General features: G+C 72.7%; 46 protein-coding genes (1 of these 46 running past the window's edge). 30 read left to right on the forward strand and 16 right to left on the reverse strand.

Annotated elements, in window-relative coordinates:
* Nucleotides 1–163: 163 nt before the first annotated feature.
* Nucleotides 164–1009: a chromosome condensation regulator gene (locus tag RT054_RS02820; RefSeq protein WP_313022088.1), complete on the forward strand. Its 846-nt coding sequence runs from the start codon at nucleotides 164–166 to the stop codon at nucleotides 1007–1009.
* Between the two features lie 273 nt (nucleotides 1010–1282).
* Here RT054_RS02820 and RT054_RS02825 read toward each other — a convergent pair whose 3' ends face one another.
* Together RT054_RS02825 and RT054_RS02830 are read right to left on the reverse strand one after the other, a co-directional pair.
* Nucleotides 1283–1798 carry an O-acetyl-ADP-ribose deacetylase gene (locus RT054_RS02825; RefSeq protein WP_313022089.1) on the reverse strand — a complete coding sequence of 172 codons (516 nt, stop codon included), beginning with the start codon at nucleotides 1796–1798 and terminating at the stop codon, nucleotides 1283–1285.
* Nucleotides 1799–2009: 211 nt separating this feature from the next.
* Nucleotides 2010–3335 carry a M28 family metallopeptidase gene (locus RT054_RS02830; protein WP_313022122.1) on the reverse strand — a complete coding sequence of 442 codons (1326 nt, stop codon included), beginning with the start codon at nucleotides 3333–3335 and terminating at the stop codon, nucleotides 2010–2012.
* 630 nt (nucleotides 3336–3965) lie between these two features.
* On the opposite strand from RT054_RS02830, the gene RT054_RS02835 reads away from it, so the two are divergent.
* From RT054_RS02835 to RT054_RS02845, 3 genes are all read left to right on the forward strand, one after another.
* Nucleotides 3966–5048, forward strand: coding sequence for a C40 family peptidase (locus RT054_RS02835; RefSeq protein WP_313022090.1), 1083 nt, complete (start codon nucleotides 3966–3968; stop codon nucleotides 5046–5048).
* Nucleotides 5049–5218: 170 nt separating this feature from the next.
* Complete coding sequence (locus RT054_RS02840) at nucleotides 5219–5587, forward strand: nuclear transport factor 2 family protein (RefSeq protein ID WP_313022091.1); 369 nt, start codon at nucleotides 5219–5221, stop codon at nucleotides 5585–5587.
* A 20-nt stretch (nucleotides 5588–5607) separates the two neighbouring features.
* Complete coding sequence (locus RT054_RS02845) at nucleotides 5608–6318, forward strand: hypothetical protein (protein ID WP_312718991.1); 711 nt, start codon at nucleotides 5608–5610, stop codon at nucleotides 6316–6318.
* Between the two features lie 6 nt (nucleotides 6319–6324).
* Here RT054_RS02845 and RT054_RS02850 read toward each other — a convergent pair whose 3' ends face one another.
* Nucleotides 6325–7548, reverse strand: a complete 1224-nt coding sequence (locus tag RT054_RS02850) for a TIGR04053 family radical SAM/SPASM domain-containing protein (protein ID WP_313022092.1) — start codon at nucleotides 7546–7548, stop codon at nucleotides 6325–6327.
* On the reverse strand, nucleotides 7545–9038 hold the full coding sequence (gene hemG / locus RT054_RS02855) for a protoporphyrinogen oxidase (protein WP_313022093.1): 1494 nt from the start codon (nucleotides 9036–9038) through the stop codon (nucleotides 7545–7547). The genes RT054_RS02850 and hemG overlap by 4 nt, the downstream gene beginning before the upstream one ends.
* Nucleotides 9039–9262: 224 nt before the next feature.
* Here hemG and RT054_RS02860 point away from each other — a divergent pair, with 224 nt between their 5' ends.
* Genes RT054_RS02860 through RT054_RS02870 form a run of 3 tightly spaced genes read left to right on the forward strand, consistent with a single transcriptional unit; the run spans nucleotide 9263 to nucleotide 12325 of the window.
* Nucleotides 9263–10147: a phosphatase PAP2 family protein gene (locus tag RT054_RS02860; protein WP_312718987.1), complete on the forward strand. Its 885-nt coding sequence runs from the start codon at nucleotides 9263–9265 to the stop codon at nucleotides 10145–10147.
* Between the two features lie 4 nt (nucleotides 10148–10151).
* Nucleotides 10152–11474 carry a MurT ligase domain-containing protein gene (locus RT054_RS02865; RefSeq protein WP_313022094.1) on the forward strand — a complete coding sequence of 441 codons (1323 nt, stop codon included), beginning with the start codon at nucleotides 10152–10154 and terminating at the stop codon, nucleotides 11472–11474.
* Complete coding sequence (locus tag RT054_RS02870; protein WP_313022095.1) at nucleotides 11471–12325, forward strand: cobalamin biosynthesis protein CobB; 855 nt, start codon at nucleotides 11471–11473, stop codon at nucleotides 12323–12325. Before RT054_RS02865 ends, RT054_RS02870 begins: the two co-directional genes overlap by 4 nt.
* 96 nt (nucleotides 12326–12421) lie before the next feature.
* On the opposite strand, the gene RT054_RS02875 is transcribed toward RT054_RS02870, so the two are convergent.
* Nucleotides 12422–12694: a hypothetical protein gene (locus RT054_RS02875; RefSeq protein ID WP_313022096.1), complete on the reverse strand. Its 273-nt coding sequence runs from the start codon at nucleotides 12692–12694 to the stop codon at nucleotides 12422–12424.
* Nucleotides 12695–12903: 209 nt separating this feature from the next.
* Nucleotides 12904–14724 carry a PspC domain-containing protein gene (locus RT054_RS02880; protein ID WP_313022097.1) on the reverse strand — a complete coding sequence of 607 codons (1821 nt, stop codon included), beginning with the start codon at nucleotides 14722–14724 and terminating at the stop codon, nucleotides 12904–12906.
* Here RT054_RS02880 and RT054_RS02885 point away from each other — a divergent pair.
* From RT054_RS02885 to RT054_RS02895, 3 genes are all read left to right on the forward strand, one after another.
* The gene (locus RT054_RS02885; protein WP_313022098.1) at nucleotides 14723–16291 is read left to right on the forward strand and encodes a PspC domain-containing protein; all 1569 of its coding nucleotides are present in this window, start codon (nucleotides 14723–14725) and stop codon (nucleotides 16289–16291) included. The genes RT054_RS02880 and RT054_RS02885 overlap by 2 nt on opposite strands.
* Nucleotides 16288–16998: a response regulator transcription factor gene (locus tag RT054_RS02890; RefSeq protein WP_313022099.1), complete on the forward strand. Its 711-nt coding sequence runs from the start codon at nucleotides 16288–16290 to the stop codon at nucleotides 16996–16998. The genes RT054_RS02885 and RT054_RS02890 overlap by 4 nt, the downstream gene beginning before the upstream one ends.
* A 115-nt stretch (nucleotides 16999–17113) precedes the next feature.
* On the forward strand, nucleotides 17114–17461 hold the full coding sequence (locus RT054_RS02895) for a hypothetical protein (RefSeq protein ID WP_312718979.1): 348 nt from the start codon (nucleotides 17114–17116) through the stop codon (nucleotides 17459–17461).
* A gap of 438 nt (nucleotides 17462–17899) precedes the next feature.
* Here RT054_RS02895 and RT054_RS02900 read toward each other — a convergent pair whose 3' ends face one another.
* Nucleotides 17900–19540, reverse strand: a complete 1641-nt coding sequence (locus tag RT054_RS02900) for a helix-turn-helix domain-containing protein (protein WP_313022100.1) — start codon at nucleotides 19538–19540, stop codon at nucleotides 17900–17902.
* Nucleotides 19541–19681: 141 nt separating this feature from the next.
* On the opposite strand from RT054_RS02900, the gene RT054_RS02905 reads away from it, so the two are divergent.
* The 4 genes from RT054_RS02905 to pcrA all read left to right on the forward strand — a co-directional run bounded on the left by RT054_RS02905 (nucleotide 19682) and on the right by pcrA (nucleotide 26660).
* The gene (locus RT054_RS02905; protein WP_313022101.1) at nucleotides 19682–20947 is read left to right on the forward strand and encodes a CoA transferase; all 1266 of its coding nucleotides are present in this window, start codon (nucleotides 19682–19684) and stop codon (nucleotides 20945–20947) included.
* 86 nt (nucleotides 20948–21033) lie between these two features.
* On the forward strand, nucleotides 21034–22239 hold the full coding sequence (locus RT054_RS02910; RefSeq protein WP_313022102.1) for an acyl-CoA dehydrogenase family protein: 1206 nt from the start codon (nucleotides 21034–21036) through the stop codon (nucleotides 22237–22239).
* A gap of 209 nt (nucleotides 22240–22448) precedes the next feature.
* Entirely contained in the window at nucleotides 22449–23999 is a 1551-nt protein-coding gene (locus tag RT054_RS02915) for an APC family permease (protein ID WP_313022103.1), read from the forward strand.
* 138 nt (nucleotides 24000–24137) lie between these two features.
* Nucleotides 24138–26660, forward strand: coding sequence for a DNA helicase PcrA (gene pcrA, locus RT054_RS02920; protein ID WP_312718971.1), 2523 nt, complete (start codon nucleotides 24138–24140; stop codon nucleotides 26658–26660).
* Nucleotides 26661–26849: 189 nt separating this feature from the next.
* Here the strand turns inward: pcrA and RT054_RS02925 are convergent, their stop codons facing one another.
* Nucleotides 26850–27872, reverse strand: coding sequence for a M23 family metallopeptidase (locus RT054_RS02925; protein ID WP_313022104.1), 1023 nt, complete (start codon nucleotides 27870–27872; stop codon nucleotides 26850–26852).
* Nucleotides 27873–28327: 455 nt separating this feature from the next.
* Between RT054_RS02925 and RT054_RS02930 the strand changes: the two genes are divergently transcribed.
* From RT054_RS02930 to sucD, 3 genes are all read left to right on the forward strand, one after another.
* Nucleotides 28328–28729: a cobalamin B12-binding domain-containing protein gene (locus tag RT054_RS02930; protein ID WP_312718969.1), complete on the forward strand. Its 402-nt coding sequence runs from the start codon at nucleotides 28328–28330 to the stop codon at nucleotides 28727–28729.
* Nucleotides 28730–28893: 164 nt separating this feature from the next.
* Nucleotides 28894–30075 (forward strand): ADP-forming succinate--CoA ligase subunit beta, encoded by a 1182-nt coding sequence (gene sucC, locus RT054_RS02935; protein ID WP_313022105.1) that lies wholly within the window; start codon nucleotides 28894–28896, stop codon nucleotides 30073–30075.
* A 32-nt stretch (nucleotides 30076–30107) separates the two neighbouring features.
* A complete protein-coding gene (gene sucD / locus RT054_RS02940) occupies nucleotides 30108–30995 on the forward strand; it encodes a succinate--CoA ligase subunit alpha (protein ID WP_312718967.1) in 888 nt (295 codons plus the stop codon).
* 190 nt (nucleotides 30996–31185) lie between these two features.
* Here sucD and RT054_RS02945 read toward each other — a convergent pair whose 3' ends face one another.
* Nucleotides 31186–31851, reverse strand: a complete 666-nt coding sequence (locus RT054_RS02945) for an A24 family peptidase (RefSeq protein WP_313022106.1) — start codon at nucleotides 31849–31851, stop codon at nucleotides 31186–31188.
* Between the two features lie 370 nt (nucleotides 31852–32221).
* On the opposite strand from RT054_RS02945, the gene RT054_RS02950 reads away from it, so the two are divergent.
* From RT054_RS02950 to RT054_RS02965, 4 genes are all read left to right on the forward strand, one after another.
* Nucleotides 32222–34252 (forward strand): DUF6350 family protein, encoded by a 2031-nt coding sequence (locus RT054_RS02950; protein ID WP_313022107.1) that lies wholly within the window; start codon nucleotides 32222–32224, stop codon nucleotides 34250–34252.
* Nucleotides 34253–34342: 90 nt separating this feature from the next.
* Complete coding sequence (purN, locus tag RT054_RS02955; protein WP_312718962.1) at nucleotides 34343–34951, forward strand: phosphoribosylglycinamide formyltransferase; 609 nt, start codon at nucleotides 34343–34345, stop codon at nucleotides 34949–34951.
* A gap of 542 nt (nucleotides 34952–35493) precedes the next feature.
* The gene (gene purH, locus RT054_RS02960) at nucleotides 35494–37161 is read left to right on the forward strand and encodes a bifunctional phosphoribosylaminoimidazolecarboxamide formyltransferase/IMP cyclohydrolase (RefSeq protein WP_313022108.1); all 1668 of its coding nucleotides are present in this window, start codon (nucleotides 35494–35496) and stop codon (nucleotides 37159–37161) included.
* Nucleotides 37151–38218, forward strand: coding sequence for a DMT family transporter (locus tag RT054_RS02965; protein WP_313022109.1), 1068 nt, complete (start codon nucleotides 37151–37153; stop codon nucleotides 38216–38218). Before purH ends, RT054_RS02965 begins: the two co-directional genes overlap by 11 nt.
* A gap of 273 nt (nucleotides 38219–38491) precedes the next feature.
* On the opposite strand, the gene RT054_RS02970 is transcribed toward RT054_RS02965, so the two are convergent.
* Nucleotides 38492–39049 (reverse strand): hypothetical protein, encoded by a 558-nt coding sequence (locus RT054_RS02970; RefSeq protein ID WP_312718958.1) that lies wholly within the window; start codon nucleotides 39047–39049, stop codon nucleotides 38492–38494.
* Nucleotides 39050–39458: 409 nt separating this feature from the next.
* On the opposite strand from RT054_RS02970, the gene RT054_RS02975 reads away from it, so the two are divergent.
* Nucleotides 39459–40307, forward strand: a complete 849-nt coding sequence (locus tag RT054_RS02975; RefSeq protein ID WP_312718956.1) for a bifunctional methylenetetrahydrofolate dehydrogenase/methenyltetrahydrofolate cyclohydrolase — start codon at nucleotides 39459–39461, stop codon at nucleotides 40305–40307.
* 111 nt (nucleotides 40308–40418) lie between these two features.
* Nucleotides 40419–40721, forward strand: a complete 303-nt coding sequence (locus tag RT054_RS02980; protein WP_312718955.1) for a DUF3017 domain-containing protein — start codon at nucleotides 40419–40421, stop codon at nucleotides 40719–40721.
* 113 nt (nucleotides 40722–40834) lie between these two features.
* On the opposite strand, the gene RT054_RS02985 is transcribed toward RT054_RS02980, so the two are convergent.
* A complete protein-coding gene (locus RT054_RS02985; RefSeq protein WP_313022110.1) occupies nucleotides 40835–41824 on the reverse strand; it encodes a malate dehydrogenase in 990 nt (329 codons plus the stop codon).
* 214 nt (nucleotides 41825–42038) lie between these two features.
* On the reverse strand, nucleotides 42039–43124 hold the full coding sequence (locus RT054_RS02990; protein ID WP_313022111.1) for a hypothetical protein: 1086 nt from the start codon (nucleotides 43122–43124) through the stop codon (nucleotides 42039–42041).
* Nucleotides 43125–43221: 97 nt separating this feature from the next.
* Here RT054_RS02990 and RT054_RS02995 point away from each other — a divergent pair, with 97 nt between their 5' ends.
* From RT054_RS02995 to RT054_RS03005, 3 genes are all read left to right on the forward strand, one after another.
* A complete protein-coding gene (locus tag RT054_RS02995; RefSeq protein WP_313022112.1) occupies nucleotides 43222–45447 on the forward strand; it encodes an NADP-dependent isocitrate dehydrogenase in 2226 nt (741 codons plus the stop codon).
* A 200-nt stretch (nucleotides 45448–45647) separates the two neighbouring features.
* Nucleotides 45648–46673, forward strand: a complete 1026-nt coding sequence (gene trpS / locus RT054_RS03000; RefSeq protein WP_312718951.1) for a tryptophan--tRNA ligase — start codon at nucleotides 45648–45650, stop codon at nucleotides 46671–46673.
* An 8-nt stretch (nucleotides 46674–46681) separates the two neighbouring features.
* Nucleotides 46682–47248, forward strand: a complete 567-nt coding sequence (locus RT054_RS03005) for a 2'-5' RNA ligase family protein (RefSeq protein WP_312718950.1) — start codon at nucleotides 46682–46684, stop codon at nucleotides 47246–47248.
* 57 nt (nucleotides 47249–47305) lie between these two features.
* Here the strand turns inward: RT054_RS03005 and RT054_RS03010 are convergent, their stop codons facing one another.
* Both RT054_RS03010 and RT054_RS03015 read right to left on the reverse strand, forming a co-directional pair.
* Entirely contained in the window at nucleotides 47306–48544 is a 1239-nt protein-coding gene (locus RT054_RS03010; RefSeq protein ID WP_312718948.1) for a hypothetical protein, read from the reverse strand.
* Between the two features lie 195 nt (nucleotides 48545–48739).
* Nucleotides 48740–49867, reverse strand: coding sequence for a glycosyltransferase family 1 protein (locus tag RT054_RS03015; RefSeq protein WP_312718946.1), 1128 nt, complete (start codon nucleotides 49865–49867; stop codon nucleotides 48740–48742).
* A 283-nt stretch (nucleotides 49868–50150) separates the two neighbouring features.
* On the opposite strand from RT054_RS03015, the gene RT054_RS03020 reads away from it, so the two are divergent.
* From RT054_RS03020 to RT054_RS03030, 3 genes are all read left to right on the forward strand, one after another.
* Nucleotides 50151–51341, forward strand: a complete 1191-nt coding sequence (locus RT054_RS03020; protein ID WP_312718944.1) for a mannose-1-phosphate guanylyltransferase — start codon at nucleotides 50151–50153, stop codon at nucleotides 51339–51341.
* A 106-nt stretch (nucleotides 51342–51447) separates the two neighbouring features.
* Nucleotides 51448–53037 (forward strand): methylmalonyl-CoA mutase family protein, encoded by a 1590-nt coding sequence (locus tag RT054_RS03025; protein ID WP_312718943.1) that lies wholly within the window; start codon nucleotides 51448–51450, stop codon nucleotides 53035–53037.
* A gap of 174 nt (nucleotides 53038–53211) precedes the next feature.
* Nucleotides 53212–54435: an amidohydrolase gene (locus tag RT054_RS03030; RefSeq protein WP_312718942.1), complete on the forward strand. Its 1224-nt coding sequence runs from the start codon at nucleotides 53212–53214 to the stop codon at nucleotides 54433–54435.
* Nucleotides 54436–54582: 147 nt separating this feature from the next.
* On the opposite strand, the gene RT054_RS03035 is transcribed toward RT054_RS03030, so the two are convergent.
* The gene (locus RT054_RS03035) at nucleotides 54583–55470 is read right to left on the reverse strand and encodes an RDD family protein (RefSeq protein ID WP_313022113.1); all 888 of its coding nucleotides are present in this window, start codon (nucleotides 55468–55470) and stop codon (nucleotides 54583–54585) included.
* Between the two features lie 249 nt (nucleotides 55471–55719).
* Between RT054_RS03035 and RT054_RS03040 the strand changes: the two genes are divergently transcribed.
* Nucleotides 55720–56733 carry a stage II sporulation protein M gene (locus RT054_RS03040; protein ID WP_313022114.1) on the forward strand — a complete coding sequence of 338 codons (1014 nt, stop codon included), beginning with the start codon at nucleotides 55720–55722 and terminating at the stop codon, nucleotides 56731–56733.
* Nucleotides 56734–56779: 46 nt separating this feature from the next.
* Here RT054_RS03040 and RT054_RS03045 read toward each other — a convergent pair whose 3' ends face one another.
* Nucleotides 56780–57671: the 3' portion of a DUF58 domain-containing protein gene (locus RT054_RS03045; RefSeq protein ID WP_313022115.1), read on the reverse strand. The gene runs 482 nt beyond the window's last position; the window shows 892 of its 1374 coding nt (coding positions 483–1374); its start codon lies off the right edge, out of view; its stop codon occupies nucleotides 56780–56782.

Below are 57671 nucleotides of genomic sequence, written 5' to 3' on the forward strand. Positions count from 1 at the left end.
GAGTGGTTCACTCCCGTGACCATGAACGTGAGTGGGAGTGAGCCGCGGGTGCGGCCGGGACCATTCGCGCGTCGGTGGGCAGGGAGTGGTTCACTCCCGCGACCGTGAACGCGAGTGGGAGTGAGCCACGCGTGCGGCCGAAGCTCTCCACGGCTGCGGGGAGGTGAGGACGCTGTTCGGGCGTATCGCGGCAGGGCGCCGGCACACGGTGGCGGTGACGTCGGCGGGAACAGTGGTCACGGCCGGGATACCCGGCGAGCCCGAGTGCCGTGTTCAGGAGTGGCGTGACATCGTCGCGGTGGCCGCGGGCAGCGTGCACGCGGCGAGGAACACCGGCCGTTCGCACACGCTGGGGCTGCGCGCAGACGGCAGCGTCGTCGCGGCCGGGTGGAACGGTGCCGGGCAGTGCGAGGTGGACGAGTGGGCCGCGGTCGTCGCTGTCGCCGCGGGGTGGCGGCGGAGCCTGGGCGCTCGAGCGGACGGGACCGTGCTTGCCGCGGGTCGGAGCTCGGAGGGCGCCTGCGACGTGAGCGCGTGGCGGGAGATCGTCGCGGTGTCGGCGGGGGACTGGCACTCCGTCGGGCTGCGCGCGGACGGCGCAGTCGTGACCGCCGGGCTGGGGAGTCGTGGGCAGTGCGATGTCGGGGGCTGGCGTGACGTCCGGGGGATCTCGGCCGGATACCTGCACACGGTCGCGGTCACGGCGAACGGGCGGGTGTGCGCGGCCGGCGACGGTCGCTCCGGCGCGACGCAGGTGGGCCGTTGGCGCGACATCATCGGGGTGGCCGCGGGCAGCCACCACACGCTCGGGCTCGATGGTCATGGCCGCGTCATGGCCGCGGGAAGCGACGAGCACGGACAGTGCGACGTCTCGTCGTGGCGTGACGTCGTCGCGGTCGCGGCCGGTTCGCGTCACAGCGTCGGGGTCCGCGCCGACGGCACCGTCCTCGCCACGGGTGGCGACGAAGGGCAGTGCGACGTCACCTCGTGGTGCCTGAGCCGCATCTGAGGGCGTAAGTCACGTGGCGCCCGGGGAAGGAAGCCACGGGCGATGAGGCGACGAGGAGGCGCGACGATGGCCGGGGCTCGCCGCGGGGTGGGCACGGCCGGAGGAGGAACGGTGTTCGGAGGACGACAGCCGGAGCGCCTCGCCCGGGTGGAGGCACGGATCCCCAGCCGGGACACCGTGCTGCGCCGATGTCCCGGTGGACGCACGCCACGAGGCGCAGCCGGGAGGACACGCGGTCGTCGGTCTCGGGGTGGGCCCTGCACGAACCCTCGGTCAGGTCAGGCCCGCCACCACCTGCCGGGCGAGTTCGTAGGTGGCGTGGTCGAAGAGGACCAGGGTCGACGTGGTGACCTGGGTGGGGGTGTCGCGCAGGGTCGTCACGGCGAGGCGCACGGCGTCGTCCTTCGGCCAGCGGTACACGCCGGCGGACACGAGTGGGAACGCGACCGTCCTCGCACCGATCTCATCGGCGACGCGCAGGCTGGTGCGGTAGCAGGACCGCAGGAGGTCGGACCTGTCCTCGGTCTTCGCCCAGGTGGGTCCGACGGTGTGGATGACGTGCCGCGCGGGCAGGTCGCCCCCGGTCGTCACGACGGCCTCCCCGGTGGGCAGACCCTCGGGCCACTCCTCCTGCCGGATGAGCCGACACTCGGCGAGGATCGCCGGCCCGCCGGCCCGGTGGATGGCACCGTCGACGCCCCCGCCTCCGAGCAGGGAGTGATTGGCGGCGTTGACGATCGCGTCCACGTCGTAGGTCGTGATGTCACCCTGCGCGAGCACGATGTCCATGGGGTCCTGCCGATCCTGGGGTCGAGGGCGAGGGGGTTGTGCGCCGTCGTCGTCCGTCGCGCGGACCGAACGTCCGAACTCGCACCCTAGACGCCCGACGAGGACACCGGGAGGGGCCTGCCTGTCGGAGTCGGCTCCGCGCACCCTGCCGGGGTGGAGACGACAGTCGTCCCCACCCCGGCGCGGAGTGATCCGGGCGGACCCGGCTCGATCAGCTGCGGCCGTTGACGGCCTTGGTGCTGGTGGCGAGGGTGAGCACCGCGTGCGCGATCGCGTCGCTGTTGATCTCCAACGCCGTCTTGTCGATGTTCGTCAGGTCGTCCTGGGGCGTGTGGTAATTCGGGTCGTAGGTCTCCCCGACCGTGCCGCCGAACAGGGCCTTCTCCTCGGCGCTCTTCTTGCCGTCGGCACCGGTGAACAGGCCGGAGGCGGGAACGCCGTTGACGATGAACGCCTGGTAGTCGGAGCGCCCCGAGAACTCGGTGTCGACCCACGGCTGCTTGACGGCGTGGAAGTAGTCGGTGAAGACCTTCTCGGTCGCGACGGAGCCCGGCGGGACCGGCACGGGCGCCTTGTAGGTCGACTGGTCGGCGTCGTAGACGCCGATGATGTAGTTCGGGGAACCGACCATGTCGAAGTTGAGGTAGGTCGCGATCTTCTTCAGCTGGTCGGGCTTGGTGGCGACGAGGTCGTTCACATAGTGGGTCGAGCCGAGCAGACCGATCTCCTCCGCACCCCACCAGGCGAAACGCACCTTGTTCGGCATGCGCTTGAGGTTGCCCTGGATGTTGCTCTGCTTGTTGAGTTCCCGGGCGACCTCGAGGATCGCCGCCGAGCCGGAGCCGTTGTCGTTGATGCCGGGGCCGCCGGTCACCGAGTCGAGGTGCGCGCCCACCATGACGACGTTGTCGGAGCTGCCCCACGGGGTCTCCGCGATGATGTTGAAGGTCTTGCGCTGCTCCATGATCTTGTCGAGCACGAACGTCATCCTGACGGGACCGGCCTTGGTGGCGGCGAGCAGGGATTCTCCTTCGGCCTTCGTGATGCCGGTGGTGGGCACGTAGTCGGGGGCGGGGCCGCCGAGGGTGCCGCTCAGCGCGTCGTCGGTGCTGTTGTAGATGATCGCGGCGGAGGCGCCGGCGGCCTTGGCCATCTGCGACTTGACGGCGAAGGAGCACGTGCCGCGCTGGACGAGCGCGATCTTGCCGGTGGCCTGGACCCCCTGCCAGGCGGCGGCGTCGCAGCCGGTGGCGACGGCGGGGACGACGAGGTCGGCCGTGATGCCACCGACCGGCGCGCCGGGACTGTAGGACATCGGGTTGTGCTCGACGCTGCGCTGCTGCGGGCTGACCTGCGTGAGGCTCGTCCTGGTGACCTGTTCGAAGCGGAACTCGAAGTACTGCCGGGTGGGCTTGTACCCGGCGTTCTTCAGCTCCTTCTCGACGTAGGCGGCGGTGGCCTCGTACCCGGGGGTGCCGGCGGCGCGGTTGCCGCCGTTCGCCTTCGCGAGGTCCTCGAACCGCCGGAGGTGCGCCATCACGGAGTCGGCGCTGACCTGGCGGCGCAGCTTGGCCGAGCGTTGCAGGTCGTCCTTGCCGGGGGGCTCGCGGGTCGTCGCGGTGGTGACCGCGGAGCTGGTGGACGTCGAGACGGCCGGGGCGGCCGTCGCCGCTGCGACGCCGGTGAAGGACAGGCCGGTGACGACCAGGGCACGGTGGTGGTACGGCGGGGGTTCCTCACGCGCTTCTCCTGACTCTGGGCCGCGGTTGCGGCTCGGTGTCAGGCACCGTAGGGGGATTCGTCACCGTGGCGATAGACAGGTGGGGAGATGCGGTCCTGGTCGATACCGAGTCGTGACCTTGTGATCCACGTCTCAGTTGTGGTCTCGAAGCACGTTGCCTCCGCGACGAGACGGCGCTGCACCTGGGTGTCGCCCGTCTCAGCGGACAGAAGTGGGGAACGTGTCGCCGACGACGGTGAGGGTCGGCGTCCTCTCCCCGGGCCGAGGTCCGGCGCGCTGATGGGGAGCTCGTGGGCGCGGGCGTGAACCCCTCTGGGGTCATGATGGATTCGCGGACCTGCGCGCGCCGGGGTGGGTGGTGTCGCCGGTCCGATGTCGGCCCGCATGTCCATGCCGCCTCCGGCGGTGACCCGAGAGGACAGACCGATGACCCATGACTCCGACATCTCACGCCGTGCGCTCCTGGCCGGTGCGGCCGGTGCCGCCCTCACCGTGGGCGCCGCGAACCCGGCCTCGGCGGCCCCGGGCCCGGCCCGCCGTCATCTCCCGCGGCCCGGTGGCACCGGCATCGTTCCCGGTGTCACCGCGTTCGTGCAGGTGTCCGTGGCGACGGCGTGGAGCGAACCACGTCTCGCGAGGCCGCTCGACCGCCCGTCCCTCACGAACCCCGTCGACCTCGACGCCTGGAACGCGGCGATGCCCGACACCGCCACCCGCGCGTGGTTGAGCGAGGGCAGCAAGCTCGAGACCCAGGCGATGTTCGGGCGTCGGGTGATCGTCGACCGCATCGACGGCGACTGGGCCAGGATCCTCGTCGTGGACCAGCCCACCCCGCGCGACCCTCGCGGGTACCCGGGGTGGGTCCCGGTGTGCCAGCTCGTCGCCGACGAGCGATTCGCGCAGCTCACGTCCTCGACGTTTACGGCGATCGTCAGGGCTTCACGCGCCCGGCTGTACGGCACGCCGCTGGGCGGCCGGCGCGGACTCCCGGTCTCGCTCGACACCGCACTCCCGGTGCTCGGCGCCGGGCACGGTGTCGTCCGGGTGGCGATCCCCGGAGGCGGGTGGGCCCTCGTGCGTCGGCGGGACGTCGCCCTCCGCGCCCCGGGCCGGAAGCCCCCGACGCCGACCGTCGAGGACGTCATCGCCACGGGGCTGCGATTCCTCGGGCTCCGCTACCTCTGGGCGGGCGTGAGCGCGTGGGGCTTCGACTGCTCCGGCTTCACCTCGACGATCTTCCACCACCACGGCATCACGCTGCCGCGCGACTCCGGTCCGCAGCTCAACGCCTCGGGATTCCCCAAGGTCGAGCGCTCCGACCTGCGCCGCGGCGATCTCGTCTTCTTCGCGTCCACGCCCGGTGGCAGCCGCATCCGGCACGTCGCCGTGTATCTCGGCGACGACATGATCCTCCAGTCGCCGAACTCCGCCCGCAGTGTCGAGGTGATGTCGCTGAGCGAGTACGACACCAAGGGTGAGTACGCCGGCGCCGTCCGCGTCATCCCCTGACGCCGAGGATGCAGCCGACGATGTGGTGAGGAGGTCGTCATGACAGCCCCCTCACCACATCGTCGGCTGCGATCTCGTGGTCGGGTCGAGTCGGGAGGGTCGAGGCGGCACCTGTGGTGCGGACGGCCGTAGTCTGGGCGCACCAACCGGGTCGATCGAAGGAGCGGATGATGGCGGAGCAGTCCTCGGTGCGGGCGACGGTGCAGGGCTACTACGACGCGCTCGATCGCGACGACATCGACGCGGCACTCGACTACTTCGGCGGCGAGATCCTCTACCGCCGCCCCGGTTACCCGCCGATCACCGGTCTCGAGGGCCTCCGCGACTACTACACCCGCGGCCGCAAGCTCGCCTCCGGGCGGCACGTCATCCGCGAGGTGGTCATCGACGGCACCTCCGCCGCGGCGCACGGCACCTTCGAGGGCGAACTCAAGGAGGGCGGCCGCACGACCATGGGGTTCGCCGCGTTCTTCCGGTTCGACAACGCCCGGGACCGCATCGTCGAGCACACGACGTACTTCTTCACCCCCGCCGTCTGAGCCCGTCCGAGGCCACGACGATGAGCGCGCCGCCGCTTCCTCGACCGATCTCGGAGCCGGAGGTCGCCGCCTGGCGCGGCACCGTGCGCACGGGCGCGGCAGCGGCGCTCGGGTCGGTCGCGCTCATCGTCGTCCAGCTCGTCGTCTTCGCGGTGTGGCCCCCGCCCCACACCGCCCCCGAGGTGCTCGACCTCATGGCCCGGGAGCCGCTGCTCGGACTCGTCTCGCTCGATGCCCTGTACGTCGTCAACAACGTGTTCGTGCTGCTGCTCTACGTCGCCCTCGCGATCTGCCTGTGGCGCGAGCACCGAGGTGTCGTGACCATCGCGCTCGTGCTGGGCGTACTCCAGATGGCGTCGTACATGGCGTCCAACCCCGCGGTCGAACTCCTCCACCTCGCGGGACGGTACGCGGACGCCACCGGCCAGGATCGCCTCGTCCTCCTCGCTGCGGGCGAGGCGCAGCTCGCGGCGTGGAAGGGGACGGCCTTCCTCGTCTACTACGAACTCGGCGCGATCGTGCTGCTGCTGTTCGCGTCCGCGCTGCTGCGCTCGTCGCTGTTCTCTCGCGCGACCGGGGTGTGGGCGCTCGCCTCCGGGGTGCTCATGCTCGTGCCGTCGACGGTGGCCGGCCCCGTCGGACTCGCCTTCGGGGTCGGCTCGCTCGTGCCCTGGTCGGTGATGTGCCTGCTCCTCGCCCGGCGGTTGGGCGTGCTGTCCCGATCGACCTGAGTGACCTCAGGCCGGTGCGATGACGGCGTGGCCGGGTCGCTCGTGGGGGCCGCGCATCGCTTCGGGGATGTAGCCGCAGGTGGGGTCCGAGCCGAGGATGTCGCCGGTGACGGCGTAGGCGTGCGAGCGCGATCCGCCGCAGACCTGGTTGAACTCGCAGACGCCGCACTTGCCGTGGTACCCGTCGGGGCGGCGCAGCGAGCGCAGGAGGTCGGACTCCCGGTAGATGCGGGTGAAGCCCAGATCCTTGACGTTGCCGCAGTGCTGGGGGAAGAAGCCGCTGGGGTAGACGTTGCCGCGGTGGTCGACGAACGCGAACCCGCGGCCGGAGTTGATGTCGATCGGCGGACGCGGTGGCCGCTTGGGTCGGGCGTGACCCTCCTGGGCGCGCTCGGCGAGCATCCGCTCCGTCCCGGCCGTGAGCTGTGCATACGTGTCGCCGCGGTGCTCGAGCTCGCGGGGGTCGCGGCCCTCGGCGCTCGCCCGGGCCCGTTGGGTGAGCACCCGGCGGTACTGCGGGGCCTCGGTGGTCTTGACGGCGATCATGTCGGAGATGTCGGCCATCCAGTGCAGGACGTCCTCGATCTGCGGCGGATCGAGGGTCTGCAGGCGCTGCCCTCGGCCGGTCGGGACGAGGAAGAACAGGCTCCACAGGGAGGCGTCGACCTCGAGCATGAGCCGCAGGACGTCGGGCAGCTGCGTGACCGTGTCACGGGTCACCGTGGTGTTGACCTGCAGCCGCACCTTGTCCTCGCGCATCCAGTGCGCGGCCTGGATCGTCGCGTCGAACACCCCCGAGATCCCACGGAAGGCGTCGTGGGTCTCGGGGCGCGCGGCGTCGAGGGACAGCGACATCGAGTTGGCGCCCGCGGCGTGCATCTCGCGCACCGCCTCACGGGTGAGCTTGGGGGTCACCGACGGTGAGAGTGCCATGTGCAGCCCGAGCGAGGACCCGTAGGAGATGATCTCGTGCAGGTCGGGTCGCTCGAACGCGTCACCGCCGGTGAGGATGACGATCGGCAGCGGCCTGCCGAACGAGGCGATGTCGCGCAGGAGGGCCTTGCCCTGCGCGGTCGTGAGCTGCTCGGGGTGAGCGACGGGTTGGGAGTCGGCGCGACAGTGCTTGCACACGAGCTGGCAGGCGCGGGTGACCTCCCAGATGACGATCATCGGTCGGTCGTCGATGTCGTGCTTGAGGCGGCGGACGGCCCTCTCGGGTGCGGCGGTCATGCGGGCGTGTCTCCTTGCGCGGCGGTGCGGTCGGGCCGAGTGGACGGGATGGAGCGGTCGAGCTCGGCGAGCTGGTCGAGCAGGGTGTCCGCGGCGCGGGCCGCGGCGGTGAGGCACGAGGCGATGCCGACGCCGTCGTAGGACGACCCGGTGATCGTGAGGCCGGCGGGCAGCGCGGCGCGAGCGGTGGTCATGCGGTCGGGGTGACCGACGGTGAGCTGCGGCATCGCGTCGGGCCACCGCTGCACGTGCACGTGACGGGGCGCGACGTCGAGGCCGATGAACGTGCGCAGGTCGCGCCGCACGCGGGCGAGGAGTTCGTCGTCGTCGAGTCCGGCGAGGCGGGCGTCGCCGGCGCGACCCGCCGACAGACGGGCGAAGTACCACTCCGGGTGGTCGAGCTGCGGCCACTTGGTCGTGAGGAACGTCGCCGCCTTGAGCAGCGACCCCACGCTCGAGGGCACGAGCACCCCGGTGCCGCGGAACGCGGGCAGGGCGTCGACGACCCGGCGCGGATAGGCGAGGACGATCGTCGCGACCGATGCCCGGTCGGTCTGCGTGAGGGGGGACGCGGCCGCCGGGGCGAGGTGACGGAGAAGCCGGGCGGCCACGTCGCCGGGGGTCGCGAGGACGATGCCGTCGACGTCGAGGGTGCGCGGGGTCGGGCCGCCGACGACGAGGTGGTAGCGATGGACCGCACCCGGTTCCGCGGCGGTGACGGACTCGACCGGCGCGTTCGTCGCGACGTCCAGCCCGTCGGCGAGGGCGTCGACGACACGCTGCAGCCCCGCGCTCCAGGAGACGAACGACATCGGCGGGGCCGCGGCCACCCCCGGCTTCGGGCGCGGCGAGGGTCGCCGACCGCGGACGAGCGACCGGCCCGTCGTGGCGGCGGGGACGAGCGAGGGCGCCGTCGCGCGCAGGCTCAACGCGCGCACGTCACCGGCGTGGAGGCTTCCGAGGAGGGGGTCGACGAACCGGTCGACGACCTGGGCGCCGAACCGCGACCCGACGAACTCCCCGACCGAGCGGTCGTGACCGGGGGAGAGGTCGGTCGTGCCGGCGGTGCGGGCGAGGACCGGTTCGAGCCCGGCGCGCACGAGCCCCGGTACCGTCATGACCCCGCTGCGCAGGACGGGTCGCAGGCGCGTGGGCCCGGCGGGCCCCACGCCGGCCGGCAGCCGGCGCAGCCCCTTGGGCGTGACGATCCACGACGCCCCGGGGCGGGCCGTCACCATGTCCTCGCGAAGGTCGAGCGCATCGAGGAGCTCGGCGACACCGGGCGCGCCGAGGTGCATCGCCTCCGCACCCGCGTCGACGGGGACACCGGCGACCTCGACGGTGCGGATCTGTCCACCGAGCCGCGGGGAGGACTCGAGGACGGTGACCTCCGCCCCGGCCTCGGCGAGGCGTCGCGCGGCGCGCAGGCCGCTCACCCCGCCGCCCACCACGGCGACGCGGCACCGCCCGCCCGACTCGACTTCCGACACCGCAGTCCTCCTCGTTCAGGGAGTTCAGCGTATCCCCGGCCACCGACGACCCATCGGGGGTCCCGGAGCCGACCCCACCCAGACCTCAGGGGTGTGCCGACGCGCAGGCGTCCGTGCCGGGGCCGGAGGTTGCCGCTGCGTACGGCACTCTTGTGGAGAGGGGTCGAACACTCGGGGCCACGTCGGCTCCGCGGGTCCCGGACGAGGGGTGGAGGCACGCAGGGATGAGCGGGTGGGGAACCGGTCGGGTCGGCCGGGTGTTGGTCGCGCTGGGCGGGCTGGCGGTGGCGGCGTGCGTCGTCCTCGTCGTGTGGACCCACCTCGGGCAGCGCGCCGACGAGCGAAGTCGGTGGTCGGTGGCCGTGCCCTGGCGCACGTCCCGGATCCTCGAGGAGTGGCTGGGCCTCGTGAGCGTCGAGTTCATCGCGGTCGTCCTCGTCATCGCCGTGCTCCTCGCCCTCGCCCGCCGACGCACGTCCCGCGGGCTCGCCGCGATCGTCCTCGTCGCGGGCGCGAACGTCGCCACCCAGATCCTCAAGGCGGGCCTGCCCCGCCCCGACCACGGCATCGGCTCGGAGAACACCCTGCCGAGCGGTCACGTCACCGTCGTCACCTCGCTCGTCCTCGCGGCACTGTTCGTCGTCCCGGCCCGATGGCGGCGCGTGGTCGCCCTCCTGGCCGCCGGGGCGGGGACCCTCACCGGCGCGGCCGTCCTCCTCCAGCGCTGGCACCGACCCAGCGACGTCATCGCCGCCTACGGCGTGTGCGCGGTGTTCGCGGGCCTCGGACTGCTGCTCGCCGACCGCACGTCCCGCCGGGTCGACGCCGCCTGGACCGGACCGATCCGCGTGGAGTCCCCGACCGGGTCGGTCCTGCGCCGCCACGCCCTGCCGGCGTTCGCCGGCGCGCTGCTCGCCGGGGTGTTCCTGCTCCTCGCGGGGATGGTGACTCACGGCGAGACCTCGAACGTCGTCGTCGGCGCAGTCGTGCTCGGGGCGATGGGCGTCGTGTGTGCGACCCTCGTCGCCCTCGTCTCCGCGGGGCTCGACGCCCTGCCGGCCCCGCCCGCCGTGTCCGAAAAGAACCGTGCCCGGCCGCCGTTAGGCTGACGCCGTGCCCCGGAGAACAGCCGCCCCCCGTACGCCCCTCGCCGTGCTCGCCGGCAAGGCGGCCCGCGTGGCCGCACGCCTACGGGGTGGTGGCGGTTCGGCGATGCCCGGGCTCCTCGCCGAACGCATCGACCCGCGGTTCCTCGCGACGGCGCTGCGTGACGTGCCGCACGTCGTCGTCGTCACCGGCACGAACGGCAAGACGACGACGACCCGCATGCTCGCCGCCATCCTTCGCGCGCACGGACTGGCGGTGTTCAGCAACCCGACCGGGAGCAACTTCACTCGCGGGGTCATCTCCTCGATGCTCGGCGAGGTGGGGTTGAACGGCCGGTTGAGTGCCGACGCGGCCGTCCTGGAACTCGACGAGGCGCACGCGCTGCACTTCGCGAAGGTCGTCGCTCCGACCCACGCGCTGTTGCTCAACGTGGCCCGCGACCAGCTCGACCGCTTCGCCGAGATCGACTTCACCGCCGACCTCCTCCGCAGGCTCGGCGTCCAGGCCACCCGGGGGGTCGTCGTCAACCGTGACGACCCGTTCGTCGCCAAGCACGCCCGCCAGATGACCGCTCCCGTCACGTACTTCGGGTTGCACGACGCGATCGCCGATCGCCTGCCCGAACTCCGGGAGGCCGACGTCGACGCGACGGTCTTCGAGCCGCCGCCGCCCACGGGGGCCGACGGACTGCTGCGTCCGGTGCCCGGTGAGGGGGAGGAGTTCGTCGTCGAGTTCGGTGCCGGTCCGCACGTGGGCCCGGTGCACCTGCGCCAGCGGGGACTCGCCGCCATGATCAACGCGACCGCCGCGAGCACCACCGCGCGGGTGGTCCTCGGGGACGCGTTCGACCCGGCCACGACGGCCACCTCGCTCGCGCAGCTCGCGCCTCCGTTCGGTCGAGGTGAGGTCGTCGACCTCGGCGACGGACGCACGCTCGAACTCGTCCTCGTGAAGAACCCGGCCGGGTTCACGGTCGCGCTCGGCACCTACGGCGGCCGCCCCGCCGCCACGATGATCGCGATCAACGACAACACCGCCGACGGACGCGACGTGAGCTGGCTCTACGACGTATCGTTCGCCTCGCTGCGCGAGCGCGGCGTCGCGCTCACCAGCGGGATCCGCGCCTACGACATGGCGTTGCGCCTCGAGTACGACGGGGTCGCCACCGAGGCGGTGATCCCCGACCTCGACGAGGCGCTCGACGCGTTCCTCGCCTGCCGGCCGGGCGAACCGCTGCGGCTGTTCTGCACCTACACCGCGATGATGCACCTGCGTCGGGTGCTCGCCGCCCGCTACGACCTGTCCGCGTTCGGCGAGGAGGGCCAGTGAGCACGCACGCCCCGCACCCCACCCCGGGAGCCGACGGACCCGGTTCCCGCGACCTCGTCGACGTGCCGATCGACGACCCGACCGGCGCTGGCCCTGCGGTCGGCGCGCGCAAGGGCACGGTGACGATCGTCCACCTGTATCCGCGGGAGATGAGCATCTACGGCGACCGCGGCAACACCCGTGCGCTCGCGATGCGGGCCCGTCGTCACGGGTACGACGCGGTCGTCGTCGAGCACCATCCGGGCAGCACGCTGCCGTCGGACGTCGACGTCGTCCTCGGCGGCGGCGGGCAGGACTCCGGGCAGGACCGGGTGCGTGAGGACCTCGCCGCCATCGGCCCCACCCTCGCCGCGCTCGCCCGCGACGGGGTGCCGATGTTGATGATCTGCGGGATGTACCAGCTCTTCGGCCACGATTTCCGCACGCACACGGGGCGGGTCATCCCGGGCTTGTCGATCCTCGACGTCACGACGCGCGGCAACGACGTCCGGATGATCGGGCCGGTCCTGCTCCGGACGGAGTTCGGCGACATCGTCGGGTACGAGAACCACTCGGGCTCCACCGAACGCGGCGAGGGGCAGGAGCCCCTCGGCACCCTCGGCTACGGCCGGGGCAACAACGGGCGCGACGGCACCGAGGGCGCCGTGCGCGACCACGTCTACGGCACCTACCTCCACGGACCGGTGCTCCCCGCCAACCCGGCGTTCATCGACCGGCTGCTGCGGCAGTCGTTCGGGCGCACGGGAGCGGACTTCGAACCCGCGGTCATCGACGACACCCTCGCCGACCAGGCCCGACTGCGCCAGGTCGAGCGCCTCCGCACCGCGGCGGCGGAGGGCCGGGAGGTCTGAACCGCCACCGCCCACCCCGGTCGCCGGGGTGGGCGGTCGCGGGGCGGGCGGTCGACGCGAGTGCGGGACCCGAGCGGCCTCGGGGAGCGGTGGGCGTCAGGCGCGGTCGCGGTGCCGGCGGGAGAGGGGGCCGGCGAGGAGTCCCACGAGCCCGAGCAGGACGCACGCGGCCCCGATGACGAGCAACCACGTGCTCCAGCCGAGATGGGGAAGCCACGGGGTGCCCGTGACCGCCGGCCCGGCGGTGAAGATCGCGACCAGGAGCGCGAGGACCCCGAGCAGCAGACGCCCGGTCTGCACCTGGCGGACTCCGCTGCGGCCCTCGTCCCGGGGGGCGGGGCCCGGTGCGGTCGTGGAGCCGTGCGACACCTCCGGGGTCGTCGGGACATGAGGTGGCCGAGGCGGCACGGGGGAGGGCGACGCGGGGGAGGCCGAGCCGGGCGGCGTCGATCCCGGACGTCCCGGGTCGCCGGTGGGAGAGTCGGCTCCCACGGCCGGCCCGGTCGGGGGGGACCACGTCACGTCGTCCCAGGAGGGCTCGCGCCGGGGGTCGGACGGGGGCGGGAACGGCGAGCTCATCACAGGACTCCCGTCACGTCGGTGGCCGGAACACCGGCCGCGGTGGGGGCAGGGGTGTCGGCGACCTCGATGACGACGTCCCCGAGGCCGCCGCGCAGGTCGAGGTCGTAGGCCTGCGGTCCGCTGCCGACGGTGAAGGTCGTCTCCCGGTTGCGCGAGTCGTCCGCGTCACGCCGCGTGTCGCCTTCGACGACCACGTCGCCCAGGCCTCCACCGACCGTCACGCGGGCGCTCGCCTGCGCAGGCAGGACGACCGTGAGATCACCGATGCTCTGCGAGACCCGCACGTGGCGCACGCCGTCGACGGGCACCGCGCTGAGGTCGAGCTCGGCGTCACCGATGCCATGCCGGTACTCGTCAGGGATCTCGCTCGCCGAGGTCGGCGCCCACCGCACGTCACCGGTCCCCTCCCGCGGGGCTGTCGAGGCGGCGACGGAGGACAGGAGGCTGACGGCCATGACGAGGGTCGCGACGACGAGCAACGTCGGGCGGTACCGCGTGAAGGCTGTGGCGATGAGGGTGAGCCCCATGACGGCGAGCGGAGCGGCGAGCGCGATGACCCAGGGCCGCTCGATGGCGCCGGTGACGGCGAGGGAGCCGGCGGCGAGGTAGGCGAGCAGGGACAGCCCCGCGACGAGGAGTCCGAGCAGGAGATTCGTCCGTCGGTCGCGTCGCTGGTCGAGGGTGGTCGACGTGCGTCCCGGTGGCGTCATCACGCTGCTCGAGACGCTCCCACGCGTGTCCGCCTGCGGGGTCCGCGTCGTCGCGGGGTGTGGCCACGTCGAGGACTGCGCGACCCCCGACCGATCCGGGACGACGTCCTGGATCGGGATCGGGCGAAGGCCCTGACCCGCGGGCGGGGCCGTCTCGTGGGCGGAGGGGAACATCGGGGCGTCGGTCACGGGTGCGGTTCCGTCCCCGGATCGGTACTCGTCGGGCCGGGCCGTGGGGCCGGAGCCTGAGGGCCCGCCGGAGCCCTGGGCGTCGGGCCGGAGGGGGAGGGCGCCGCGGCGGACGAGCCACCAGACGAAGCCGCCGAGTGCGAGCGCATACACGACGGGGGGGACACCACCGTCGCCGTAGGGCGAGAGTGAGCCGATCGTGATGAGACCGGTGAAGACCAGCAGGGTGATCGCCGCGCCGTCCCCGCCGCGGAGCGCCCGGTCGAGGGCCACCGAGCCGTCCTCGGCGGGGAGGAGGAGCCAGCACCACAGGTAGAGCGCGATCCCCACCCCGCCGAACACCGTGAGCACGATGAACCCGGCCCGCACGAGTACCGGGTCGATGTTCCACCGGTCGGCGAGGCCGACGCTCACGCCGGCGACCCACCGGCGTTCCCGCCGCCGCCGCACACCCGTCTCCCGGCAGCGGGCGATCAGGCGGTCCAGCGCAGTGCCGGCGTCGGATCGCGGCGCTCCGCCGTGCGCGGAGGCCTGCGAGCCCGCGGGCTCCGGGTCCCGGTCCCTGCGGCCCGACTCACCGGGCGGTCGGGGAGGCTCCGTCGTGTCGTACCCCATCGTCGTACTCCCGTCTCGTGTGTATCGACTCGCCGCGTCGTCCTCCACCGGTGGGCCGGTCCGGCCTCCGCGGTTCGCTGATCGGGTCGTCTGTGTCGGCCGCCCGGCCACGGCCGAGACCCGCACCATGACCACGTCCGTCGTCCCGGCACCGTCGTGGGGCCGTGCTCCCATCCTCGGCTCGTGGGGTCGGGCGCGGTATGGGGATCGCCCCTGAGTCGCCCCTGGAAGGCTCGGGTTCCTCCCGGATTTCGGCGACGAGCCGTGACGGTGCAGCTCGGGGTGGGTGAGGATGGAGGGCATGACGACGCCCACCGCCCCCACCGGGCCGCACGTGCCCCCTGGGCCCGGTGCGCCCTCGGGGTCGCGACCGCCCGTGGCGTCCTCCCGACCGCCGGGGCCCACCCCCCCGGCAGGATCCTCCGACCTCGAGGCGCCGAGGGGCCACGAGGCGCCGCCGCCCCGCCTCGTGCGGGGTCGGGGAGTCCTGGCAGGGGTCGCCGACGGAGTCGCTGACCACCTCGACCTGCCGGTGAGCACCGTGCGGTGGGTCTTCGCCGGCGCCTCCCTCTTCGGCGGTCTCGGCGTCGTCGTCTACATCCTCCTCTGGCTCATGACGCCGCGCGGCGGTCGGAACACGGCCGCCCGCCGTCACCGCCTCTCACCGGCGGTGGCGCTGCTCGTCGTGGGGTCGGTGCTCCTGGCCGTCGGGGCGCTCCTCGCGGCAGGTCTGCTCGCCGGCGCCGCCGGTGCGCCGGTCCGGGGCGTGCCGGCAGGGATGGACGGTCTCCTCTCCGTGGGGAACCTGCTCCCGCTCCTCGCGGTCGGCGGTGGGGCGGTCATCGCCTGGTCCCAGCTCGACGAACGCAACGGCCGACGTCAGGGGGCGATCCGGGTCCTGCTCGGCGCGGTGCTGGCGGTCACCGGCGTCGCGGTGATCGTCGCCCGCGAGCAGGGCGGCCGCGTCCTCACCGACGTCGCGTTCGCGACCCTCGCGGTGCTCGCCGGGCTCGCGCTCGTGCTCGGACCCATCGTCATGCGGTTCTGGCAGCGGTTCCAGGACGAGCAGCGCACCCGCATCCGGGAGACCGAACGCGCCGACCTCGCGGCCCACCTGCACGACTCCGTCCTGCAGACCCTCGCCCTCATCCAACGCACCGAGGACCCGACCCGCGTCGTCGCGCTGGCCCGTGCCCAGGAGCGTGAGCTGCGGGAGTGGCTCTACGGTGCGGCGCCGGCCGCAGAGGCCACCCTGGGTGCGGCACTGAGCGAGACGGTCCACGAGATCGAGGACCTCCACGGCGTCCCGGTCGACCTCGTCGTCACGGGAACTCGTCCCCTCGACGACGACGGCACCGCACTCGTCGCCGCCACGCGTGAGGCGCTCGCCAACGCGGTGCGCCACGGCGCGCCTCCCGTCTCGGTGTTCGCCGAGATCGGCCGCGCCGGCGTCGAGGTGTTCGTCCGGGATCACGGCCGGGGTTTCGATCTCGACGCCGTCCCGCGCGATCGCCTGGGGGTGCGCGAGTCCCTGTTCGGACGCATGGAGCGGCACGGCGGCACGGCCCGCATCCGGCGACTCGACGAGGGCACCGAGGTGACGCTCACCCTGCCCACGGAGGCGCCGGAGGCCGCACCGCCGCCGACGCCCGCAGCGCCCGACACCCGCGGGACCCTCGACACCTGCGAGGTCCCCGACGACCCCGAGACCCCCGAGACGTCCGACACCTCCGAGACGCATGCCCGGCCCGACGCGGCCACCCCGACCGACGCGGGTGCCTCCGCAGGCGGGGTGACGTCGACCTCGACGCAGGGCGGGCCGACGACGACCCCGTCGCGCGATGGCGCGACGACGAAGGAGCAGCGATGACCGACGCCATGCAGACGAGGACCGGCCCGATCCGGGTGGTGCTCGTCGACGACCACCGCATGTTCCGCACGGGGGTGCGCAGCGAACTCGCCGAACTCACGGCTGCCGGCGGCGTCGCGATCGACGTCGTCGGTGAGGCGGCGAGCGTCGAGGAGGCCGTCGCGATCGTGCGCGACACCCGGCCCGACGTCGTCCTGCTCGACGTCCATCTGCCCGGTGGTCGGGGCCGCGGCGGCACCGACGTCCTGCTCGACTGCGCCGGGCTGACGACCGAGCCCGGCCCCCCGGTGCGGTTTCTCGCCCTGTCGGTCTCGGACGCCGCGGACGACGTCATCTCGGTCATCCGGGCCGGTGCCCGGGGGTACGTGACCAAGACGATCTCCCCCCGCGACCTGCTCGCCGCGATCCGCCGCGTCGCCGACGGCGATGCCGTGTTCTCCCCGCGCCTCGCCGGATTCGTCCTCGATGCCTTCGGTGCCGCGGCCGGTGAGGTGGCCGAGGTCGACGAGGAGCTCGACCGCCTCAGCGCGCGGGAGCGGGAGGTCATGCGGCTCATCGCCCGCGGGTACGCCTACAAGGAGGTGGCGAAGGAGCTGTTCATCTCGGTGAAGACCGTCGAGACCCACGTGAGCAGCGTGCTGCGCAAGCTCCAGCTCTCCAACCGCCACGAACTCACCGCCTGGGCCATGCACCGGCACCTGCTCTGACCGACCGGCCGAGCGATCACGCCCTGTGGCGCCGGGCCCGCGCCAGGTCACCGTCGGCGACCCGGACTCGTCGCGGTGACAGGGACATCGCGCCCGGGCCCCCTAGGATGGCGACATGGCCACCGCGATCCAAATTCTCGGCTGGGCCCACTGGGGTGGGCTCGCGCTGATCGTCATCGGGTACATCATGAGCCTCGCCCAGGGGGTGATCCACCCCGTGATGGTGTGGGGTGCGCGCCTCCAGCTCCTCCTCGGCCTCGCGATCGTCGCCGTCATGGAGATGAACGGTGGCGGTCTCGATCACATGTGGGTGGGGATCAAGCTCGTCGTCGCGCTCGCGATCGTCGCCCTGTGCGAGATCTCGGCGGCCCGCGCGCGCAAGGGCCGCAACCTGCCCGTCCTCATGCACGTCGCCGCCGGCCTCACCGCCGTCAACGCCCTGTACGCGATCTTCGCCCTCTGACGACGCTCGCTCCGGCGACGACGGCCCTCCCGTGATGGCCGTGTTCCCTTGATCCCCTGGCCCTTCGACCACTCGGGCCGACACGACGAAACCGGCGCCCTCCGCTTCTTGCGGTGGGCGCCGGTTCCTCGTTCCGGACGTGCGACGGGTGGCCGTGCGGCCGGTGCGGTGGACGAGTCCGCTCCATGCCCGTCGAACGCGGTGATCGCGGTGGATTCGAGATCACACGTCCGTGCTGAACGTGGACGCGCTTATCGCGCGATCACCTCACAAGTCCGAGAAATCATCACTACCGGACCACCTCCTTTCCTGTGTACTCACGACGGTAGAACCGGTCCCGGGGGGTGCGCAACGGATTAATCCGGGGGAGTCCTCGGCGGACACACCGTCGCGTCGTCACGGCCCGGCGACCGAGGTCTCGGCCGACCCACCCCGGAGTCAGGCACCTCCGCGTGCGCGCAGGCTGAGCCACCACGCGGCGGCGACGTCGGGGTCGTCGAGGTCGACGTCGAGGATCTCGCGCACGATCCCCATCCGGTGACGCATCGAGTTGCGGTGCAGCCCGAGTTCCGCGGCGGCCTGGTCGATGCGACCGCGATGGCGAAGGTAGGCGGCGAGCGTGGCGACGAGGTCGGCGCGCGGGTAGGACGCGAGCGCCTCGACGCGGGCCTCGTCGACGAGCCCGACGAGACCGGTCGCACCGTCGACGAGGCCGGCGAGCCCCTCGAGGCCGCCGGCACGGTCCGCACGGCGCGCCGGTGCGGCGAGGTCCCGCCACGTCCCCGGAGGCGTGTGGACGAGCGCCTCCTCCGCGCGGGTGAGCAGGCGAGGGAGGTCGGCCCAGGACCCCGTCGCGGTGAGCACGCCCCCGGTCGGGCCCTCGCCCCGGTCCATGGGTTCGGCAGCACCGGTGGTCGTGTCACCGGTGGTCGTGTCGGCTGTCGCCCTCTCGGGGTCGGCGGCGGCCCCGGTCCGATCCGCCGCGGGGCCGGCCCGGCCGTCGCGTCCGTGCCGTCCGTGGCGACGCAGCGCGTCCCAGGCGCGCGCGGCACCGCGGTCGTCGAGGACGAGCAGTGCGGGTTCGTCCGCCGAGGCCCCTGGGGCACAGACGTGCTCCGCGGCCACCCGATCGAGGTGGCTGCGGGGGAGGTCGCGGACGAGCGCGACCCGCACCCGGTCGGGGGTGGGTCGCCCCAGACACGCGCCGAGGTCCCCCGCGGCGCCGACATGGCCGAGACGCGCCAGGGTGCCGAGGACGAGGGGCAGGGCCGAGGGCAGGGCGCCGGACGGCCTCGCCCACCGCTCCTGGAGCTGCAGCAGCGCGCTCGCGGTGACGAGCAGGTGGCGGGCGTGCGTGGGGAGGGGGCGGGGACGGGCGACGAGGAGGTATCCGTCGAGGTGTCCCTCCCGGCCGAGGCCGTGGACGAGGACGTCCTCCTGACCGAGGGGGAAGGTCGCCGCCGAGTGGGGGGCACTCAGCCGCATCCGGGTGATCTCGGAGATCGCCTGGCGCGCTCGCGGCGCGGCGGCGCGGGGGTGGACGTGGGCCACGGCGGCCTCGGGGTCGAGGACCGCCGACCACCCGCCGACCGACGTGGCGATCGCCCGCACGACGGCCGCGCCGGGGTCGTCGGTGAGGGCGGCGCGCACGAGGGCGTGGGCCGAGCCGACGGCCGCCTGCAGGTCGCTCTCTCGCACCGTCCCGACCTGACGCCAGAACTCCCGCACGACGGCCTGGAAGGGGGTGTGTTCCGGCACGACGAGAAGGGGGAGGCCCGCCCGCTCACAGGCCGGCGGCAGCCCCGGGGGTACGTGGTCGAACACCGGCCCGAGCCCGATCCCGAGGCCCACCACGCCACCGGCGGCGAGGCGGGCCGCATAGGCATGGAGGGGCAGGTCCTGGTCGAACAGCGTGAGCCCGGTGGTGAGCAGGAGCTCCCCGCCGTCGAGGAACGCGGTCGGGTCGGGCAGCTCGCTCACGTGGACTCCCGAGACCGCCGCGGCCGGCACGGGCACCGGTGCCACCGGCTGCAATCGGGTCGGGATGGCCTGGCACAGGCCGGCGAGCGTGACGACCATGGCACCTCCTTCGGGGTCCGCGCATGCGCTGTGCGTGGCGCACCACCGCGGTCCATTCTTCGTGCAATATGCACGATGACACGGATGCGGCGACGCTCCTAGCGTGGCGGCCATCACCGATCGTCAGGAGTCATCGTCACCGTGGACGACACCGCCGCACCGCACCGCACCTCGGGTGCCCCGCCGCGTCCGCTCGAGGGAATCCTCGTCGCGGACTTCTCGCGGGTGCTCGCCGGCCCCCTCGCGACGATGACCCTCGCGGACCTCGGCGCGACGGTGGTCAAGGTCGAGCGGCCGGGCTCCGGGGACGACACCCGCGCCTGGGGCCCCCCGTGGCGCACCTCGTCCGAGGCGGGAACGGTGGCCGAGGGCGCCGCGGCCGAGCAGGGAGCGGCGGCAGGCGCGAGGGCGTCCCGGGTCGCGACCTACTACGAATGCGTCAACCGCAGCAAGCGCAGCGTCACCCTCGACCTCACCGACGCCGAGGACCGCGCGCTCGCCAAGGAGCTCGCGCTGCGGGCCGACGTCGTCGTCGAGAACTTCCGCACCGGTGCCCTCGACCGCTACGGCCTCGGCTACGACGACGTCGCCGCGGAGAACCCCGGGGTCGTGTACGCCTCGGTGACCGGCTTCGGCTCGGGGGCGGGCGCCGACCTCATGGGGTACGACTTCGTCGTCCAGGCGGTCGGTGGCCTCATGAGCATGACGGGGGAGGCCGGCGGGACGCCGACCAAGGTCGGTGTCGCGCTCGTCGACGTGCTCACCGGCAAGGACGCGACGATCGGGGTCCTCGCCGCACTCACCGCGCGTGCCCGCACCGGGCGCGGATGCCGGGTCGAGGTCAACCTCCTCTCGAGTCTGCTCGGGGCGCTCGTCAACCAGGCGTCGGGCTACCTCGGCGCCGGTGCCGTCCCGCGGCCCATGGGCAACCGGCATCCCTCGATCGCGCCGTACGAGACCCTGCGGTGCCGCGACGGCCTCCTCGCCGTCGCGTGTGGCAACGACGGCCAGTTCGTGCGGATGGCCGGTGAGCTCGGCGCCCCCGAGCTCGCGGTGGACGCGCGCTTCACCCGCAACGCCGACCGCGTGACGAACCGGGAGGCGCTCGTCACGGCCCTCGAGGCGATCCTCGCGACCGACGACGCCGCCTCCTGGCAGCGTCGCTTCACCGCCGCCGGGGTCCCTGCGGGCGGCGTCAACGACCTCTCGGCGGCCTTCGCGCTCGCCGCCGATCTCGGGCTCGACCCCGTCCACGACCTCGGCGAGGCAGCCTCGCCGCAGGTGCGGCACCCCGTCACCTACAGCGAGCCCCTCCTCGCGGCGCCGGCGCCGCCACCGCGTCTCGGGGAACACGACGGCCCCGTCCGCGCCTGGCTGTCCGGGGCGCGCGACGTCCCCCTCACCTGAGGCCCGGCCCCTCCCACTCCGCGGCCGACATCCGTCCCCCACCCGAATCCCCCGAACCCTCCGACGAGAGACGAGAGAGCGAACCCATGGCCCACCCCACGCCCCCGAAGACGATCCACCCCCTCGACCTCGCCGACATCGACGACCTCCTCTCGGACGAGGAGAAGGCGATCCGTGACACCGTCCGTCGGGTCTGCGACGAGCACGTCGACCCCTACGTCGCCGAGTGGTTCGAGAAGGGTGAACTGCCCGTCGTCCGTGAACTCGCCCAGACGCTCGGTGGGGTCGGCCTCCTCGGCATGCACCTCGAGGGGTACGGCTGCGCCGGCATGAGCGCCGTCGACTACGGCCTCGCGTGCCTCGAACTCGAGGCGTCGGACTCCGGCATCCGTTCCCTCGTGAGCGTCCAGGGCTCCCTCGCGATGTTCGCGATCTGGCGGTGGGGCAGCGAGGAGCAGAAGCAGGAGTGGCTGCCTCGCATGGCCGCCGGCGAGGCCATCGGCTGCTTCGGCCTCACCGAGCCCGACCACGGCTCGGACCCCTCCTCGATGCGCACCCGCGCCCGCCGTGACGGCGACGACTGGGTCCTCGACGGCCGCAAGATGTGGATCACGAACGGCTCGATCGCCGACGTCGCCGTCGTCTGGGCCCAGACCGACGAGGGCGAGGGCGGCTCGGGCATCCGCGGCTTCGTCGTCCCGACGGACACCCCCGGATTCTCCGCGCCGATCATCCACCACAAGGCGTCGCTGCGGGCGTCGGTGACCTCCGAGCTCGTCCTCGACGGGGTGCGCCTGCCGGCCGATGCGGTGTTCCCCGAGGTCCGCGGCCTCAAGGGCCCTCTGTCCTGCCTCAACGAGGCGCGGTACGGCATCCTCTGGGGCGCGATGGGGGCGGCGCGGTCGGCGTTCTCCACGGCGCTGCGCTACTCGACGGAGCGGGTGCAGTTCGGCGACCCGATCGCCCGGTTCCAGCTCACCCAGAACAAGCTCGCGACGATGTCGATCGACCTCACCCTCGGCACGATGCTCGCCCTCCACCTCGGACGCCGCAAGGACTCCGTCGGCCTGCGCCCCGAGCAGGTGAGCATCGGCAAGCTCAACAACGTCAACAAGGCCCTCGAGATCTGCCGCACCGCCCGCACGATCCTCGGCGGCAACGGCATCTCCCACGAGTTCCCGATCATGCGCCACGCGGCCAACCTCGAATCCGTCCTCACCTACGAGGGCACCCCCGAGATGCACACGCTCATGATCGGCAACGCCCTCACCGGCATCCCCGCCTACCGCTGACCGCGGGAGACCGGGAACCGGCGACCCCGGGGCTCGTGGCGACCTCGGCGACCAGGCCCCGCCCTTCTCACCGGCACCTCGGTGCCGACCCGACCGCACCCGTTCGTCGACGCCGCACGTGAACGTGACCACGTGCGGCGTCGGCGCAGCAGGACGTGACCGACCGGATCGGCCCGGCCAGGGCCCCAGCAGAAAGCGCATCGATGACGATGAGCAGACAGCACGAGAAGATGGACAAGGTCCTCGGACGGTGGGACGTCCTCGCCGTCGCCTTCGGGGCGATGATCGGATTCGGATGGATCGTCCTCACGGGCACCTTCCTCAACGGTGCGGGCACGCTGGGCGCGGCGCTCGCCTTCGTGGTGGGCGGCATCGTCGTCGCGTTCGTCGCGTTGACGTACGCCGAGCTGGTCGCCGCCCTGCCGCACGTCGGCGGCGAACACTCCTACGTCTTACGCTCGATGGGGTCGCGGGTGTCGTTCTTCTGCTCGTGGACCCTCGTGCTGGGGTACGTGTCGGTGGTGGCGTTCGAGGCCGTGGCCCTCCCTCAGACCCTGCTCTACGTCTTCCCCGACATGCTCGTCGGGCAGATGTACACGGTGGCCGGATACGACGTCTACGCGAGTTGGGTGGCCGTCGGCGTCGTCGCCGCGATCGTGATGACGGCGATCAACATCATCGGCGTCCGACCGGCGGCGGTGTTCCAGACCGTCGCCGTGCTCTTCCTCGCGAGCGTGGGCGTCTTCCTCGTCGCGGGGGCGTTCATCGGCGGCTCGGTCGAGAACATGCAGCCGCTGTTCAACGGCGGCTCCGCCGGGTTCCTCGCCGTGCTCGTCGCGACGCCGTTCCTCTTCGTCGGCTTCGACGTCATCCCGCAGTCGGCCGAGGAGATCCACCTGCCGTACAAGAAGATCGGCGAGGCGCTCATCGTCTCCGTGCTGCTCGCCATCAGCTGGTACGTGATGATCATGCTGACGACGAGCTCCTCGATGCACGCCGTCGACCTCGCGAAGTCCGACCTCGCCGTCGCCGACGCGATCACCGCGATGTTCGGCCACCCCGCCTGGGGCACGCTCCTCGTCATCGGCGGCATCGCCGGAATCCTCACGTCGTGGAACGGGTTCCTCATCGGCGGCAGCCGCCTCATCTACGCACTCGCCCGATCCGGCATGTTGCCCGCGTGGTTCGGGCAGCTGCACCCGCGGTACCGCACCCCCGCCAACGCGCTGCTGTTCATCGGCGGCCTGTCGGTCCTCGCGCCCTTCTTCGGACGCAAGAGCCTCGTCTGGCTCGTCGACGCCGGCGGCCTCGCGATCGTCGTCGCCTGGATCATGGTCGCGCTCGCGTTCATCGTGCTGCGCAAGCGCGAACCCGACATGGAACGGCCCTTCGTCACCCCCGGCGGCACGGTCACGGGCGTCATCGCCGTCGTGCTCGCCGCGGCCATGGCCGTGCTCTTCCTGCCGGGGATGCCGGCCGCGCTCACCGGGCCGGAATGGGTCATCGTCGCCGCGTGGACCGTGCTGGGCGTGCCGCTCATCCTCCGGATCCCGCACATCAAGGGCGGCGCCGATGCCGAGCACCGCCTCATCGAGGCGACGCACGCCCGGTGGGGCGAGGAGGGCGCGCACGAGGCGCCGGCCGAGATCACCCGTTACCACGGTGACCATCCGTCGCCCGTCCACGCCGACGGTGCGTCCGTGGACGAGTCGGCTCGCTCGGACGGCGGGTCCTCGGGTCGGGGCCACGACCCCGCCTGAACCGTGGCCCTCCGACCGGACGTCGGTCGCCGTGGTGGCCGCGGCCGCGGCCCACGGGGAAGGACGGTCTCGGGGACGCCTCGTGCGACGGCCGGCGTGGAAGGGGTGTCGGGCGGCGGACATAGACTCGGACCCACGATGAGCCTCTTCGACGAACTCCCCGATCTGGATCTGCCGCCCTCGTCCGCCACGCCCCCGTCCGGGTCCCCGGCGCGCCGGCGTGCCGCCTCCGCCCAGGCGGTCGACGACGCCGGGGTGCCGCTGTGGGCCGTCGGTGGTGAGGGCTCGCCGAAGGCCGCCGGGGTGGCGACCGGCCCCCGGGCCGCCGGGCCCACGGCCGGACGGGGCACATCCTCGGAGCCCGACGTCGAGACCCTGCTCGCCGGGCTCAACCCGCAGCAGCGGGAGGCCGTCGTCCACGAGGGATCGCCGCTGCTCATCGTCGCGGGCGCGGGCTCGGGCAAGACCCGGGTCCTCACCCACCGCATCGCCTACCTGCTCGCCCGCCGGCACGTGCATCCGGGGCAGATCCTCGCGATCACGTTCACCAACAAGGCGGCCGCCGAGATGCGGGAGCGGGTCGAGGCGCTCGTCGGTCCGCGGGCGAGGGCGATGTGGGTGAGCACGTTCCACAGTGCGTGCGTGCGCATCCTGCGCAAGGAGGCCACCCGCGTCGGGCTGCGCAGCAACTTCTCGATCTACGACGCCGCCGACTCCCAGCGCCTCATGGCGATGGTGATGCGCGATCTCGACCTCGACCCCAAGCGCTACCCCCCGCGCTCGTTCAGCCACCAGGTCAGCAACCTCAAGAACGAGCTCGTCGACCCGGAGGAGTTCGCCACCCGCGCGAGCCGCGAGGACGCGAGCCCCGGCGACTCCGTGCTCGCCGACGCGTACACGCTGTACCAGCGCCGCCTCGCCGAGGCGAACGCGATGGACTTCGACGACCTCATCATGACGACGGTCAACATCCTCCAGGCCTTCCCCGACGTCGCCGAGTACTACCGTCGCCGGTTCCGCCACGTGCTCGTCGACGAGTACCAGGACACGAACCACGCCCAGTACGTCCTCGTGCGCGAGCTCGCCGCACCCGTCGAGGTCGGGCCGGGGGAGCACCCCGTCGCGCCGGGGGAACTCGTCGTCGTCGGCGACGCCGACCAGTCGATCTACGCCTTCCGCGGCGCGACGATCCGCAACATCGTCGAGTTCGAGGCGGACTACCCCGACGCCCGCACGGTGCTGCTCGAGCAGAACTACCGCTCGACGAACACGATCCTGTCGGCGGCCAACGCCGTCATCGCGAAGAACACCTCCCGCCGTCCCAAGCGGCTGTGGACCGACGCCGGCGACGGCGCCAAGGCCATCGGGTACGTCGCGGACTCCGAGCACGACGAGGCCGCGTTCGTCGCGCGCACCATCGACCGGCTCGCCGACGACCACGGCGTGCGTCCCGGTGACGTCGCGGTCTTCTACCGCACGAACGCGATGAGCCGTGCGCTGGAGGAGGTCCTCGTCCGGGTCGGGCTGCCGTACAAGATCGTCGGCGGCACCCGGTTCTACGAGCGCCGCGAGGTCAAGGACGCCCTCGCCTACCTGCGGGTCATCGCCAACCCGGCCGACACCGTCAACCTGCGACGCATCGTCAACGTGCCCAAACGCGGCATCGGCGATCGGGCCCAGGCGTGCGTGTCGATGCTCGCCGAACGGGACGGGCTCTCGTTCGTCCAGGCCCTCGCGATGGCCGAGGACGCGCCCGGCATCGCGACCCGCTCGGTCGCCGCGATCGGCAGGTTCACCGCGCTGCTCGAGTCGCTGCGGGAGGTGCGGGACTCCGGCGCCGGGGTCGGTGACCTCCTCGAGGCCGTCCTCCACCAGAGCGGGTACCTCGACGAGCTGCGCGGCAGCCGCGACCCCCAGGACGAGACGCGCCTCGACAACCTCGCCGAACTCGTCGGCGTCGCCAGGGAGTTCGACGAGGCCGCGCAGGCCGAGGGCACCCCGGGCACCCTCGACGAGTTCCTCGAACGCGTCTCCCTCGTCGCCGACGCCGACGAGGTGCCCGACGAGGCCGTGGCCGACGGGGCGCACGCCGGCGCCGCCGACGACCAGGGCACGGTCACGCTCATGACGCTGCACACGGCCAAGGGCCTCGAGTTCCCCGTCGTGTTCCTCGTCGGGCTCGAGGACGGCACCTTCCCGCACGCGCGGTCCCTCGTCGACACCGACGAGCTCGAGGAGGAACGCCGTCTCGCCTACGTCGGCATCACCCGCGCGCGCGAACGGCTGCACCTCTCGCGGGCGATCGTGCGCTCGGCGTGGGGGCAGCCGCAGTACAACCCGCCGTCACGATTCCTCGGCGAGATCCCCGAGGACCTCATCGACTGGGAGCGCGGCGACGCCTCCTCGATGGGCGCCTCGGCGATCGACACCCGCAAGGCGCCGGCGATCGCCACGCTCGCGGCCCGTCCCGGGGTGCGCACGCCCGGCAGCCGGCCGATCCCGTCGCTCAAGCCCGGTGACCGCGTCAACCACGACTCCTTCGGCCTCGGCAAGGTCGTCCGCGTCGAGGGGGAGGGCGACCGCACCATGGCGCACGTCGACTTCGGTGGCGAGGCCGTCAAACGACTGCTCCTGCGCTACGCCCCGCTCGAGAAGCTCTGAGCGGCGCGGGATCCGCGGACCTTCCGGGATCGCCCCCGGGGATCGCCCGACGTCTCCGGGCCGCCTCGGGGCATCGGATCTCGCCGCGTCGGTTCGTCGCGTCGATCGCCGGGGCCGAACCCGGCCGGGACAGTTCGCCTGGGATGCCGGCCGATGTCCCGCCCCGGCGGGTGGACCGCGGAGGGGGATTCAGTCGGAGTCCGACTTCTCCGACGTCGCAGACCTCTCCGTCTTCTGTGCCTTCGGCGGCGTCGTGGCCGCCGGGTTCTCCACCGGCACGATGCCCCGCGCCTTCAGCCACGGCATGGGGTCGAACGGGGCGCCCTCGGCGGTCCGGACCTCGAAGTGCAGGTGCGGTCCGGTCGATCGCCCGGCGTTGCCGAGGATGCCGATCGGGTCGGCGGCCTCGACCTTCTCCCCGACCTCGACATCGATCCGGTGCAGGTGGCCGTAGCGGGTGAAGCCGCCGTCCTCGTGGCGGATCTCGATGACACGTCCGTAGCCCGAGGCCGGTCCGGCCATGGTCACCGTTCCGGGGGCCACGGTGCGCACGACCTGCCCGACGGGGCCGGCGAAGTCGACGCCCGCGTGGAGGCGACCCCACCGTGGGCCGAATCCGGAGGTGAAGCGCGTTCCCTCGACGGGCCGGGCGAACCCGGCCTTGGCACCGAGCGTCGCGCGGGCGGTGGCGCGGGAGGCGCGGGCCTCCGCGTCGAGGCGGGCCGCGATCGCGGGGGAGAGGACGGACGTCGGCGGGAGGCCCTCGGCGGCGGCGCCGGCCGGGGTCGCTCCGGGCTTGGTGAGCGTGGCGATAGTGTCGGCCGACACCACCTCGCTGGGGGCCACGGCGTGGGCCCCCTCGCCCATGTCGGCGGGAGCCGCGTCGACGTGGGCCGCGCCGCCCTGCTCGAACGCCGCGGGTGCCGCGACGAGGTGCCCCGACAGCGCACCGGCCACGGGCTCCGTCACGTGGGTCGTCACGTCGGAGGCGGCACGCGCGGCGTCGGCCGGCGAGGTCGCCTCGCCGAAGGCCAGGCCGAGACCACCGATGGTCACGCCGGCGGCGAGCGCCACCGTGAGACGACGACCCGCCCGCCGGCGCCGGCGGGCGGCGTACTGGGACCCGTCGTCGTTCTCGGCATCCTCATGGGCGGCTGCTGTTGGGGCGCACTCGGAGGCGTTCGCCCCGGGGTGACGTGACGTCGTCGGCATGGCACCTCGACCGTGAGTAGGGGGTCCGTCTTGGACCATCGACCACCTCACTATGCATGGTCACGATCCGATCACGAAAGCCGTCTTGGACGATCGTCCGGTATGTCACGTTCGTGGGGTCGTCACGTCGGTCATCGTCTCGATCGGCGGATCCGGTGGCGGATCTGCAGGTTTCGTCGGGGTGCGGCGTCGGCCTCCACCGGGCGACCGCGGCCGCGCCGTGAGGGTGCTCACAGGGGAGTGCCCGAGTGCCGCGGGTCGCCGACGAAGGGTGTGCGCACCCACGTACCGAGACGCCGGGAGGCGCCGGTGAGGCGTCCGCGGGGCGGTGGTCAGGTGTCGGCGAGGTGGCGGCGGGGCCCGTGGGAGCGGGGCGAGGCGGGTCGGCGAGAGCCGTGCGGGACTTCGGTCCTCTCCGGCCCCTCGGTCACCTCGTGACGGCTACGCTGTGGCACATGAGTGAATCTCCGTTGCGCATCGTGGTGGCCAAGCCCGGACTCGACGGGCACGACCGTGGCGCCAAGGTCATCGCCCGGGCACTGCGTGACGCCGGGATGGAGGTCATCTACACCGGCCTCCACCAGACTCCCGAGCAGATCGTCGAGGCGTCGATCCAGGAGGATGCCGACGCGGTGGGGCTCTCGGTCCTCTCCGGTGCGCACATGACCCTGTTCGCCAAGACGATCGAGCTCCTCAAGGAGCGCGACGCCGCCGACATCACCGTGTTCGGTGGCGGCATCATCCCCGAGGACGACATCCCTCAGCTCACCGACATGGGCGTGGCCAAGGTGTTCACCCCGGGCGCCACGACGACCGAGATCGTCGACTGGGTCAAGGCCCACGTCTCGGCCTCCTGAACCGCCGCTCGTCCCCGTCCAGCGGCCCCCGCGTCCACGACCGGGGGTCGCTTTTCTTCGTGAGCCGCCTCACCCCGCATCGACCGATGCCCGCCGCACGTTTCGGCTGGTCTGCATCGTTAGACTCCCCTCGGACGTCTATCCATCGATGACGAGGAAGTGCCGTGGATCTTTTCGAGTACCAGGCCCGTGACATGTTCGAGAGGCACGGTGTCCCCGTGCTGGCAGGCAAGATCGCCACGACTCCGGCGGAGGCGAAGGCTGCCGCTGAGGAGATCGGCGGAAAGAGCGGCGGTGTCACCGTCGTCAAGGCCCAGGTCAAGACCGGAGGCCGCGGCAAGGCCGGCGGCGTCAAGCTCGCCAAGTCCGCCGACGAGGCGGAGCAGATGGCCGAGCAGATCCTCGGCATGGACATCAAGGGCCACACCGTCCACACCGTGATGATCGCCCAGGGCGCCAAGATCGCCGAGGAGTACTACTTCTCCGTGCTCCTCGACCGCGCCAACCGCACCTACCTTGCGATGTGCAGCAAGGAGGGCGGCATGGAGATCGAGCAGCTCGCCGTCGAGCGCCCCGAGGCCCTCGCCCGCATCGCCGTCGACCCCAACACGGGCATCGACGAGGCCAAGGCCAAGGAGATCGTCGAGGCCGCCAAGTTCGACGCCGAGACGGGCGAGAAGATCGTCCCCGTCCTGCAGCGCCTCTGGGACGTCTACAAGGGTGAGGACGCGACGCTGGTCGAGGTCAACCCCCTGGTGAAGCTCGAATCCGGTGAGATCGTCGCCCTCGACGGCAAGGTCACCCTCGACGACAACGCCGCCTTCCGTCAGCCCGAGCACGCCTCGCTCGTCGACGAGGCCGCCGAGGACCCGCTCGAGGCCAAGGCCAAGGCGCTGAACCTCAACTACGTCAAGCTCGACGGCAACGTCGGCATCATCGGCAACGGTGCGGGCCTCGTCATGAGCACCCTCGACGTCGTCGCCTACGCGGGTCAGGACCACACCGGCGGTGCGAGCAAGCCCGCCAACTTCCTCGACATCGGCGGCGGTGCCTCCGCGGAGGTCATGGCCAACGGCCTCGACGTCATCCTCAACGACGAGCAGGTCAAGTCCGTCTTCGTCAACGTCTTCGGTGGCATCACCGCGTGCGACGCGGTCGCCAACGGCATCGTCGGCGCCCTCAAGACCCTCGGCGACACCGCCACCAAGCCCCTGGTCGTTCGTCTCGACGGCAACAACGTCGAGGAGGGCCGCCGCATCCTCGCCGAGTTCGATCACCCGCTGGTGACGGTCGAGGCCACCATGGACGGCGCCGCCCGCAAGGCCGCCGAGCTCGCCGCCAAGTAATCGACGACCTGAGCAGAAGGACAGACACACTCATGGCAATCTTCCTCGACTCCGACTCCAAGGTCATCGTCCAGGGCATGACCGGCTCCGAGGGCATGAAGCACACGACGCGCATGCTCGCCTCGGGCACCAAGATCGTCGGCGGCGTCAACCCCAAGAAGGCCGGCCAGACCGTCAGCTTCCCCGAAGGCCAGGAGATCCCGGTCTTCGGCACCGTCGCCGAGGCGATGAAGGAGACCGGCGCGAACGTCTCCGTCGTCTTCGTCCCGCCGGCCTTCGCCAAGGCCGCCGTCGTCGAAGCGATCGACGCCGAGATGCCGCTCGTCGTCGTCATCACCGAGGGCATCGCGGTCAAGGACACCGCGGAGTTCTTCAACTACTGCAAGGACAAGGGCACGACGCGCATCATCGGCCCCAACTGCCCCGGCATCATCAGCCCCGGCAAGTCGAACGCGGGCATCACCCCCGCCGACGTCTCGGGTCCGGGCAAGCTCGGTCTCGTCTCCAAGTCGGGCACGCTCACCTACCAGATGATGTTCGAGCTCCGCGACATCGGCTTCACCACCGGCGTCGGCATCGGTGGCGACCCCATCGTCGGGACGACGCACATCGATTGTCTCGAGGCGTTCGAGAAGGACCCCGAGACCGTCGGTGTCGTCATGATCGGCGAGATCGGCGGCGACGCCGAGGAGCGCGCCGCCGCGTGGATCCAGGAGAACATGACCAAGCCCGTCGTCGGCTACGTCGCGGGCTTCATGGCTCCCGAGGGCAAGACGATGGGTCACGCGGGCGCCATCGTCTCGGGTTCCTCCGGGACGGCGCAGGCCAAGAAGGAGGCCCTCGAGGCCGCCGGTGTCAAGGTCGGCAAGACGCCGTCCGAGACCGCTCAGCTCATGCGCGAGATCGTCCAGAGCCTCTGACGCCTCTCGCTCCGCCTCGACGGCCGGATCCCCGTTGCGGGGGTCCGGCCGTCGGTCTGTGGCCGGGGACTTCCGGGCCGTGACCGCGCCCGGCGGCCCTCCGGCGACATGAGCGACGGGGGTCGGGGCGGTGCTCTCGACCGACGACGGAGTGCCGGGCGAGGGCGGCGGTTCGGACGCCGACGCCGTCCTAGAGGACGACGGCGAAAAGGGCGCCGAGACCGAGGAACGGTCCGAGGGGGATCGCGGTGCCCCGGTGCGCGGCGCCGCGGACGAGAGCGCAGAGCGCCACGAGGGCCGCGAGGAGCCAGGCGAGGGCAGCACCGGTGAGCAGGGTGTCCCAGCCGTGCCAGCCGAGCACGGCGCCGAGCGGACAGGCGAGCTTGACGTCGCCGAGGCCGATCCCACCGAGGACGAGGGCGGCGACGAGCAACGAGAGCGACGCGACGACCCCGGCGAGGAGCGCGCGCCGACCGGCCTCACCGCCGGGGCCGAGAAGACCGGTCGCGGTGAGTCCGAACGCCACGAGCACGGTGCCCGTGAGGGGGACGGTGAGGGTGTCGGGCAGCCGGTGGACCGCGACGTCGATGCCGGCGAGGGCCACCGTGGCGACCCCGACGAGGAGGTGGAGTCCGAGGACGAGGCGTTCGGTCACCGTGTCGTGCGGGAGGATCAGGACGAACCACGCCGCCGTCGCGACCGTCGGCACGAGAAGGGCCCCGGCCGGGAGGCGGCGGCGGGGCACCTCACCGGCCCGGAGGTGGGTCCCGCGTCGGTGGCAGGACTCGAGCCCCACGCCGGTGAGCGCGGCGAGCACGACGGCCGCGACGAGGAACGACGGATCGGGGTGAGGCATTCGCGCTCCTTCCCGCGGGACGTGTCGATTCGTGTGGGCGTTGCGGCGGGTCGCCGGCGCTCGGGGGCGACGGGACGCCGCCGTGGTGACCGGAGGGCGACACGTCGCGCCGACCGCTCGTGCGTCGACCTGGCGAGTCGATTCCTCCCGCGTCGATCTCTTTCGCCGATTCCTCAGGGGTCCCTCGCGTCGCGTCGTGCGGCGCACCGTCCCCGGACCCGAGGGTGGCACCCCGACGGGGGCGGGTGGGTAGGGCCGGCGCGGTCGTCCACAGCCGCGGCCCCTCGACCTGGCCGCTCGTCACGCACGGCGTGGCCGTCCGGCGTGGGAACGCGGTGGCGCGCGTGGGTCGGGCGAGGATGAACGTCCTATGCGTGACACCCTGATGCGTGTGAGAGAGCACCCCGGCCCGTCCTCGGAGGAAGAGGTCCTGCCCGACTGGTTGATCGCCGGTGGATCCGGCGTCGGCGCAGCCGTCGTGTCGGCGACGATGGTCGTCGTCCTCGCCGTGCTGGGGTGGCTGACGGGCGCCGGCGGCTCCGAGTCCGCCGGCACGACCGTCAGCGCCGGGCTCGCGGCCTGGTGCTTCTCCCACGGTGCTCCGCTCGCGCTCGACAAGGGCAGCGTCGGGCTCATCCCCTGGCTGCTCACCGGGTGGCCGCTGCTGTGTGCGTGGTTCTCGGCGCAGCGGGTCGTCCCGTCGCGCACCACCCGCTCACCCCGCATGCGGGGGTTCGGCGGGGTACGCCGCGACGTGGTGGCGACGATGGCGTCGTTCGTCGCGGGATACGTCCTCACGGGTGTCGTCATCGGCTTCGGTGCCCACCTCGGCGGGGCGCGACCGTCGTTCGCCGCCACGATCCTCGGGGCGTTCGTCGTGTCCGTGCTCGCGTTCGGACTCGCACTGCGACCCGGGTTCCACGGCCACCTCGGTGACCTCGCGCCGCGCGTGGAATGGGCGCGGCGCGAGTACGTGCCCACCTGGGTCGGGCACGCGATCCGCCCCGCGGCCGGAGCCGTGATCGCGACCCTCGTCTCGGGCGCGCTGCTGGTCGTCGTCGCGATCGCGCTCTCCGCGTGGCAGGTCGGCGAGGTGTACGCCCGGTTGGGCGGCGGGATCGTCGGGGGCACGTTGCTCACGCTCATCCAGCTCGGCTATCTGCCGACGCTCGCGGTCTGGGGAGCCTCGTGGCTCGCCGGTCCGGGATTCGGCCTCGGCGGTGACACCGCGGTCACGTGGTCGCATTCCGGGCCCGGGGTCATCCCGATGGTCCCGGTCCTTGCGGCCGTGCCGCCTCCCGGTCCCATGCCGGGGTGGACCCCGGCCGGCATCGCCGTCCCCCTGCTCATCGGCGTGCTCCTCGGGTGGTCGTGCGCGCGGCACAGCGAACGCACCTGGGCGGCGCGGATGCGGGTCACCGGGGTGGCGATCGCGCTCTACGCCCTCGCGATGCTCGTCATCTCCGTCGCGGCCTCCGGGCCCGTGGGTGCCGGGCGCTTCGCGCACGTCGGCGTCGACCCCGTGCTCACGGCGCTCGCCCTCACCGGCGAGGTCGGCGGCGTCGCCCTTCTCGTCGCGTCCGTCACCGGTGTGCGTCTCGCGCGTCGCCGAGAGGCCCCGTCACGTGACGAGGCGCGGGCCGAGGGCCGTGCGTCGACCCGACCCGACGTCGACGACCCCTCCGCCACCCCGGACGGGACGCGGGGCACGCGTCGGCGCACCGAGGTCGTCGAGACCCCTCCCCGCAGGACTGCCCGCGCGGGCGAGCGCGACGACGCTCCGAGGTCTCCGGGGGCGGACGGCCGTGACGGTGGCTCTCGCCGGAGGGTCGACGCCGCCGGACCCGATCGGTCCCCGACCCGGCGCCCGCGGAACGGCGTCGCAGGTCGCCCGGGCCCCGATGCGGACGCCGCTCGGCGTCGTGAGGGTGCGCCGCCGCGCGAGACCACGGGCGGCGGGGGGCGACCCCGCCGGTCATCGGGCGCTGACGGTCGAGAGGAGTCCGCGCCGCCCGGCACGGACCGCGGTGCGGGTGGTCGTCCTCGTCGGGACGGGGAGGCTGCTCGCCGCGACGAGCCCACGCGGTCTCGCGCGAGCTCCGGCGGGGCGCGGCGGCCCCGGGCGGCGGCCGACGCCGTCCGACGTGACGAGGGTGCGCCGTCCGAGGGCAACGGCACGGGTGGCGCGGTCCGCGGCCGTCGAGAGGAGCGGGGCGAGCGGATCGACGAGCGTCCCCCGCCTCGGACGGCCGAGGGCGAGGCCCGACGTCGTCGGCGACCCTCGGCGGAGGAACCCCGCGACGCGGATGTGACGGGGAACGGGCGGGAGCTCGGACGGGACGCCTCGGCGAGCGATCGCGCCCTGCGGCGTCGAGGCCGATCGCCCCGACGGGATCGGTGACCCCCGCCGCCGCCTGCACCCCTGGCAGCCACCCCTCCCTCGGCGATGACGTCATCGAGCCGACCCGGCCGCACCCGTAGAGTTCGGTCCATGCGTGTCGTCGTGCTCGTCTCCGGTGGTGGAACCAACCTGCAGGCCCTTGTCGATGCTGCGGCCGATCCGGCGTACGGCGTGCAGATCGTCGCCGTCGGAGCCGATCGTGACGGTATCGAGGGCCTCGCCCGCGCGGAACGAGCAGGCATTCCGACCTTCGTCGTCCGCGTGCGTGATCACCGCGACCGCGTCGCCTGGGACGTGGCGCTCGCCGAGGAGGTCCTGGCGTTCGAGCCTGACCTCGTCGTCGGCGCTGGGTTCATGAAGATCCTCGGCGCGGCGTTCCTCACCCGTTTCGACGGCCGCGTCGTCAACACCCACCCGGCGCTGTTGCCCAGCTTCCCCGGAGCTCATGGGGTCGCCGACGCCCTCGCCTACGGGGTGCGCGTGACGGGTTGTACGGCTCACTTCGTCGACGCGGGCGTGGACACCGGGCCGATCATCGCCCAACGCACCGTCGAGGTGCGCGACACCGACACCGAGGAGTCCCTCCACGACCGCATCAAGGTCGAGGAACGAGCGATGCTCGTCGAGGTCGTGGGACGCCTCGCCCGCGAGAGCTGGACCGTCGACGGTCGACGCGTGCGGGTCGGCGTCGCCGGCTGACCGGACGCCCGGTGCCGCCGTCGACCATCGATGCCGAGGCAGGGGCGCCGCTGCCGACGCGACCGACCGCGACCGTGGTCGTCCGCACCGATCGTCGGCGCCAGGCCACGTCGCCCGCCACGCTCTCGGCCCGTCGGGGTCACTCGGCGCCGCCCCTCTCGACGCTCCGCCCTCGTCCCGCCGATGACCCGGCATCGACCACGGGGCGCGGTCCTCTCGACGCGGGCGGCGTCGCGAGCACGTCGGCGGCGGACATCCCGCCGCCCGCCGGCTTGGCCGGAGCCTCGCCCTGCGCCGGTGGCTGCTCGCGCCGCCGCAGGCCGGCTCTCCTCGGTCGGCCGACCGGGTCTTCTTCGTTCACGAGACCGTGCGTCACCTCCCTGCAGCGACCGACGGCACAGGCGGGTGACACGCGGCGATAGGGTGGGGGCACACGACTGGCGCGGGTGGGTGACCACCGGGGAGTGTCGCCGCCGGCATCGCCCGCCTGGGTGCCGCAGCACGAACGAGTTCCGTCCACGAGACCTCACAGGAGCGCGCGCATGCCCCCCACCCCTGCCCAGACCACCGAGTCGGCCCCCGAGACCCGTCGCCCGATCCGCCGGGCCCTCGTCTCCGTCTACGACAAGACCGGCCTCGCCGAGCTCGTCACGGCCCTGCACGAGGCGGGAGTAGAGCTGGTCTCCACAGGTGGCTCCGCCGCGGCGATCGAGAAGCTCGGGCTGCCGGTCACCCGCGTCGAGGAGCTCACGGGCTTCCCGGAGTGCCTGGAGGGCCGCGTCAAGACCCTGCACCCCCGCGTCCACGCCGGGCTCCTCGCCGACACCCGCAAGGCCGATCACCTGCGCCAGCTCGACGAGCTCGGGGTCGCCCCGTTCGAGCTCGTCGCGGTCAACCTCTACCCCTTCCGGGAGACCGTCGCCTCCGGCGCGACGCCCGACGAGTGCGTCGAGCAGATCGACATCGGCGGCCCGTCGATGGTCCGCGCCGCGGCCAAGAACCACCCGAGCGTCGCCGTGCTCACCTCGCCCGCGCAGTACGCGGACGCCGTCACCGCGCTCGGCCGGGGCGGGTTCACCCTCGCGGAGCGCAAGCGGCTCGCCGCCGACGCCTTCGCCCACACCGCCGCCTACGACGTGGCCGTCGCGAGCTGGATGGCGCAGGGGTACGCCGACACCGACGACGGCACGGGCTTCCCGGCGTTCACCGGTTCCACCTACGAGCGCGTCCAGGGACTGCGCTACGGCGAGAACCCCCACCAGAGCGCGGCGCTCTACCGCAGCGGCGAGGGCGGCGGCATCGCGGGCGCGACCCTCCTGCACGGCAAGGCGATGAGCTACAACAACTACGTCGACGCCGACGCCGCGTGGCGCGCCGCGCACGACCACGGTGACGTGCCGACCTGCGCCGTCGTCAAGCACAACAACCCGTGCGGCATCGCGATCGCCGACGAGGGCGACGACATCGCGGAAGCCCACCGCCGCGCCCACGAGTGCGACCCCCTGTCGGCCTTCGGCGGGGTCATCGCGACGAACCGCACCGTCACGGCGGCGATGGCGACGACGGTCAAGGACATCTTCACCGAGGTGGTGGCCGCCCCCGGGTTCGACCCCGAGGCGCTCGAGATCCTCACCGCGAAGAAGAACATCCGCCTCCTGCAGGTGGGCTCGCCGGATTCGGACGACCCGCGCGGGTCCGGGACCGAGTTCGAGCAGCGTCCCATCAGCGGCGGCCTGCTCGTGCAGAGCGTCGATCGCATCGACGCCGAGATCGAGGAGAAGGACGACGACGCGCCCACCGCCGGGCACGGCGACGACGCCTCCCGCTGGACTCTCGTCGCCGGGGACGCCGCCGACGGGAGCACACTGCGCGACCTCCAGTTCGCCTGGCGCGCAGTCAGGGCGACGAAGTCGAACGCGATCCTCCTCGCCTCGGACGGGGCCTCGGTCGGCGTCGGCATGGGCCAGGTCAACCGCGTCGACTCCTGCCGTCTCGCCGTCGAGCGCGCGGGGGAGGAGCGGGCCCGTGGTGCGGTCGCGTCCTCCGACGCCTTCTTCCCGTTCGCCGACGGCCCGCAGATCCTCGTCGACGCCGGCGTGCGGGCGATCGTCGCGCCCGGGGGGTCCATCCGCGACGGCGAGACCATCGACCTCTGCCGCGAGCGCGGCGTCACCCTCTACTTCACCGGGACGCGTCACTTTGCCCACTGATTCATCGCCGGTTCCTCCCGCCCCGGCCTCCGCGGACCCTGCACCTCCCGCCCGCTCCGGCCTCACGCCGGAGCGGGCGAGCGGTGTCGTCATCGTCGCGGGCATCGCGACGTTCATCGCCGGCGCCCTCGGCGCCGTGCAGTCGCGCGCCAACGGCACCCTCGCGACGGTGTTCGGCTCGGCGATCGACGCCGCACTCTGGTCGTTCGGCAGCGGGTGGCTCCTGCTCACCCTCGCGATGCTGCACCCGAAGGTCCGAGGCGGCCTCGTCGAGGCCCACCGCGCCTATCGCGGCGACAGCCTGCGCTGGTGGATGTTCCTCGGTGGGCTCGGCGGCGGCTTCTTCGTCGTCGCCCAGACGTGGAGCGTGCCGCAGATCGGGGTCGCGCTGTTCACGATCGCCATCGTCGGCGGGCAGACGCTCAACGCCCTGCTCGTCGACTCGGTCGGACTCGGACCGGCGGGCAAGGCGCCCGTGACGTGGACCCGGGTGCTCGGTGCGCTCGGCACGATCGCAGGCGTCGCGCTCGCCTCGCTCGGGCGCGGCGGAGGAGACCACGCGCTCGTCCTCGCGCCGGTGTTCCTCGCCGTCGTCGCGGGGGCCGGCATGGCCGTGCAGCAGGCGATCAACGGCCGGGTCAACCGGCACTCCGGAAACATCGTCTCGACGACGTGGGTGAATTTCACGTGGGGACTCGTCCTCATCGGCGGGGTGCTCGTCGCGCAACTCGTCCGCGGGACGTGGAGCGCGCCCCGCACGTGGGACTCCCCGGCGTGGACGTTCCTCGGCGGCGTCATCGGCATCGTGTTCGTCGGCGTCGGCGCCCTCGTCGTCCACTACCTCGGGGTGCTGCTCGCGACCCTGCTCACCCTGTCGGGCCAGCTCATCGGCGCCGTGCTCGTCGACGTCCTCGGGGGCGCCTCCCATCTGTCGCCACTCGTGCTCGTCGGCGTCGCGGTCACGCTGACCTCCGCGGCGTTCGCCGCCGTCGCCGGCCGCCGCGCCACCGTGCGCCGCGCCCGGGCGGCGGCCGCCGCCCCACCGGCCGCCGCCTGACCTCGGCACCTCCGCCCCGCGTCACCTGCCACGTCGCACGGGCCACGTCTGCGGACGTCGGGGTCCCGGCCGGTCGTGGCACGAAGCGGGAAGCCTGACCCCCCGGTTGCGACCGGGCTCGCGACGTCGGCCCCGGTCACGGTCGTCCGTGCGCGTCCCGGCGGCGGTAGGACCCCCGGTGGTGTTCCCGGTTCGTGCCGGGTGGCAGTCCAGTTGAGCAGCGGCGTGGGCGCCGGGAGCTCGCCCGAGGCGTCTCCCGTCGGAGGCGCGGGCTCAGCCGGCCTCGGTGAGCGCGGTGACGAGCACGGCGTCGTCGGGGTCGGCCTCCACCGCATAGGCGTTGACGAGGACGACAGCCGCCCCGACCCGGCGCACGGCGACGTCCTGGACGACCTCGACGGTGCGGGTCGTCGGGGTCGCGGTGGGTCCGGACGCCGCGACGGGCACGACGAGCGGCACCCTCTGCCGCCAGGCCACGGTGCCCGACGGCGCCCCCTTGAGCGCGCGCTTCTCGACCGCGAACGTGCTCTGGCCCTTGTCGTCCTTGGCGGTGTACGTCGTGCAGCCCGGCATCTTCCGGGCGAGGGCCGCCACGACCCGTTGTGCCGTCGCGTCGGGGTACACCCGCACGTGCTGTTCGAGATAGGGCCCGCCGGATGACCGTCGCCAGTTCTGCTGTGCGCCGTCGACGGGCTCGGAGGGTTCGAGGTCGACCCCACACACGGTCATCCGGTAACCGCGGGTGTCGCGGGCCTTCGTCGCGGTCCAACCCGACGGAAGCGCCGAGGTCGGCACGAGCAGCGGGGCGGCGCTGCCGTTGCCTCCCTTCATCCGCCACACGGTGTCGGCAGGGGCGTCGGCCTCTCCGCTCGTCGCGCCGGGGGCGGGTGTCGAGGCCGTGGGGGATCCGGCGGCGGGATCCGAGGGGGCCGATGACGTCGCTGTCGGAGCGGGGGAGGGGGGCTGCGTGCCCGGGGTGAGGGTCGCAGCTCCTGTCGTCGACAGGGGGGCCGTGGGCGGGAGGCCCAGCCCGCCGCACCCTGCGAGGGTCGCGGCCGCGAACACGGTTGCGACAAGGGAGGATCGGCGAGTTCTCACCTCGCGAGGATAGAGAGGCCGGTCCGGCGCGGACCAGCGCGCTGGGATACCGGGCACGACAGCGGCGCGCGGACGGACGCACCCACCGGCGAGAGCGAGACGGCGTCGGGAGGGGTGGGGCCACGGTGGGAGGATGGGCCTCGTGACTGCGAAACTTCTCGACGGCAAGGCGACCCTCGCGACGATCAAGACGGAGCTCAAAGCCCGGATCGACGCGCTTGCGACGCGGGGCGTCACGCCCGGCCTCGCGACCGTGCTCGTCGGTGACGACCCCGCCTCCACGTGGTACGTCGCCGCCAAGCACAAGGACTGTGCCGAGGTCGGCATCCACAGCATCCGCAAGGACCTCCCTGCCGACGCGACGCAGGCCGAGGTCGAGGCCGTCATCGACGACCTCAACGCCGACCCGACCTGCACGGGCTACATCGTCCAGCAGCCCACCGGTCTCGACGAGTTCGCGCTCCTCTCGCGCATCGACCCGGAGAAGGACGTCGACGGCCTCCACCCCTTCAACCTCGGCTCACTCGTGATGAACCGCCCCGCGCCGCTGCCCTGCACGCCCGTCGGCATCGTCGAGTTGCTGCGTCGCTTCGACGTGCCGATCGCGGGGGCCGAGGTCGTCGTCGTCGGACGTGGTCTCACCGTCGGCCGTCCGCTCGGCCTCATCCTCACCCGCAAGTCCGAGAACGCGACCGTGACCCTCTGCCACACGGGCACGACGGATCTCGCCGCTCACACCCGGGAGGCCGACATCATCGTCGCGGCTGCGGGCGTCCCCGGGATCATCACGAAGGACATGGTCAAGCCGGGCGCGGCCGTTCTCGACGTGGGCGTCTCGCGCCGTGACGGCAAGGTCGCCGGTGACGTGGCCGAGGACGTCGCGGAGGTCGCCGGCTGGCTCACCCCCAACCCCGGCGGCGTCGGCCCGATGACCCGCGCGATGCTGCTCTCGAACGTCGTCGAGGTCGCCGAGCGGCGGTCGCAGGCCTGAGTCCGTCGCGGCCCGCCCCTCCGGGGTGCCGCCCTCCCTCGGCCGGCCGTCGGCGCGACACGACCCCCGCGTCCGTCGAAGGCGCGGGAGCGGGCCTGCGATGATCGAGCCGTGAGCACCACGACCGCACCACCACCTCGCCCCCTCATCCCGCTGGGGGCGGGGTGGTGGTCGTGCGCGGCCCTCGTGCTCGGGGGGCTCACCTGGCTCGTCATCGGTGGTGACCTCCTCGCCGGGGGGCTCACGATGGCCGGGGGGTTCGCGCTCGCCGCGGTCCTTCGTCGTGTCCTCCCCGAGGAACGTGTCGGCGGTCTGCACATGCGCGGGCGACGTATCGACGTCGCACTCCACACGGCCACGGCGGTCGCCGTCGCGGTCGCGGTCGTCCTCGTCCACCTCCGTGAGGCCGGCTGAGACGCACCGGTCGACCACGCGCGGCTCGTCGCGGCCACGACACGCGGAGGGCGCCCGCGCCGGAGGTGATCCGGGGCGGGCGCCCTTGTCGTGCGAGAGGAGTCGTGGAGGACTCAGATGAGGCCGAGCTCCTTGACCGCGTCGCGCTCCTCCTCGAGCTCCTTGACGGAGGCATCGATCTTGCCGCGGGAGAAGTCGTCGATCTCGAGACCCTGGACGATCTCCCACGCGCCGCCCTTGGTGGTGACGGGGAAGGAGGAGATGAGGCCCTCGGGCACCCCGTAGGACCCGTCGGAGGCGACCGCCATGGAGATCCAGTCGCCCTCGGCGGAGCCGGTGATCCAGTCACGGGCGGCGTCGATCGTGGCGGACGCGGCGGAGGCGGCCGAGGACGCGCCACGCGCCTCGATGATCGCGGCGCCGCGCTTGGCGACGGTGGGGATGAAGTCGTTCTCGATCCAGGCCTGGTCGCCCACGGCCTCGGCGGCGTTCTTGCCGCCGACCTCGGCGTGGAACAGGTCGGGGTACTGGGTGGCGGAGTGGTTGCCCCAGATCGTCATCTTGCGGATCGCGGTGACCGGCACGCCGAGCTTGGCCGCGAGCTGGGAGATCGCGCGGTTGTGGTCGAGGCGCGTGAGCGCGGAGAACCGCTCCTTGGGGATGTCGGGGGCGTTGCTCATCGCGATGAGGGCGTTGGTGTTGGCCGGGTTGCCCGTGACGCCGATGCGGATGTCGTCGGCGGCGTGGTCGTTGAGGGCCTTGCCCTGGCCGGTGAAGATCGCGCCGTTGGCCGACAGGAGGTCCCCGCGCTCCATGCCCTTCGTGCGCGGACGCGCGCCGACGAGGAGGGCGAGGTTGACGCCGTCGAAGATGACGTTCGGGTCGGAGCCGATCTCGACGCCGGCGAGCGTCGGGAACGCGCAGTCGTCGAGCTCCATGACGACGCCCTCGAGGGACTTGAGCGCGGGCTCGATCTCGAGGAGCTGCAGCTGGACGGGGGTGTCCGGGCCGAGGATCGCGCCGCTGGCGATGCGGAAGAGGAGGCTGTAGCCGATCTGACCGGCGGCGCCGGTGACGGCGATCTTGACGGGGGTGGTGCTCACGGGTTGACCCTTCCGACGAGCGAGTAGATGTGGGCTCGACGCTACCAAAGCGCCCAGCCCGAACGGACGGGACGGACGGAGGTCCTCCCGACCCCGCCCACCACGTCGCCGTCGCCACCGGAGGGGGACCGCAGCAGCACGACGCCCCGGCGCATCGGCCCGCCGGGGCGTCGTGTCGTGTCATCCGTCGCGTGCGCGCCGGATGAGTCGGCGCTCAGTCCTTGCGCTTGAACAGACGCTTGAAGAAGCCGGGCTTGCCCTCCTCCTCACCCGTGGGCGTCGCACTGACGGCACGCGAGTCCGCTGCTGCGGGTTCACGCACCGGCTCACGCACGGCCTCGGGCGTGGGGGCGGGGCGGGGCTCCGGACGAGGTTCGACGGGTGCCTCGACGGTCGGTGTCGTCGGCGCCTCGGCGGCCGCCGGCGTCGGTGCGGGCCGGGGCTCGACGTGGTCGGTGGGTCCGGCGTGGTCTGTCGTCGCGGCGGGCGCGACGTCCGCGCGGTCCTCGGGGCGGTCGCTCCGGTCCTCCTCGCGCCCGGGGGTCGTGTCGGGCACCTCGGTGCCCGTCGGGGCAGGCGGGACGGAGGCGTCGACGGGGTGGTGTTCGGTGTGGCGGACGTCGTGATCGTTCTCCCGCGAGGCGAGGACGACCTCGCTCTGCTCCTCGTCGACGTGGGCGGGGCTGGAGTACGTCGACTGCAGGTCCGCCGCCGGGGTCGTCGAGCCCTCGAGCGGGGAGACGAACTCCTCCTCCCGCTGGCCGGTGCTCGCGGCGACGTCGGCGATCATCGTGTCCTCCGCATCCGCGACGGGAGGCTCCGGCGGGGCGCCTGCGGGGGTGAACACGCCCGCGCCCGCCGAGGTCGTCGCGCTCGCCGCCGGCGTGCTCGCCTGGGCGGGGGCGTCGTCGTAGTCCATGCCGAGGAAGCGCTTGGTCTCCTCGGAGAAGACGTAGACCCCGTCGCGAGCGGCCAGGTCGTCCATGAGGCGGGCGACGTCGACGGCGTGCGCGCCGCCCGGATCGGCGTCGCCGGAGGCGTCGATCATCGTCGTGCACCGCGTCACCCGCTTGCGTCGCAGGGGCGCGGCGAAGTCGGCGTACCGGTCGCCGAGGCCGTCGGCGTCGTCGTCGTACCAGAACGTGTAGGCGTAGCCGGGGAGGCGCAGGACCGCCTTGATCTCCCCCTGCTCGACCTCGGCGCCCGGGAAGAGGTCCGTGAGCACCTCGGCGAGGGACTGTTGGGGCAGCACCTGGGCGTCCTTGGCGAAGATGATGTGCGGATACGAGTTGCCTGCCATGGCCCCATCCTGACGCACGGTCAGCACTCCTGCGCCGTGGGCCGCCGGGTAGGGTCGAGGTCGACGCCTTTTCCCTCCGACGAAGGAGCAGCCACCCGTGGCACAGCAGAAGATCATCTGGACCCGGACCGACGAGGCTCCCGCCCTCGCCTCCTACTCGTTCCTGCCGATCGTGGAGGCTTTCACCCACGGCACGGGTGTGAGCATCGAGACCAGCGACATCTCGCTGTCGGGGCGCATCCTCGCGCAGTTCCCGGATCGGTTGAAGGGCGATCAGGTGGTCGAGGACAACCTCGGCGAGTTGGGCGACCTCACCCAGAGCCCCGACGCGGCCATCATCAAGCTCCCCAACATCAGCGCCTCGGTCCCGCAGCTCAAGGCGGCGATCGCGGAGCTGCAGCAGAAGGGGTACGACATCCCGGACTACCCGGAGAAGCCGTCGACCAAGGACGAGGAGGACGTGCAGGCGCGCTACGCCAAGGTCCTCGGCTCGGCCGTCAACCCCGTGCTGCGCGAAGGCAACTCCGACCGCCGCGCGCCGCTGTCGGTCAAGGCGTTCGCGCAGAAGAACCCGCACCGCCTCGGCGAGTGGACCCCCGACAACAAGGCCCGCGTCGCGAGCATGGAGGGCGGTGACTTCTACGGCAACGAGAAGTCCGTCGTCGCGCGCGAGGACTCCACCCTCACCATCACGTTCCGCGGCGAGGACGGCAGCGAGAAGGTCCTCAAGGGCGACGTCAAGGTGCTCAAGGGCGAGATCGTCGACGGCACCGTGATGAACTCCTCGGCGCTCAAGAGCTTCTACCGCGACCAGATCGAGGCCGCGAAGGCGGAGGACCTCCTGCTGTCCCTGCACCTCAAGGCGACGATGATGAAGGTCTCCGACCCGGTGCTCTTCGGCCACGGCGTCAAGGTGTTCTTCTCCGACGTCTTCGACGAGTTCGGTGACGATCTCGACTCGGTCGGCGTCAACCCCAACCTCGGCCTCGGCGACCTCTACAGCAAGATCGGCAAGCTCGACGCCGACAAGAAGGCGGCGATCGAGGCCGCGATCACGAAGCAGTACGAGTCCCGTCCGCGCCTCGCCATGGTCGACTCCGACAAGGGGATCACCAATCTCCACGCGCCCAACGACGTCATCATCGACGCCTCGATGCCGGTGGTCGTCCGCGACTCCGGGCAGATGTGGAACGCCGACGGCAACCAGCAGCAGACCCTCGCGATGGTCCCCGACCGCTGCTACGGCCCCATGTACGAGGCCGTGTTCGAGGACTGCAAGAAGCACGGCGCGCTCGACCCGGCGACGATGGGCTCGGTGCCCAACGTCGGCCTCATGGCCCAGAAGGCCGAGGAGTACGGCAGCCACCCGACGACGTTCGTCATCGACGCCGACGGCACCGTCACGGTGACCGATCAGCACGGCGCCATGCTCTTCGACCACGAGGTCCACGAGGGTGACGTGTGGCGCATGAGCCGCGTCCGCGACATCCCCGTGCGCAACTGGGTCGAGCTCGCCGTCACGCGCGCCAAGGCCACCGGCGCCCCCGCCGTGTTCTTCCTCGACGAGAACCGCGCGCACGACAGCCACGTCATCGACAAGGTCAAGGCGTACCTGCCCGAGGCGGGCGGCGACGAGATCGACTACGTGATCAAGGCCCCGGTCGACGCGATCACCTACTGCCTCGAGCGCATCCGTCGTGGCGAGGACTCGATCTCGGTCACCGGCAACGTCCTGCGCGACTACCTCACCGACCTGTTCCCCATCCTCGAGCTCGGCACGAGCGCCAAGATGCTCTCGGTCGTCCCGCTGCTCAAGGGCGGCGGCCTGTTCGAGACCGGCGCGGGCGGCTCGGCGCCCAAGCACGTCCAGCAGTTCACCAAGGAGAACTACCTCCGCTGGGACTCCCTCGGTGAGTTCTCCGCGCTCGGCGCGTGCTTCGAGCACATCGCCCAGAAGACCGGCAACGAGAAGGCAGGAGTGCTCGGCGAGACCCTCGACGCGGCCATCGGCCGGTTCCTCGACGAGAACAAGTCCCCGGCCCGCAAGCTCGGCCAGATCGACAACCGCGGCAGCCACTACTACCTCGCCCTCTACTGGGCGCAGGCGCTCGCCGCGCAGGACGAGGACGCCGACCTCAAGAAGCGCTTCGAACCCGTCGCCGCGCAGCTCGCCGAGAACGAGCAGCAGATCAACGACGAGCTCATCGGCGCTCAGGGGCACCCGGTGGATCTCGGCGGCTACTACCGTCCCGACGACGCCAAGGCCGAGGCCGCGATGCGCCCCAGCGCGACCCTCAACGGCATCGTCGACGCTCTGCGCTGACTTCTCCCGCGGCCCGCTGACCAGGCCGCTCCCGTGACGCCCGGCCCGACGGTCCCCACCGGCGGGCCGGGCGTCGTCGTGGCATCCGCACCGCGCCGACCTCACGGGGGAGCGGGTTCGGCACGCCGCCCGAGCGGGTGATCGCCGCGTGGTCCGCCGGTCCCCGGCCGGTGACCTGAGCCCGCGGCAGAGCTGCGACAATGGCGCACATGACCAGCACTCCCGCCTCGACGCGTCCGCGTCTCTTCTCCGGCATGCAGCCCACCCAGGACTCGCTCCACATCGGCAACTACCTGGGAGCGCTGGTCAACTGGGTGTCGATGCAGGAGGAGTTCGACGCGATCTACAGCGTCGTCGACCTCCACGCCCTCACCGTCGACGTCGACCCCGCGGTCCTGCGGGAGCGCACGAGGGCCACCGCCGCCCAGTACATCGCCGCCGGCGTCGACCCGCAGCGCTCGGCCGTCTTCGTCCAGAGCCACGTGCCCGAACACGCCGAGCTCACCTGGGTGCTGTCCTGCCTCACCGGTTTCGGCGAGGCCAGCCGGATGACGCAGTTCAAGGACAAGTCGGCGCGGCGCGGCAACGAGGGGACCAACGTCGGCCTGTTCACCTACCCGATCCTCATGGCGGCCGACATCCTCCTCTACGACGCGGCCAGGGTGCCGGTGGGCGAGGATCAGCGCCAGCACCTCGAACTCTCGCGCAACCTCGCGCAACGGTTCAACGGCCGCTACGGCGACACGTTCGTCGTGCCCGAGCCGCACATCCTCCGCGAGACGGCCAAGATCCAGGACCTGCAGAACCCGACGGCCAAGATGAGCAAGACCGCGCCGACGGGCACGATCGACCTGCTCGCCGACCCCAAGGTCACCGCCAAGCGCGTGCGCTCCGCGGTCACCGACACGGGTCGGGAGATCCGCTTCGACGAGGACGGGAAGCCCGGCGTCTCCAACCTCCTCGCGATCTACAGCGCGCTCGACGGCCGCAGCGTCGCCCAGCTCGAATCCGACTACGACGGCAAGGGGTACGGCGACCTCAAGAAGGACCTCGCCGAGGTCGTCGTCGGTGTCCTCGGGCCCATCCGCGAGCGCGCCGTCGAGCTCCTCGAGGACCCGGCCGAGCTCGACCGCATCCTCGCCGAGGGTGCCGAGCGCGTCCGTCCCGTCGCCGCCGCGACCCTGGCCCGGGTGTACGACCGGGTCGGTCTGCTGGCGCGCCGCTGAGGGCGGGGGTGTCACCGCGCACGGCGGGTCAGGCGGGTCCGCCACGGGCGCCCGCCCAGGGCGTCGTCGAGGTCGGCGTGCTCGTCCTCGTCCCCGAGCCGCTCGCGGGTCGCGTACGCGACCTGCGCGCCCAGGTGCGTGACCCTCGTGGTGCCGTCATCCCGCCGCACGTCACCCTCGTGCCCCCGACGCGGATCGGCGTCCGCGTCCTCGACGACGTCGTCGAGCATCTCCGCGAAGTGGCTTCGGCCCGCGCCCCGTTCGACCTCCGGCTGCGGGGGACACGCACCTTCCAACCGGTCACCGACGTCGTGTACCTCGCGGTCGCCGGGGGGGGATCCCACTGCGACCGACTGCAGTCGGCATTGCGCCAGGGCCCGCTCGCCGTGGACCTCCGGTTCCCCTACCACCCGCACGTCACCCTCGCCCACGACGTCCCCGAGGCCTGTCTCGACCACGCGCGGGCGTCGATGGCCGACGTCGACGAGACGTTCCGGGTGACGGAGTTCGTCCTCTTCGCCCACGCGCCCGAGGCGCCGTGGGAGGTCGTCCGCACCTTCACCCTGGACGGCTGAGGTCTCCTCACCCGAGGGGGTGCGCACGACCCTGGTTCGAGGCGGGTGTGGTGCGGGTCAGCCCCGGCGGCCGCGGGCGCGGAGTCGACGCACGCGCAGCGAGGCGAGGACGCCACCGGCGACGAGGGCGACCGCTCCCGCGCCGAGGAGCGCGAGCCGCCCCTGGCCGCTGTCCGGCGACAGGTCGAGCGCACCGAGGGTCTGGGCGGGCGCCTCCGGGCCCTCGGTCGCCTCGCTCTCGACGGGCGCGACGGGCGGGGTCTGGGCGGGGTCGAACGTCGCGGGGTCGACGAGACGCCCGACCGGTTGGCCCTTGGGTCCGTTCGCGAAGGCCCAGTCGAGGACGGCTGCGGCATCGCGCCATCCCACACCGGCGCCGCCGAGATAGGAGATGACGTAGGCGTGCTCGCCGCGGCGGGCCGCGCCGATGTAGGTCTGCCCGGCGGCCTTGGTGAAGCCGTTCTTGACGCCGATCATCCCGTCGTAGTTCCACAGCAGGCGGTTGTGGTTGCCGATCTGAAACCGCTCGCGCCGGCTGCCCTTGCCGGCGGTGCGCGCGCCGGGGAACTCGGCGGTCTTCGTCGTGAGGTACGGGGCGACGACGGGGTCGTTGACGGCGGCGCGGCCGATGAGCGCGAGGTCGTAGGCCGAGGTGAGCTGCCCGGTGGCGTCGAGGCCGCTGGGGTTCTTGGCGAAGGTGTCGAGCGCCCCCAACGCGTGGGCGCGCTCGGTCATCTGCCGGGCCGTGACGGGTACCCCGCCGTTGGCGCGGGCGAGGGCCTCGGCGGCGTCGTTGCCGGACTGGAGCAGCAACCCGGTGAGCAGCTGGTGGACCGTGTACTCCTGCCCCGGCAGGATGCCGACCTTCGTGCCGTCGATGGCCGTGTCCGCCGGCGTGCCGAGGACGACGCGTGTCGGCGGGAGCTGCGGGGCGACCGTGAGGGCGGTGAGCGCCTTGAGCGTCGAGGCCGGCCGGGACTGGACGTGGGCGTCCTTGGCGAGGATGACGCGGCCGTCGTCGAGGTCTGCGACGACGTAGGAGGCCGCCCGCAACTCCGGGGGCGCCGGGGTGCCCGCGGGCATCCGATAGATGACACCCGGCCGCAGCAGGGTCCTCCCGCCGATCGTCGACGTCGGTGAGGGCGTCGGGGGAGGGGTGGTCTCGCCGGCGGGGGTCGAGACCGAGCCCGGCGGGGGCGTCGGCGACGGTGTCGGGGTGGCCGCGGCGGCCACAGGAGCGGTGCAGACGGCGACGGCGACGAGCGCCGTGCAGGCGCGCTGGCGCGGGTTCAACATGTCCTCCCCGATGCCGATGAATGCGTCCCCTTCACCGAGAGTAGCGGATCCCTGCAGGTCACCCGGTCGCGCCCACGATTCCGCCCTCGGGCTCGGCGCCGTCGGCCCCACGACCCGGTCGGGGTCCGGGGCGGGACCGCGGCCGCGACGGCTCGCCCCGACGGCGGGCCGTCGGCGCCCCCGGCACGTGCGTCCTCAGCCGACCGGGACGTGCGCGAGGGCCCTGTAGTGACCGATGAGGTCGTCGACGAGTCGCTGCCACGAGCGTCCGGAGACCTTCTGGAGAGCCGCCTCACCCATCACCGCGCGGCGCTCCCAGGCGTCCTCGGCGACGGTGAGCGACTCGATGCACCGCCGCAGGTCGGCGGGGTCGTCCGGGTCGAACAGCAGGCCCGTGCGCCCGTGGTCGACGAGGTCGATGGGTCCGCCGCGCCGGGGGGCGACGATCGGCAGACCGGTCGCGGCGCCCTCCTGCAGGGTCTGTCCGAAGGTTTCGTGGGTGCCGGTGTGGACGAACACGTCGCACGCGGCGTAGGCCCGCGCCAGGTCGTCGCCCTCGCGTCGCCCGAGGAACGTCGCGCCCGGCATGAGCGAGCGCAGGGCGGCGCGCGAGGGGCCGTCACCGGTGATCGCGATCCGCACACCCGGCAGGTCCAGCAGGGGTCGGAGCCGGTCGAGTTCCTTCTCCGGCGCGAGTCGGCCGACGTATCCGACGATCGTCTCGCCGCGAGGGGCGAGGGAGCGGCGCAGCGCCCGGCACCCCGCATCGTCGCGCCACCCGGGGTGGAACAGGGCGGTGTCGACGCCACGGCCCCACAACCCGGTGTCGGCGACGCCGTTGCGGCGCAGATCCGCGAGGGCCGCGGACGAGGGGGCGAGGTTGAGGTGGGCGAGGGAGTGCACCCAGCGCAGGTACCGCCAGGTCGCGCGGGCGGCGGGCCGGCCCGCCGCGCCGCCGTGCTGGAGGACGTAGGCGGCCATGTCGGTCTGGTAGATCGCCACCGCAGGGATGCCCAGGTCGCGGGCGGCCACGAGGCCCCGCGCCCCGAGGAAGAACGGTGAGGCGACATGGACGACGTCGGGGGCGAAGTCGGCGAGGATCGCCTCGATCTCGGGAGTGGGCAGACCGACCTGGAACTGGCGGACCGGCACACTCGTCACCCCTCTCACGGGGAACCCGTGGTACTCCCGGGGGGCGGGGGAGGGGGCGACGACGATCGCCTCGTGGCCGCGGGCCCGGAGGTGGTCGAGCACCCGGCACACGCTGGTCGTCACACCGTTCAGCGAGGGGAGGAAGGACTCCGTCACGATGGCGATACGCACGGTGTCACTGTCGGACGGGCCGGTTTCCTCGCGACGACCCCGACAGGTGGGTCGGGTGACCACCAGGCGTCCGGTTCGGTGAGCGCTTCACCGGGGCATCGGCCGGTGTCGGCCTGCCGTTCACGAACGGGGGATCCCGCTGTGCCGAGCGGGCGCTCCGTGTCGACCCGGTTCCAGGGCCGCGCCGGCTCGGCCTCGGCCGCCGCCCGGCACCTCGTCCGGAGACGCTCCGTGGTATCCCACCGAGTCGATCGACCGTCCAGGATTCGTCTACCGTGACCGCATGACCGATATCCGGGACCACTTCTGGTGCGTCATTCCCGCAGGGGGAGCGGGGACGCGCCTGTGGCCTCTCTCGAGGGCCGGCGCCCCCAAGTTCCTGCACGACCTGCTGGGGACGGGCCGTACCCTCATCCAGTCGACCGTCGACCGTCTGGAACCCCTCGCGGGGGAACGACTCGTCGTCGTCACCGGCGCGCGGCATGTCGACGCCGTCGCCGAGCAGGTGCCCCAGGTCGCGCGCGAACGGCTCCTCGCCGAGCCCTCGCCCCGCGACTCGATGGCCGCGATCGGCTGGGCCGCCGCCGTCATCGAACGCCAGGACCCCGGGGCGCTCATCGGGTCGTTCGCGGCCGACCACGTCGTCGGCGAGGAGGAGCGGTTCCGCTCTCTCGTCGAGCAGGCGGTGGCGGTCGCCCAGGAGGGGTACCTCGTCACGTTGGGCATCGAGCCCACTTACCCGGCAACGGGATTCGGGTACATCCGTGAAGGGGACGCGCTCGACGTGCCCGGTGCGCCGGAAGCGCGCGCGGTCGTCGAGTTCGTCGAGAAGCCCGACGTGCGTACGGCCGAGTCCTACCTCGCGACCGGCGAGTTCCGGTGGAACGCGGGGATGTTCGTCGTCAAGGCGGGCGTGTTGCTCGACCTGCTCGCGCAGTGGCACCCCGATCTCGCCGCGGGCCTGCGCCGCATCGCCGCCGACCCCGCGCTGCTCGAGCAGGAGTGGGAGACCCTCGAGCGCATCGCCATCGACCACGCCGTCGCCGAGCCCGCGGCCGCCGCCGGCCGCGTCGCCGTCGTGCGGTGCGACGTCCCCTGGGACGACATCGGCGACTTCCACTCCCTCGCCACGCTCCTCGCGACGGCCGCCGCCGTCGAGTCCGCGGAGATCGGGGCGGCCGGGTCCGCGGGCGCGAACGGCGCGGACGACTCCACCGGCGCGAACGGCGCCCGCCACGACGGCCGGGGCGACGAGCACGCCCTCCACACCGTGGGAACGGCCGACGTCGTCTCGGTCGACTCGACCGGCATCGTCGCCTCGCGCACGGACCGGCTCGTGTCCATCATCGGCATGGACGACGTCGTCGTCGTCGACACCCCCGACGCTCTCCTCGTCACCACGCGCGGTCGTGCGCAGCACGTCAAGAACGTCGTTGACACCCTCAAGGCCTCGGGGCGCACCGACCTCACCTGAACGGCGGGTGCGACACCGGAGCAGACGTGAGCGGGGTGCGAGGACCTAGGTCCTCGCACCCCGCTCACGTCCCGATAAGGCCCTCCGCGCGTCTACGCTGTGGCACATGGGTGAATCCACGGCACGTACTGAGTCCGACCTGGAGATGCGTTCGGTCTACTCCGCCGCCGACCTGGAGGGGTTCGACCCCGAGGCGCGGCTCGGCCAGCCCGGCAAGTATCCGTTCACGCGCGGCGTCTACCCCACGATGTACACCGGACGTCCCTGGACGATGCGGCAGTACGCGGGGTTCGGCACCGCCAAGGAGTCCAACGAGCGCTACAAGCAGCTCGTCGCCGCCGGCACCGGTGGCCTCTCGGTCGCCTTCGACCTGCCCACGCAGATGGGCTACGACTCCGACGCCCCCCTCGCCTCGGGTGAGGTCGGCAAGGTCGGCGTCGCGATCGACTCGGTCGACGACATGCGGGTGCTCTTCGACGGGCTGCCCCTCGGCGACATCTCGACGTCGATGACCATCAACGCCCCCGCCTCCACGCTGCTGCTCATGTACCAGCTCGTCGCGGCCGAGCAGGGCGTCGACTCCACCAAGCTCGCGGGCACCATCCAGAACGACGTGCTCAAGGAGTACATCGCCCGCGGCACCTACATCTACCCGCCCAAGGAGTCGCTGCGCCTCATCAGCGACATCTTCGGCTACTGCTCCACCGAGATGCCCCGCTGGAACACGATCTCGATCTCCGGCTACCACATGGCCGAGGCCGGGGCCACGCCTGCGCAGGAGGTCGCGTTCACGCTCGCGAACGCCAAGGAGTACGTCAAGGCCGCACAGGCCGCCGGGCTCGACGTCGACACGTTCGCCCCGCGTCTGTCGTTCTTCTTCGTCGCCCGCACGACGCTGCTCGAGGAGGTCGCGAAGTTCCGTGCGGCCCGTCGCATCTGGGCGCGCATCATGAAGGAGGAGTTCGGGGCGCAGAACCCCAAGAGCCAGATGCTCCGCTTCCACACCCAGACCGCCGGCGTGCAGCTCACGGCGCAGCAGCCCGAGGTCAACCTCATCCGCGTCTCGCTGCAGGGTCTCGCCGCCGTCCTCGGCGGCACGCAGTCACTGCACACCAACTCCTTCGACGAGGCCATCGCGCTACCCACCCAGAAGGCGGCCCGACTCGCCCTGCGGACCCAGCAGGTCATCGCCTACGAGACCGACGTCTGCAAGACCGTCGACCCGTTCGCGGGCAGCTACGTCGTCGAGTCCCTCACCGACGAGCTCGAGACGGCGATCTGGGAGCTCATCCAGGCGGTCGACGACAAGGGCGGCGCGGCGGCGGCCATCGAGGAGGGCTTCCAGAAGCAGGAGATCGAGCGCTCGGCCTACGACCAGCAGCTCAAGATCGACTCCGGCGAGCGCATCGTCGTCGGCCTGAACAAGTATCAGATCGACGAGGAGGAGAAGTACGAGCCCCTCAAGGTCGACCCGGCCATCGAGGCCGAGCAGCACGAGCGTCTCGCCAAGCTGCGCGCCGACCGTGACAACGGCAAGGTCGAGCAGGCGCTCGGCGAGCTCAAGCGCGCGGCCGAGGGCAAGGACAACCTGCTGTACCCGATGAAGGAGGCGCTCGCCGCGCACGCGACCGGCGGCGAGGTCAGCAACGCCCTCCGCGACGTCTGGGGCATGTACACCCCGGTCGACGCGTTCTGAGTCGATCTCTCGCGTCCACGACGGATCGGGGGCGGCACCACTCTCGCGTGGTGCCGCCCCCGCCGCGTGCGCGTCCTGGGCCGGCGCGCGCCCGACGCCCGCGGGTGTGACCTGCGACCGCCCGTACGCCCGGAGTCGGCGGCACGGCGCGCGCGGGCCTAGACTCGACGAATTGTGGACCTCCAGTCATTGATCGACGCCGTCTCCGCGGTGGTGACGTCTCACGAGGGTGAACTCGTCGCGTTCCGCCGGGACCTGCATCGCAACCCCGAGCCCTCCTGGCAGGAGGTGCGCACGACACGCGCCATCATGGAACGGCTCGAGTCGGCCGGCATCCCGGCCGAGCGGCTCGACCAGACGGGCGTGGTCGTCGACCTGGGGGCCACCTCGCCGACGTTGCGCGTCGGCCTGCGTGCGGACATCGACGCACTTCCCCTCACCGAACGCACCGGGCTGCCCTTCGCGTCCCGCCGCAAGGGCACGGCGCACGCGTGCGGCCACGACGTGCACACCACAGCACTGCTCGGCGCGGCCCTCGCCCTGCACGCGCACGAGAACGAGTTGCGCCGGTTGGGCGTGGCTGTCCGGTTGCTGTTCCAACCGGCCGAGGAGTCGATGCCGGGAGGGGCGCACATCGTCCTCGAGAAGGGCCTCGTCGACGACGTCGACATCGTCTTCGCCCTCCACTGTGACCCGCGCCGCGACCTCGGGGAGATCGGGCTCCGGGTCGGCCCGATCACGGCGGCGGGTGACCAGGTCACCGTGCGCCTCACCGGCCACGGCGGGCACACCTCACGCCCGTTCCTCACCGAGGACCTCACGTTCGCGCTGGGCAAGGTCATCTGCGATCTTCCCGGTGTCCTGTCGCGTCGCCTCGACCCGCGAGCCGGTGCGCTGCTCGTGTGGGGCGGGGTCCATGCGGGCGGGGTGCCCAACGTCATCCCGGAGTCCGGCGAGGTCACGGGCACCCTGCGGATGCTCGACGCGAGCGCCTGGCAGGGCATCGGCCCGCTGCTGCAGGAACTCGTCGAGGCGGTCGTCGCGCCCTACGGCGTCGAGGCCGAACTGCGGCACGTGCCCGGCGTGCCGCCCGTCGTCAACACCCAGTGGGGGATCGACGCGCTCAGCGCCGTGACCGTCGCCCTCTTGGGGAACGCGGGGGCCGTGCCCACCGAGCAGTCCCTCGGCGGCGAGGACTTCGCGTGGCTCGTGATGAACCGTGAGGGGGCTCTCGGCCGTCTCGGGACCCGTACGCCCGGGGGGCCCACCTACGACCTCCACCGCGGTGATCTCGTCATCGACGAGCGGGCCATCGCCATCGGCGCCCGCACCTACGCCTCCCTGCCGTTCGCTGCCCTCGCGGCCCGCGGCGGCGCCGCCCTTCCTCCGATCGTCTGAGGCTCTCGACGCGGGACGGGCGGGAGACCTCCGGCGATCACCGGCAGGGCCGGACGCAGGACCGCACGGCATCGTGCGAGACCTCGGGGTCGGGGTGGGTGTCGGGGTCGGTGTCGGGCGCGGTGGGGTGGAGGCGCGCCGGGGTGGTCATGCCCCGGCGGAGGGGCCGGCTGACGTCGTCGTCGGGACCGACGTGGTCCCGGCCGCCGACGTGGTGGCCGTGACCGCCGCCCCGGCCGGGAACAGCCGTGCGCGACGCTCCTGGAGGTGGACGAGGCGCCGGGTCTCCCGGCGGCGGCGCTCGGCCATGATCGCGTCGACGACGTCGGCGTCCGGGGCCCCCGCCGGAGGTGCGGGACGAACACAGGCCCGCAGGCGGTCGGCGAGTTCCTGCGACACGCGGGCCGCGGCGGCCTCGTTGAACCCGCGCCGGTGGGCGAGGGAGGCGCGGACCAGGGCGGCGAGGTCGTCGGGGACGTACAGGTCGGCGTGCTCGACCCAGGCCGCGAGGGCGGGATCCGTCCGTGGTTCGGGCGGGAGGGCGAGGCGGACGCGGTCCCGAGCGACGTAGGTGCCTGCGGCCATGTCCCCGAGGCGTCTCGTCGGCTGGGAGAAGAGCAGCGTGAGGACCGCCACCGCACCGCCGGTGCCCCACACCTCGACGGACCCGACGAGGTGCCGGGTGAACAGCCGCCGGAGGTCGGCCAGGGCCCCGTCGTCGCGCACGGTGCGCAGGCCGGTGGCGAGTTTGCCGAGCGTCCGTCCGTGGCTGAGGGCCTCGCACGTCACGGGGAACCCGACGAGGAGGAACACCGCGGTGACGACGGCCGTCGCGGCGCTGAGGGCGTCGTCGAGGTCGAGCCCCGCCGACCCGATGACGCTGGACTCCGCCCAGAGCACGGCGAATCCGAGGAGGAGCGTCGCGATGACGTCGATGATCCCCGACACCAGCCGGATCGCCGGGCCGGCGATGGGGATGGCGACGACGACCCCCTCGCCCGTGATCATCTGTTCGCGACGCGTCCCCGATCCCATGCCGCCAGCGTAGAGCCCCCACGCGCGACCGCCGCGCCCCCGAGTCCGCCCGCGCCGTCCGCCGTCGGCAGCGCGGCTCGGTCACTCGGCGACGTCCCGGATCCGGAACGTGGCGGGGCGTCCGAGACGGTGGTGGGGCCGGTGATGCCCGCCCTGGGAGTGAGGTCCCGGCCGCGGCCTGCGCCAGGGGTGGTCCCGGAGGGCCGACACCGCGAGGCCGAGGGGAGGTGGCGGCCCTACAGTGGGCTGATGGACGTCGACGCCTTCGCCGCGGTGCACCGTGACACGTGGTCGAGGCTCGAGGAGCTGTGCGACAGACCTCCGTCCTCGGTCGCCGAGGTCGACGAGTTCGTGTCCCTCTACCAACGCACGACGACGCACCTCTCGCTCGTGCATTCGACGTCCCCGCCGGACCCCTATCTCGTGCCGTACCTGTCCTGGCTGGTCGCGCGGGCGCGGTCACGGGCGTTCACGGAGGGATACCGTCCTCCCGCGCACGTGAGCCTCCTCCGCTTCTTCTCCCGCAGCTTTCCCGCCGCCCTGTACCGGTTGCGGTGGTGGTGGCTCGGGGTGATGGCGTTCTCGCTGCTCTACATCGCGGGAACGTGGTGGTGGCTCTCCGCGCATCCCGAGGCCCTGGTCGCCGCCGGCAGCGAGGAGGGTGCGCGGCGGTACGTCGACCACTCCTTCGTCGAGTACTACAGCCGCTACCACCCGGCGAGCTTCTTCCTGCAGGTGTTCACGAACAACGCGTGGCTGAGCGCGCGCCTCGTCGTCGCGGGTCTGCTCGGACTGCCCGTCGCTCTCGCCCTGCACGGCAACCTCGCCGGCCTCGCTGCGGCAGGTGCGCTGCACGACCACTACGACAGGGTGGGTCAGTTCTTCGGGTACATCCTCCCGCACGGGTTGCTCGAGCTGACGGGTCTCTTCATCGCCGCCGCAGCGGGACTGCGGTTGTTCTGGTCCTGGGTGGAGCCCGGCCCGCGAACTCGGTTGTCCTCGCTCGGCGCCGAGGGGAGATCGATGGTCGGCGTCGCCCTCGGCCTCGTCGCGCTGTTCGCCACGGCCGGGGCGATCGAGGCGGGTGTGACTCCGTCGGGCTGGTCGACGCCGGTGCGGATCGGCATCGGGGCCGCGGTCGAGGCCGCGTTCTTCGCGTACGTCTTCGTCCTGGGCCGACGGGCGGCGCGTGACGGCGCGACCGGTGACGTCGAGGGGGCCGCCGTCGTCGCCGACCTCCCGGTCGACGGCACCCGCGCCTGACGTCCTCGCGCCCGACCGCGGCGGCACGAGACCGCTGCGGAGTGGATCAGAGGAGGCCGCGCTCCTTCAGGCCCAGGTAGGTGCGGGCGAGGTCGACCGGCAGATCGGCGGGGGGACGGTCGAGAACCGTGACGCCGAGCCCCTCGAGCACGGCCGCGGTGCGCTCGCGGCGGGCGAGCGCCTGGGCCGCCGCGGCCGCGGCGAAGGCGTGGTCGGCCTCGGCGTCCGTCTCGCCGCCTCCGATTCGTCCCGGGGACGACTCCTCGGTGGGCGGAGCGGGAGTCACGTCGGTGGGTCCGTCGCCGGAGAGCTGCGGCAACGCGGGGTCGCGCACCGACGCGAGGACGAGGGTGTGTCGGGCGCCGAGGGCGTCGAGGGCGGGCAGCAGGGTCTCCTCGACGACGACGGGTTCGAGCGGGGTGAGGAGGACGACGAGCGCGCCCCGCGGGGCCAGGTCGAGGGTCGTGGCGGCCAGAGCCGACCAGTTGGCCTCGACGAGGGAGGGATCGACCGGTCCGAGGGCGTCGATGAGCCGGTGCAGACGGTCCTCGTGCCCGGCGGCACCGCGACCTCCGGGGTCGACGAGCCGCACGTCCCGGTCGCCCGCGACGACGTCGACGCGGTCACCGCCCCGGGTCGCGAGGGCGGTGAGCAGCAGTGCGGCGTCCATCGCGGCGTCGAGGCGCGGCACGTCGCCGATGCGGGCGGCGGTCGTGCGAGAGGTGTCGAGGACGATGACGACGTGACGGTCGCGCTCCGGGCGCCACGTGCGGACGACGGCCGCCCGGCGCCGTGCCGTCGCCCGCCAGTCGATGCTCCGCACGTCGTCGCCGCGCACGTAGTCACGCAGGGAGTCGAACTCCGTGCCCTGTCCGGGCAACCGGACCACGGCGCGTCCGTCGAGCAGCTGCAGGTGGCGGAGCAGGCCGGGGAGGTGC

The organism is Mobilicoccus sp. (assembly GCF_032060985.1).
In the GTDB taxonomy this organism is placed as follows: Bacteria; Actinomycetota; Actinomycetes; order Actinomycetales; family Dermatophilaceae; genus Mobilicoccus.

What these genes read in the sequence shown, in the direction of transcription:
- pcrA (WP_312718971.1), top strand. Translation starts at nt 24,138, where the DNA reads ATGAGCCTCTTCGACGAACTCCCCGATCTGGATCTGCCGCCCTCGTCC.
- RT054_RS02890 (WP_313022099.1), top strand. Translation starts at nt 16,288, where the DNA reads ATGACCGACGCCATGCAGACGAGGACCGGCCCGATCCGGGTGGTGCTC.
- RT054_RS02925 (WP_313022104.1), bottom strand. Translation starts at nt 27,872, where the DNA reads ATGCCGACGACGTCACGTCACCCCGGGGCGAACGCCTCCGAGTGCGCC.
- RT054_RS02945 (WP_313022106.1), bottom strand. Translation starts at nt 31,851, where the DNA reads ATGCCTCACCCCGATCCGTCGTTCCTCGTCGCGGCCGTCGTGCTCGCC.
- RT054_RS02910 (WP_313022102.1), top strand. Translation starts at nt 21,034, where the DNA reads ATGGCCCACCCCACGCCCCCGAAGACGATCCACCCCCTCGACCTCGCC.
- RT054_RS02970 (WP_312718958.1), bottom strand. Translation starts at nt 39,049, where the DNA reads ATGAAGGGAGGCAACGGCAGCGCCGCCCCGCTGCTCGTGCCGACCTCG.
- sucD (WP_312718967.1), top strand. Translation starts at nt 30,108, where the DNA reads ATGGCAATCTTCCTCGACTCCGACTCCAAGGTCATCGTCCAGGGCATG.
- RT054_RS02990 (WP_313022111.1), bottom strand. Translation starts at nt 43,124, where the DNA reads ATGGCAGGCAACTCGTATCCGCACATCATCTTCGCCAAGGACGCCCAG.
- RT054_RS02830 (WP_313022122.1), bottom strand. Translation starts at nt 3,335, where the DNA reads ATGGCGCACCTCCGGCGGTTCGAGGACCTCGCGAAGGCGAACGGCGGC.
- RT054_RS02900 (WP_313022100.1), bottom strand. Translation starts at nt 19,540, where the DNA reads ATGGTCGTCACGCTCGCCGGCCTGTGCCAGGCCATCCCGACCCGATTG.
- RT054_RS02845 (WP_312718991.1), top strand. Translation starts at nt 5,608, where the DNA reads ATGAGCGCGCCGCCGCTTCCTCGACCGATCTCGGAGCCGGAGGTCGCC.
- RT054_RS03020 (WP_312718944.1), top strand. Translation starts at nt 50,151, where the DNA reads ATGACCGATATCCGGGACCACTTCTGGTGCGTCATTCCCGCAGGGGGA.
- purH (WP_313022108.1), top strand. Translation starts at nt 35,494, where the DNA reads ATGCCCCCCACCCCTGCCCAGACCACCGAGTCGGCCCCCGAGACCCGT.
- RT054_RS02950 (WP_313022107.1), top strand. Translation starts at nt 32,222, where the DNA reads ATGCGTGACACCCTGATGCGTGTGAGAGAGCACCCCGGCCCGTCCTCG.
- RT054_RS02895 (WP_312718979.1), top strand. Translation starts at nt 17,114, where the DNA reads ATGGCCACCGCGATCCAAATTCTCGGCTGGGCCCACTGGGGTGGGCTC.
- RT054_RS02885 (WP_313022098.1), top strand. Translation starts at nt 14,723, where the DNA reads ATGACGACGCCCACCGCCCCCACCGGGCCGCACGTGCCCCCTGGGCCC.
- RT054_RS03025 (WP_312718943.1), top strand. Translation starts at nt 51,448, where the DNA reads ATGGGTGAATCCACGGCACGTACTGAGTCCGACCTGGAGATGCGTTCG.
- RT054_RS02835 (WP_313022090.1), top strand. Translation starts at nt 3,966, where the DNA reads ATGACCCATGACTCCGACATCTCACGCCGTGCGCTCCTGGCCGGTGCG.
- RT054_RS02860 (WP_312718987.1), top strand. Translation starts at nt 9,263, where the DNA reads ATGAGCGGGTGGGGAACCGGTCGGGTCGGCCGGGTGTTGGTCGCGCTG.
- RT054_RS02825 (WP_313022089.1), bottom strand. Translation starts at nt 1,798, where the DNA reads ATGGACATCGTGCTCGCGCAGGGTGACATCACGACCTACGACGTGGAC.
- RT054_RS03010 (WP_312718948.1), bottom strand. Translation starts at nt 48,544, where the DNA reads ATGTTGAACCCGCGCCAGCGCGCCTGCACGGCGCTCGTCGCCGTCGCC.
- purN (WP_312718962.1), top strand. Translation starts at nt 34,343, where the DNA reads ATGCGTGTCGTCGTGCTCGTCTCCGGTGGTGGAACCAACCTGCAGGCC.
- RT054_RS02850 (WP_313022092.1), bottom strand. Translation starts at nt 7,548, where the DNA reads ATGACCGCCGCACCCGAGAGGGCCGTCCGCCGCCTCAAGCACGACATC.
- trpS (WP_312718951.1), top strand. Translation starts at nt 45,648, where the DNA reads ATGGCGCACATGACCAGCACTCCCGCCTCGACGCGTCCGCGTCTCTTC.
- RT054_RS03040 (WP_313022114.1), top strand. Translation starts at nt 55,720, where the DNA reads ATGGACGTCGACGCCTTCGCCGCGGTGCACCGTGACACGTGGTCGAGG.
- RT054_RS03035 (WP_313022113.1), bottom strand. Translation starts at nt 55,470, where the DNA reads ATGGGATCGGGGACGCGTCGCGAACAGATGATCACGGGCGAGGGGGTC.
- RT054_RS02880 (WP_313022097.1), bottom strand. Translation starts at nt 14,724, where the DNA reads ATGCCCTCCATCCTCACCCACCCCGAGCTGCACCGTCACGGCTCGTCG.
- RT054_RS02915 (WP_313022103.1), top strand. Translation starts at nt 22,449, where the DNA reads ATGAGCAGACAGCACGAGAAGATGGACAAGGTCCTCGGACGGTGGGAC.
- RT054_RS02840 (WP_313022091.1), top strand. Translation starts at nt 5,219, where the DNA reads ATGGCGGAGCAGTCCTCGGTGCGGGCGACGGTGCAGGGCTACTACGAC.
- RT054_RS02930 (WP_312718969.1), top strand. Translation starts at nt 28,328, where the DNA reads ATGAGTGAATCTCCGTTGCGCATCGTGGTGGCCAAGCCCGGACTCGAC.